This is a genomic window from Fischerella thermalis PCC 7521 (assembly GCF_000317225.1).
GTDB classification, from domain to species: Bacteria; Cyanobacteriota; Cyanobacteriia; order Cyanobacteriales; family Nostocaceae; genus Fischerella; species Fischerella thermalis.
This window is the reverse complement of the sequence record NZ_AJLL01000005.1, coordinates 115,344-173,014: the sequence shown is the minus strand read 5'-3', so window position 1 is coordinate 173,014 and position 57,671 is coordinate 115,344. Positions and strand designations below refer to the sequence as shown.

Annotated in this window: 39 protein-coding genes and 1 pseudogene (2 of these 40 cut by a window edge); 17 read left to right on the top strand and 23 right to left on the bottom strand. The window is 41.0% G+C overall.

Going from position 1 to position 57,671, the window contains the following annotated elements:
• Positions 1 to 105, top strand: the 3' end of a protein-coding gene (locus UYK_RS0100860; RefSeq protein ID WP_016870726.1) for a TauD/TfdA family dioxygenase. It extends 789 nt beyond the left edge of the window; 105 of the gene's 894 nt are visible here — the last part of the coding sequence; its start codon lies off the left edge, out of view; the stop codon is at positions 103 to 105.
• Positions 106 to 125: 20 nt separating this feature from the next.
• Complete coding sequence (locus tag UYK_RS0100855) at positions 126 to 1,010, top strand: sulfite exporter TauE/SafE family protein (protein WP_016870725.1); 885 nt, start codon at positions 126 to 128, stop codon at positions 1,008 to 1,010.
• A gap of 82 nt (positions 1,011 to 1,092) precedes the next feature.
• On the opposite strand, the gene UYK_RS0100850 is transcribed toward UYK_RS0100855, so the two are convergent.
• Entirely contained in the window at positions 1,093 to 2,709 is a 1,617-nt protein-coding gene (locus UYK_RS0100850) for an iron uptake porin (protein WP_009455201.1), read from the bottom strand.
• Between the two features lie 145 nt (positions 2,710 to 2,854).
• Positions 2,855 to 4,039 carry a PstS family phosphate ABC transporter substrate-binding protein gene (locus tag UYK_RS0100845; protein ID WP_009455200.1) on the bottom strand — a complete coding sequence of 395 codons (1,185 nt, stop codon included), beginning with the start codon at positions 4,037 to 4,039 and terminating at the stop codon, positions 2,855 to 2,857.
• 423 nt (positions 4,040 to 4,462) lie between these two features.
• Here UYK_RS0100845 and UYK_RS0100840 point away from each other — a divergent pair, with 423 nt between their 5' ends.
• The 6 genes from UYK_RS0100840 (at position 4,463) to UYK_RS0100815 (ending at position 14,616) form a co-directional block, all read left to right on the top strand.
• Positions 4,463 to 5,929 carry a methyl-accepting chemotaxis protein gene (locus UYK_RS0100840; protein WP_009455199.1) on the top strand — a complete coding sequence of 489 codons (1,467 nt, stop codon included), beginning with the start codon at positions 4,463 to 4,465 and terminating at the stop codon, positions 5,927 to 5,929.
• Positions 5,930 to 6,575: 646 nt separating this feature from the next.
• Positions 6,576 to 8,486 carry a methyl-accepting chemotaxis protein gene (locus tag UYK_RS0100835; protein WP_009455198.1) on the top strand — a complete coding sequence of 637 codons (1,911 nt, stop codon included), beginning with the start codon at positions 6,576 to 6,578 and terminating at the stop codon, positions 8,484 to 8,486.
• Positions 8,487 to 8,587: 101 nt separating this feature from the next.
• Positions 8,588 to 11,344, top strand: a complete 2,757-nt coding sequence (locus UYK_RS0100830; protein ID WP_009455197.1) for a hybrid sensor histidine kinase/response regulator — start codon at positions 8,588 to 8,590, stop codon at positions 11,342 to 11,344.
• Between the two features lie 232 nt (positions 11,345 to 11,576).
• Complete coding sequence (cheB, locus tag UYK_RS0100825; protein ID WP_016870724.1) at positions 11,577 to 12,638, top strand: chemotaxis-specific protein-glutamate methyltransferase CheB; 1,062 nt, start codon at positions 11,577 to 11,579, stop codon at positions 12,636 to 12,638.
• 21 nt (positions 12,639 to 12,659) lie between these two features.
• Positions 12,660 to 13,508 (top strand): CheR family methyltransferase, encoded by an 849-nt coding sequence (locus UYK_RS0100820; protein ID WP_009455194.1) that lies wholly within the window; start codon positions 12,660 to 12,662, stop codon positions 13,506 to 13,508.
• Between the two features lie 7 nt (positions 13,509 to 13,515).
• Positions 13,516 to 14,616: a chemotaxis protein CheW gene (locus UYK_RS0100815; protein WP_009455192.1), complete on the top strand. Its 1,101-nt coding sequence runs from the start codon at positions 13,516 to 13,518 to the stop codon at positions 14,614 to 14,616.
• Between the two features lie 125 nt (positions 14,617 to 14,741).
• On the opposite strand, the gene UYK_RS0100810 is transcribed toward UYK_RS0100815, so the two are convergent.
• From UYK_RS0100810 to tnpA, 5 genes are all read right to left on the bottom strand, one after another.
• Entirely contained in the window at positions 14,742 to 15,935 is a 1,194-nt protein-coding gene (locus tag UYK_RS0100810; protein ID WP_009455190.1) for a response regulator, read from the bottom strand.
• A gap of 99 nt (positions 15,936 to 16,034) precedes the next feature.
• Positions 16,035 to 17,288: a bifunctional phosphopantothenoylcysteine decarboxylase/phosphopantothenate--cysteine ligase CoaBC gene (gene coaBC / locus UYK_RS0100805; protein WP_009455188.1), complete on the bottom strand. Its 1,254-nt coding sequence runs from the start codon at positions 17,286 to 17,288 to the stop codon at positions 16,035 to 16,037.
• Positions 17,289 to 17,399: 111 nt separating this feature from the next.
• Complete coding sequence (gene isiD / locus UYK_RS0100800) at positions 17,400 to 17,612, bottom strand: protein IsiD (protein ID WP_009455186.1); 213 nt, start codon at positions 17,610 to 17,612, stop codon at positions 17,400 to 17,402.
• Positions 17,613 to 17,788: 176 nt separating this feature from the next.
• Positions 17,789 to 18,448: an alpha/beta hydrolase gene (locus UYK_RS0100795; RefSeq protein WP_009455184.1), complete on the bottom strand. Its 660-nt coding sequence runs from the start codon at positions 18,446 to 18,448 to the stop codon at positions 17,789 to 17,791.
• A 235-nt stretch (positions 18,449 to 18,683) separates the two neighbouring features.
• Positions 18,684 to 19,124, bottom strand: a complete 441-nt coding sequence (tnpA, locus tag UYK_RS0100790) for an IS200/IS605 family transposase (protein WP_009455182.1) — start codon at positions 19,122 to 19,124, stop codon at positions 18,684 to 18,686.
• Positions 19,125 to 19,418: 294 nt separating this feature from the next.
• Here tnpA and purH point away from each other — a divergent pair, with 294 nt between their 5' ends.
• Positions 19,419 to 20,957: a bifunctional phosphoribosylaminoimidazolecarboxamide formyltransferase/IMP cyclohydrolase gene (gene purH, locus UYK_RS0100785; protein WP_009455180.1), complete on the top strand. Its 1,539-nt coding sequence runs from the start codon at positions 19,419 to 19,421 to the stop codon at positions 20,955 to 20,957.
• 1,450 nt (positions 20,958 to 22,407) lie between these two features.
• Positions 22,408 to 24,828: a sucrose synthase gene (locus tag UYK_RS0100780; protein ID WP_009455178.1), complete on the top strand. Its 2,421-nt coding sequence runs from the start codon at positions 22,408 to 22,410 to the stop codon at positions 24,826 to 24,828.
• A gap of 68 nt (positions 24,829 to 24,896) precedes the next feature.
• Here UYK_RS0100780 and UYK_RS0100775 read toward each other — a convergent pair whose 3' ends face one another.
• Both UYK_RS0100775 and cax read right to left on the bottom strand, forming a co-directional pair.
• Positions 24,897 to 25,655, bottom strand: coding sequence for a peptidoglycan-binding domain-containing protein (locus UYK_RS0100775; RefSeq protein WP_009455175.1), 759 nt, complete (start codon positions 25,653 to 25,655; stop codon positions 24,897 to 24,899).
• Positions 25,656 to 26,170: 515 nt separating this feature from the next.
• On the bottom strand, positions 26,171 to 27,262 hold the full coding sequence (cax, locus tag UYK_RS0100770; protein ID WP_009455174.1) for a calcium/proton exchanger: 1,092 nt from the start codon (positions 27,260 to 27,262) through the stop codon (positions 26,171 to 26,173).
• Positions 27,263 to 27,852: 590 nt separating this feature from the next.
• On the opposite strand from cax, the gene UYK_RS0100765 reads away from it, so the two are divergent.
• Positions 27,853 to 30,615, top strand: coding sequence for a DUF3536 domain-containing protein (locus tag UYK_RS0100765; RefSeq protein WP_009455173.1), 2,763 nt, complete (start codon positions 27,853 to 27,855; stop codon positions 30,613 to 30,615).
• Positions 30,616 to 30,932: 317 nt separating this feature from the next.
• On the opposite strand, the gene UYK_RS0100760 is transcribed toward UYK_RS0100765, so the two are convergent.
• Complete coding sequence (locus tag UYK_RS0100760; protein ID WP_009455172.1) at positions 30,933 to 32,606, bottom strand: DUF3352 domain-containing protein; 1,674 nt, start codon at positions 32,604 to 32,606, stop codon at positions 30,933 to 30,935.
• Between the two features lie 296 nt (positions 32,607 to 32,902).
• Between UYK_RS0100760 and UYK_RS0100755 the strand changes: the two genes are divergently transcribed.
• From UYK_RS0100755 to UYK_RS0100735, 5 genes and pseudogenes are all read left to right on the top strand, one after another.
• The gene (locus UYK_RS0100755; protein ID WP_009455171.1) at positions 32,903 to 33,316 is read left to right on the top strand and encodes a rhodanese-like domain-containing protein; all 414 of its coding nucleotides are present in this window, start codon (positions 32,903 to 32,905) and stop codon (positions 33,314 to 33,316) included.
• Positions 33,317 to 33,658: 342 nt separating this feature from the next.
• Entirely contained in the window at positions 33,659 to 34,750 is a 1,092-nt protein-coding gene (hrcA, locus tag UYK_RS0100750; protein ID WP_009455170.1) for a heat-inducible transcriptional repressor HrcA, read from the top strand.
• On the top strand, positions 34,747 to 35,397 hold the full coding sequence (locus UYK_RS0100745; RefSeq protein ID WP_009455169.1) for a hypothetical protein: 651 nt from the start codon (positions 34,747 to 34,749) through the stop codon (positions 35,395 to 35,397). Before hrcA ends, UYK_RS0100745 begins: the two co-directional genes overlap by 4 nt.
• A 569-nt stretch (positions 35,398 to 35,966) precedes the next feature.
• Positions 35,967 to 36,059, top strand: a complete 93-nt coding sequence (locus UYK_RS0100740; RefSeq protein ID WP_009460351.1) for a short-chain dehydrogenase/reductase SDR — start codon at positions 35,967 to 35,969, stop codon at positions 36,057 to 36,059.
• A pseudogene (locus UYK_RS0100735) lies at positions 36,055 to 36,246 on the top strand (oxidoreductase); the annotation flags it as partial. The gene UYK_RS0100740 and the pseudogene UYK_RS0100735, both read left to right, overlap by 5 nt.
• A 157-nt stretch (positions 36,247 to 36,403) precedes the next feature.
• Here the strand turns inward: UYK_RS0100735 and UYK_RS0100730 are convergent.
• The 3 genes from UYK_RS0100730 to gpmI form a co-directional block, all read right to left on the bottom strand.
• Complete coding sequence (locus tag UYK_RS0100730; RefSeq protein WP_009460353.1) at positions 36,404 to 37,261, bottom strand: peptidase; 858 nt, start codon at positions 37,259 to 37,261, stop codon at positions 36,404 to 36,406.
• A 71-nt stretch (positions 37,262 to 37,332) separates the two neighbouring features.
• On the bottom strand, positions 37,333 to 37,566 hold the full coding sequence (gene secG, locus UYK_RS0100725) for a preprotein translocase subunit SecG (protein WP_009460354.1): 234 nt from the start codon (positions 37,564 to 37,566) through the stop codon (positions 37,333 to 37,335).
• An 88-nt stretch (positions 37,567 to 37,654) separates the two neighbouring features.
• On the bottom strand, positions 37,655 to 39,253 hold the full coding sequence (gene gpmI, locus UYK_RS0100720) for a 2,3-bisphosphoglycerate-independent phosphoglycerate mutase (protein WP_016870723.1): 1,599 nt from the start codon (positions 39,251 to 39,253) through the stop codon (positions 37,655 to 37,657).
• Positions 39,254 to 39,755: 502 nt separating this feature from the next.
• On the opposite strand from gpmI, the gene UYK_RS27860 reads away from it, so the two are divergent.
• Positions 39,756 to 39,890, top strand: coding sequence for a tyrosine-type recombinase/integrase (locus tag UYK_RS27860; protein WP_444542635.1), 135 nt, complete (start codon positions 39,756 to 39,758; stop codon positions 39,888 to 39,890).
• Between the two features lie 206 nt (positions 39,891 to 40,096).
• On the opposite strand, the gene UYK_RS0100710 is transcribed toward UYK_RS27860, so the two are convergent.
• The 10 genes from UYK_RS0100710 to UYK_RS0100660 all read right to left on the bottom strand — a co-directional run.
• Positions 40,097 to 41,791 (bottom strand): ABC-F family ATP-binding cassette domain-containing protein, encoded by a 1,695-nt coding sequence (locus UYK_RS0100710; RefSeq protein WP_016870721.1) that lies wholly within the window; start codon positions 41,789 to 41,791, stop codon positions 40,097 to 40,099.
• Positions 41,792 to 42,145: 354 nt separating this feature from the next.
• On the bottom strand, positions 42,146 to 42,475 hold the full coding sequence (locus UYK_RS0100705; RefSeq protein ID WP_009460358.1) for a hypothetical protein: 330 nt from the start codon (positions 42,473 to 42,475) through the stop codon (positions 42,146 to 42,148).
• A gap of 292 nt (positions 42,476 to 42,767) precedes the next feature.
• Positions 42,768 to 45,104, bottom strand: a complete 2,337-nt coding sequence (locus UYK_RS0100700) for a hybrid sensor histidine kinase/response regulator (protein ID WP_009460359.1) — start codon at positions 45,102 to 45,104, stop codon at positions 42,768 to 42,770.
• A gap of 196 nt (positions 45,105 to 45,300) precedes the next feature.
• Entirely contained in the window at positions 45,301 to 45,882 is a 582-nt protein-coding gene (locus UYK_RS0100695; RefSeq protein ID WP_009460360.1) for a chemotaxis protein CheB, read from the bottom strand.
• A gap of 64 nt (positions 45,883 to 45,946) precedes the next feature.
• A complete protein-coding gene (locus UYK_RS0100690) occupies positions 45,947 to 46,771 on the bottom strand; it encodes a CheR family methyltransferase (RefSeq protein WP_016870719.1) in 825 nt (274 codons plus the stop codon).
• 268 nt (positions 46,772 to 47,039) lie between these two features.
• Positions 47,040 to 53,645: a HAMP domain-containing protein gene (locus tag UYK_RS0100680; protein WP_016870716.1), complete on the bottom strand. Its 6,606-nt coding sequence runs from the start codon at positions 53,643 to 53,645 to the stop codon at positions 47,040 to 47,042.
• A gap of 306 nt (positions 53,646 to 53,951) precedes the next feature.
• Positions 53,952 to 56,501 (bottom strand): phosphoenolpyruvate--protein phosphotransferase, encoded by a 2,550-nt coding sequence (ptsP, locus tag UYK_RS0100675; RefSeq protein WP_026086312.1) that lies wholly within the window; start codon positions 56,499 to 56,501, stop codon positions 53,952 to 53,954.
• Positions 56,502 to 56,676: 175 nt separating this feature from the next.
• Positions 56,677 to 57,057: a DUF423 domain-containing protein gene (locus tag UYK_RS0100670; protein WP_009459562.1), complete on the bottom strand. Its 381-nt coding sequence runs from the start codon at positions 57,055 to 57,057 to the stop codon at positions 56,677 to 56,679.
• A gap of 20 nt (positions 57,058 to 57,077) precedes the next feature.
• Positions 57,078 to 57,563, bottom strand: coding sequence for a hypothetical protein (locus UYK_RS0100665; protein ID WP_009459564.1), 486 nt, complete (start codon positions 57,561 to 57,563; stop codon positions 57,078 to 57,080).
• A gap of 96 nt (positions 57,564 to 57,659) precedes the next feature.
• On the bottom strand, positions 57,660 to 57,671 hold the 3' portion of the coding sequence (locus tag UYK_RS0100660; RefSeq protein WP_009459565.1) for a hypothetical protein. The gene runs 408 nt beyond the window's last position; only the last 12 of its 420 coding nucleotides appear in the window; the start codon falls outside the window, past its right edge; it ends in the stop codon at positions 57,660 to 57,662.

Genomic DNA, 57,671 nt, shown 5'->3' with positions numbered 1-57,671 from the left:
CGCAAACTAAATAGATTACACTTTAACGGAGTTTCCGAATATTCTCATTATTTTCAGCTTGGTTTTATACCAAAATCTAAGCCGTTAAGTAGTGAAAGCAATTAAAAATTGATTAGTAATAGTGCTTGAATACTCAAGCACTATTATTACCTGTGATTCATGAATTTGCACAAATTTTAATCTTCATTAAGCCTATTAAGAATATTCAATATAAATCGGGTGTATCAATGTTTAGTGCCAATAATTATTCAATCATCATTATTCTTGGAATTGTTTCCTTTGTTTTAAGCTTTTTTGGTGCTTCTGTAGGCTTGATGTTAGGTCAGATTCGGCTTCCTTTAATTGTATATGCCTTACAATCAACTGCTAATGGAATAGGTATTGCCACAGGTACAAATCTAGCTACTGCTGCTATGGGCGCATGTGCTGGTACCTATTATCACATTAAGGAGGGTCGTGTTAATTATCGGGTAGTCTGTGCAATAGGTATTCCCTCAGCAATCGGTGCGATTATCAGTGTACTTGCCTTTGCTCGGATACAAGCAGATTGGATAAAAGTTGTTATCGGAATTGTACTTATTTACTCAAGCTTTCAGATAGCTAATCCTAAAAAACCTAATCAAGGTGAAGATAAACTTTCAACTCACCAACGTTTCTTAATTGAAATAGGAATTGGAGTTGGCTTGGGGTTACTAGCGGGTATCGTAGGTCTAGGATTGGCTAGTATCAGATTACCTGCGATGATTAGAGTTTTGGGTATGGAGCCAAAGGAAGCAGTGGGAACGAACTTAGCTATTAATTTTCTGACTCTAGCTACTGGTGGAACAGCTAGTATGCTGACTTTGGGAGTGCATTGGCCACTTCTTTTGTCACTTGTACCAACAACGTTATTAGGTAGTTATATTGGAGCAAAAACTCTTAAAAAGATTGAATCTTCCAATCTTCGCAAATTAATTGCTTGGGTATTGGGTGGTACGGGAGCATTCATGATTGCTGAAAGTATGCATTAATTGCTCGGGTAATAGATAATTAGTTTTTCCTATTACCTATTACCTACAGTCATTCACAGATATGATCAATCCTCAAACTGACTTAAAACTTGAAGGTAGTCCGAATTGTTCCTACAAATATAGTGTCGTTATTGTCATTATGTTCTGGATTAGTAATCACAAATAAGCCAGGAGTAATGGCAATATTATCTGTAACCTGCAACCGATAAAAACCTTCTATGTGCAAAGAAGTATCTTGATCTTTTACCAGACTACTTTCTATAACTTTTGGTGGCATACCGAAGACGATCCCGGCTAAATTACCTTTTCCTCCTAAGTCTGGAAATGCCAAAGTTACAGCGTAGTTCAGGATATCTGCGCTATCATCGCTGACTTCTGATCGTGCCAATGAATAAGCTAACCAACCAGAAAGAGTAAATTGAGGACTGATGCGCCAGCTAGTTTCTAGACCAAAGGAATCTGCTGAGGTAGAAACATTACCAAAAGGTCTGACTGCATTGGTACTACCCGTACTACCTGTGAGGTTGACACCACTATTACTACCTCCTGCATTATAGGAGCGGACATAAGTCAAGCCTAGATTTAAATTATTGATTGGCTCAAAGATGAATTGTGCCACAGCGCCGTAGTTACCGTTGAACAGTCCGTTTTCTCCACTAGAATCTTCAGGATCGCGAACCATATAGGCGAAGTCGAGACTGGCGCGATCGCTAAATTGATAATTGACCACTAACCCAGTACTACCAGCCGTTCGGTAGATAGGGTTAAATCTTCCAAAACGCGAAATACTACCATTACCAGAACTTTCAAAGGGACTTAGGGTTTCCACAAGATGATTCAATTCTGTATTCGCAGCAGAAATTGCGACTCTTACCTTATCCCCTAAGGGAAAGTAATAGTACAAGTCATCTAACTCAACATCGTTATCTTCATTGCCATCAAAACCTAAACGGGTCATTCTAGTACCTGTGACGTTACCCTGAAATTCGGTGATATTTCTGGCTTGCAACCGGACTCGTAGACGGTCTTTACCCATAAAGCTGGTATCAAAGTTCAGACGCATACGGTCTGCGAAGATAATATTATCTTGCAAATCTGGGTTGTTATCAGAATCGTTATCTTGATCGGCTGCATTGTCACCAAAAACACCAGCTACGACAAATATCGCTTCACCATTAAGTTTTGTAGTGGTAGAAAATTGATTTGACTCTAGTTCCGCTGTGCGCGCTTCTAACCCATCGACGCGATCGCGCAGTGTCGCTAATTCTGCTGAGAACTCCTCTTGCAGTCTTTGCAGTGTGGCTAAATCCTCTTTCGTCACTAAATCACTCGTAGCGCTAGCAATAAGTTCATTCACTCGCTCTAAACAAGCATTCAAACCAGCAGCAAATTCGTATCGCGTCATGGATCGATTGCCCCGGTACGTACCATTTGGGTAGCCAGCAATACAACCATATCGTTCTACCAGGGATTGTAGCGCTTGGAACGCCCAATCTGTAGGCTGTACATCAGATAACTGAGAAACAGAACTGAGTTGTGGTTGATTATTTGGAGAAAGTTCAGCTATGACCGTAAATTCTGGCTGAACTTGTTCATTTGTAGATACTTCAGCTAAAACTGTTGAGGGTAAAACAGCAAAGCTTGCCACCACAACAGCAGGGCTAAACAGCAAAAAATTTGACCAAACTCTAGATATCACCTAATTTACACCTAAATCTAGCTAAATCTGTTTATTTCTGGGGAATTTCTTTTGAAGCCAAGCAACACACTATGATTATTAAATGGTGGTTTGCGAGTCGTTTGTCTTTGCAAATTTATAGTTGACAAAGCACTCCAAAGGTGTGTCAGCGCAAGGGAACTAACCCAGCCTTTTCAACAATCTGCTGACCTTCTTTGGTTAGTAACATATTGACGTAGGCTTCTCCAGCTAGTTGATCGATCGTGTCATCAAGGCGATACACAATAAACATGCGTCGGGTCATAGGGTAAGAGGCATTGCGCAGTGCGGTAGTATTAACCTGCTTGTTATCATCTATAAAGGGTTGCACATAATCTTTGGTATTAGCTTGAGCGATTGCAAGAGGGCGGATTGTTTTTTGACCAAGAATTGGTCCAGTTCCTCCAAAGGAAATTCCCCCAGGGGTTGCAGCAACCTTACGAATTATCTCAGTGTAATCACGGGCTAACTGTACCTTAGAACTGAGTTGATCTACGTCTTTTCCGAGAAGCTCGTTTAATAAATTAGTAGATTTTGGGTCTCTTGCGAAAGGTGCGATCGCTAAATCCGGTCCTCCTACTTCTTTCCAGTTGGTTATTTTACCTTTGTATATGTCTTGCAGTTGATCAATTGAAAGCCCAGGAATAGAGATATCTTTATGGGTAAAGAAGACAAACATATCTAAAGCCACTGGTACTTGCTTGATCTGAAAGCCTCTTTGTAGAGCTTTGTTATAGTGTTCATCCTCAAGGGATGCTCCGTACAGAGTAAAGCTTAGTTGGCTATCAAGCACCATAGCCACACCCTTTTTGCCACCAGATTTACCGTCTCTAGGTTCGGTGAAGCGGAGGCGAAAATTTGGGTGAGATCTAGTGATAGCTTCGTGAAAGCCTTGAGCAGTCAAAGCTGCAAAAGTATTACCACCACCATAGTTAAATGTGCCGGAAGGTACATTCGGTACATCTTTGATCGAATCGTAAAGTTTAACACCAGGGGGGATATTCTGATTGCTACCGCGGGAATTGACAACTCTAGTATCATTGGGATTATTCAGACTGCTAAAATTGCCAAAAATCGAGAAGATTAACCAACTAAGCAGCAGAAACAGCAGACCAAAACCAAGCCAAATTGCCCAAGGTGTGAGCAGCAATTCTCCCAAAAATTTGGAATCTGGTTTGGTAGATTTATTAACTTTTTTTGCTGGAAAAACGTCTAGCGGTTGACCGCATTTTAAACAGTTTGTAGCTGTAACAGGATTGGTATCATAGCCACAATGGTTGCATACTATAACCTCTTGATTGTGATTATTCATTTTTTCTCCCAAGGTAGATGTTCGTACTAACGGTATTGCACCCAGGAGATTTCTGTATTATTGTAAAAAACTATCGGTAGATACTTAAGTACATTTATCAGAGCATAGGCTTTTTGGCAACACAACTGTAGAAATTTAGGTAAAGAGCGATCGCATCACCACAATGAAAGTATGTTAATTGTCCCAAAAAATTGGTTATTGATAATTATTAAAACTGATAAATCTTAGAAAATGTTTTGCATCTGCCAATAACCTTTATTGAATATTCTTTTTAAAGAACACATATGGACACAGATATACACACGTGATTAAGTTAGTTCCAGATTGTTATTTTCAAGACAGTTAATAGAAAATACCAAAGTTTAACCAGGGTGTTCATTTTCTAAAAAACCATATTTGCATAAATTGAAAGGAAGAAAAATCATGCAAAAGCAAGTGCAACGCCCTTTGAAAGTTAATCAAATTGTACCCATAGGTTTTGGTATTGTCCTCATATTGACAGGTATTGTAACGACAATTTCTGAAATTTCTAAAGCTAAGTTAAAACAAATACACAAAATTGAGGAGTATACATATGAAGTTAAGCTACTGCTAAAGCAGTTGGAGAAAGATATAGTAGATGCTGAGACAAGACAGCGTGGATTTTTGCTCACTGGCAAAGAAAACTATCTGCAACGCTTTGCAACTTTACAAAGCAATTTTCAAGCGCGTAGTCAGGATTTGAAAAAGCTAGTGAATGACTCGTCTTTTCAGAGCGAAAAAACTGACCAAATTATACAATTAGCTCAAACAAAATTCTCCGAATTAGAACAAGCAATTGCTCTGAAAAAAGCAGGAAAAGATCAAGAAATTCTTGCTGTGCTAGCTTCCAACAAAGGAGAGCAAATTATGAATGACATCAGAGCTACACTAGCTGAAATGGAACAACAAGAACAGAGGCTTTTACAGCAAACAGAAGCAGCATCAAATCAGTTTCAGCAATTATCAACTATAGTTCACTGGGGTGGATGGCTTGTTAGTGTTGGGGCTGGAATTTATATCTCATTTTATGTTATCCGCCGTATCATGCTGCCAATTAACGAAGCCGCCTACGCAGTGGCGACCTCTTCCGGGGATATTGCTACCAGTGTGTTTGAGCAGGAACGTATCATTTTGCAACAATCTGCTTCCGTGAATCAAACAACCACTACAGTTGATGAGATCGGGACTTCTGCACTCCAGTCAGCCGAACAAGCCGAAACCTCTGCTAGTGGAGCAAAGCAAGCATTAACTCTCGCAGAAGAAGGAACTACAATAGTTAGTCTTGCAATTGCAGGTATCTCACAGTTGAGAGATCAGGTAATGGCGATCGCTAATCAGACCACACACTTAAGTGAACAGACTACTCAAATCTCTACAATTTCTGATTTAGTAGCAGAATTGGCAAACCAAACCAATATGTTGGCTTTGAATGCTGAAGTCGAAGCAGCGCGTGCAGGTGAGCAGGGTAAAGGCTTTGCAGTGGTAGCTAATGAGATTCGCAAACTCGCTGACCAAAGTCGGAAATCAGCTGATCAGATCAGTGTCTTAGTTAATCAAGTACAAGTGGCTATTAACTCTGCGGTAATGGTGACTGATGAAGGTACTAAAAAAGCAAGTGAAGGGATCAAACTGGCTCAAGAAACGGGGGATGCATTCGCAAGTATCGCAGATGCTGTCAATCAAGTATTTCTGAACAATCAACAGATTGTCCTCAACGCTAGACAGCAAGCTATTGCTGTACAACAGATCGTATCAGCGATGAACGCCATCAATCTGGGTGCAAAAGAAACCGCTACTGGAATTTCTTTGGTCAAAAATGCTACTATCAACCTCAACGAAACTGTTCAAAAACTGAAGAATCTAGTGTAGCAATTTTATATTGTTTGTACATGAGCGATCGCATTCCACGAGATTTGATAGAGGCTGATCAATTCTAAATTTCGTAACTCATAAAATTAATACTGTTGCACGAATGCTAACTTTTCTTCAGATTGAGGTATAATCTGCGGAATGTACCAAACTGCCACAGGTATTGAGAGTTACTTCCGCATCTGCCTCTGTGGATTGTGTCGTCCAAGACAGAAAAATTTAAATGCGTGCTCTTGCCTGTAAATTTTGCATCAATAATCAAGGTGGCTAAAAATTTTCCAGGGTGCTTTTTGGTTTACGTAGCAACCTAGTAAAACTTTGTGCTCGCATTTATACAGATAAGGGACAATAAATGAATACTGCTGACATTTGTTCAATATATTTACCCGCTATGTAATATCAAGTTCACATGATTACTTATAATTCCCGTTCAACCTTACCCCGCCTTCGGTACTCCTCTTTGCAAGTTCAAAGAGGGGCTGGGTGAGGTTTTGATTATTAAGTGATTAATATATCTTGATATAAAACTTATGAATTCACTGTCAACTGGTAATGAGTAAGAGGAAATCAAACTACCAATTGCATTACCCATTAACAAATCTATCTGTACCCACCAAAACTCCCTATTGATTATCACTAATCAGCCATGTTGAAGAAACTTTTCAAAATCTTACCTAGTCAGTTTAAGCTACAAGATCAATTTATCATTTTACTCATTTTTAGTACGATTATTCCTGTCTTTATTGTCGGCTTGTATGGTATTTATTCTTCCTCCAATATACTATCAGAAGTTGCCAAAGAAAAAATGGAGGCGGAGTCAACACAAGAAGCTAATAAAATAAATGCTTTTCTCAATGGTGTGAGTGATGATGTTTTATTGTTGAGCAAAACTCCACCTATTCAAGGTATTATTCGAGCCAAAGAAAATAACGGCACAGATGGACAAACTAATTTATCCTACAATGCTTGGGTTGGGCAGTTACAAATCTTATTTGCTGCCATGATGGAACGCAAACCCCATTATATGCAACTTCGATACATAGACGAAAAAGGCAAAGAAATAGTACGAGTCGATTCGGATGGAGGTAATATTAAAATTATCTCCGCAGCAGAACTTCAAAACAAAGGCGATAGACCATATTTTATCGAAACAATCAAACTTACACCTGGGAGCATTTATGTTTCACCTGTAGATCTAAAACAGGAAAATGGTCAAATAGAAACTCCTTTTAAACCAGTGATTCGATATGCTACCCCCATAGTTGATTCTAGCGGTCAAAAAAGGGGAATTGTCATCGCTAATGTATTTGCCAAAAAATTTATAGATGCTTTTAAGGAAGTTAATAAGCAAGCAGAAGAGGAAAATGCATATGAGGGTAAAGAGAAGTTTATTGTCAATCAAAATGGCTACTACATTTCCCACCCTCTCCCGGAAAAAGAATGGGGATTTGAATTCCAAAAAGAAGATAAATTAGACCAAGATTTTCCCCCAGAAGTGACTCGAGAAATCTTAAATAAGGAAAAAGGGTTTATTGACAATGGGGAGTATTTATTTACATTCGATAGAATAGACCCCAGCCCAAATCAGCCAGAATTTTTAGTAGTTTTGAATAAAGTTCCCCACAAAAGTGTATTTGCTGCTGTTAACTCATTTAAGCTAGTCGCCTTCTTGATTATTATTCTTTCTTTGGCTGTGGTATTACCATTGGGATTTATTCGCGCACGCCAAATTGTAAATTTGATTAAGCAATTAGTCAATATCATATCCGCCTCTATTCAACAAACTTTCTCTGGTCTGGATCAACAAGCACGCATAGCAGGACAGCAAGCTGCCTCAGTCCATGAAACTACAACTACAATGGATGAATTAGAGGCTTCCTGTAGACAATCGACTCAACAAGCCAAAGCCGCCACTACCGCTGCACAGCAAGCTTTGACACTCGCAGAAGGTGGTAGCCAAGCAGTCAAGGAAACCCTCGAAGGTATGTTCATCCTAGAAAAAAAAGTATCAGCGATCGCAGCACAAATCGTGCATCTGAGTGAGCAAGCCAATCAAATTGCTAGCATTTCCCAGATTGTTTCTGACTTAGCAAACCAAACTAATATGTTGGCGCTCAATTCCTCAGTGGAAGCAGTACGCGCTGGAGAATATGGAAAAGGCTTTGCTGTAGTTGCTAATGAAATTCGCCGATTATCCGACCAAAGTCAAAAATCTGCTGAAAAAATTAATGTCTTGGTTTCCAAGATCCAAAAAGCAATTAATTCAACAGTAATGGTAACAGAAGAAGGCACCAAGACAGTGAAGACGGGACTAGAAAATGCCCAAAAAACAGATCAAGCCTTTGCTGGAGTAGCCGATGCCATTAATTATATGGTTGTGAACAATCAACAAATTTCACTTAATCTCAAGCAACAATTGGACGCCATTCAACAAGTCGTCCAAGCAATGGACATTATTAACAAGGGGGCGCAAGAAACTGCTGCTGGGATCAATCAAACCAAGTTAGGTACTGAGCAACTTAGTGATGTTGCTCTGACTTTGAAACGGATGGTGTAGCTAGGGGAGTATGAGGAGTATGAGGGGTAGAGGAATTACCACTAACTACTAACCACTAACCACCAAACACTAACCATTGACAATTGACCAATGACTAGATCATGTTTATAGAAGATGAAGAACTCCGGAATCTGTATAAGATATCAAGCGAAGAAAATTTACAGAAACTGACAAATGGTTTACTGCATCTACAACAGCAGCCAAAAGATGAAGCGGAAGCTACTTTAGAAAAGTTGGTGAGGGTAGTCCACAGCCTTAAAGGCGACTCTAGAATTATCGGTGCAGAAGATGTGGTAACTCTGGGCGATCAGGTTGAAAAGATTCTCTTGAGCCTGAAACGCCAAGACATGATCTTAACCCCAGAATTGAGCGATCGCCTTTATCTAGGATTAGATGCAATTGGTTTTTTAGTACACGAAGCTGTCACTGGTGAAGCAACTGGGGTGGATACCGCTGATATACTCGAACAATTGATGGCAACAGTTGCACAGTCAGAACCACTAGAGCCGGAAATAGTTCCAAAAGCACAACTAGTTCTTGTCTCACAAGCATCAGTTGAGAAGAATAAGCGATCTACCACCAGCACTGATGAATTACAAGACGTCACCAAAAGCAATGCTCCCCAATCAAGATGCAGCTTGATAGAAGACAAAGAACTGCGAGACATTTATCAAACCACCAGCGAAGAACGCTTACAAAAACTAGCAGCAGGTTTACTACAACTGCAACAACAGCCAGAAGACGAAGCCACACTGCAACAGTTGCTACGAGAAGCCCACAGCTTAAAGGGAGACTCCCGCAGCTTGGGAATAGACAGCGTAGTTACTCTCACCCATCAACTTGAAGAAATTCTGTTGGGAATCAAACGCCAAGAAATGACCTTAACCCCAGAGTTGAGCGATCGCCTTTATCAAGGATTGGATGCGATCGGTTTTTTGGTATACGAAGCCGTGACTGGTGAAGCAACAGGGGTGGATACCGCCGAGATACTTAATCATTTGGTGGGAGTTGTAAGTCCATCCACAGCCCCAGAATCCTTACCAGTTCTACCTGAACTCTCTCCACTCCCCACCCAAATTTCTATCAAGCCAGTCATCCCAGATTTACCCGCTCCCTCCCTAGGAATTAGTCAACCCTATCACATCGACACTATTCGCGTTCAAACTTACCATTTAGACACCTTAATTACACAGACAGAGGAACTAACTCTCACCAAAAATGCTATGGCTCATACCGCCACTGCTATTGAGGAAATAACAACCCTCTGGGAAGAATGGAAAGCTTTCTATAGCCAAGCCAAACTGACTGAGTCGTCATCACTCAACACAGATTCCTATACAGAACGCTTAGAAAAAAGAATCTACTCTTTAAGAAATTCAATTCAAGAACACACTACTAAATTAGACTTTATTGCTGGAGAATTAAGAGACAAAATTCGCACCCTCCGGTTGCTACCTCTATCCACGGTGTTTGATTTGCTGAAGCGCACAGTGCGAGATTTAGCCAAACAACAATCCAAACAAGTGCAGTTAATCATATCAGGAGAAGAAATCACCACAGACAAACGTATCCTCGAAGAAATCAAAGATCCCCTAATGCACATGGTTCGTAATGCCATAGATCATGGCATTGAGACTCCCGCTGAGCGAGAAAAACTTGGTAAATCTCCCGTCGCTACTATTTGGTTACGGGGCTACCAAACCGCCAACAACATTTTTATAGAAGTAGCAGATGATGGACGAGGACTAGACACAGAAAAAATCAAACAAACCGCCTTCAAACGTGGACTATACAGTTATAAAGAACTGGAAACCATGGCTCCCAGCCAAATCCACGCCTTGATTTTCGCTCCAGGCTTCTCAACCCAAACTTTTATTACAGAAATTTCTGGTAGAGGAATTGGCTTAGATGTAGTCCGCACAACCATTGAACGCCTCAAAGGAAATATTGAAATCGAATCAACCCCGACTCAAGGATGCACCTTCCGCATTCAGCTAAGTACAACCTTGGCGATTAACAATGTACTGCTGTTAGAAGTTCAGGGTATAGTTCATGCTCTACCAGTTGAGTTTGTGCAGAGGACTCTATTTATCTCCCCCAATCAAATCTTCAGCAACAAAGATTGCAAAACGATTAACTTGGATGGTCAGTCGGTTTTGGTTGCAAATCTGGCTGATTTGTTGGAACTTTCAAACTCTCCTGCTTATTCCGAAATTGCCAAATTTGAGCCACAAGACCAAATTCACCAACCTTGTATCTTGATCAAGGTGGGAGAAGAAGTATTTGGATTGTTTGTTGATCGCCTCATGCAAACTCAAGAAGTCGTCATGAAACCCCAAAGTCAGTTACTCAAGCGGGTACGTAATGTCAGTGGAGCAACGATTCTCGGCTCTGGAGAAGTTTGTATGATTCTCAACCCCTCCGATTTGCTCAAATCTTTACAGCAACAAACTACATCCCTAGTTTCTGCCAAACCAAGGAAAACAGTCAAAACCAAACCACTCATTCTCTTAGTAGAAGATTCTATCCCCGTTCGTACCCAAGAAAAACGGCTCTTAGAGAAAGCTGGATATGAAGTGGTAGTCGCTGAAGATGGACTAGATGGCTATCACAAACTCCAAACTCGTGCTTTTGACGCGGTCATCTCTGATGTGGAAATGCCAAATCTTGATGGATTATCACTCACTCAGAAAATACGTCAGCATCCTGAATATCAAACCTTACCGATAATTTTAGTGACAACGCTGGCTTCTGATACAGATAAAGCCAGGGGAGCTGATGTCGGAGCAAATGCGTACATTATCAAAAGTAATTTTAATCAAGATGTTTTGTTAGAAATATTAGGAAGATTGATTTAATTATTATGTGTTGATAGTTGTTCGCTGTTTGTTGTTTGGAACCAACAAGCAATAACAACCAACTACCAACAATCAACAATCAATAAATAATATCAAGTCCGGCTAATTACTTACGATATTATTCTGATGCAGTTGGGCATTGAGCAAGAGATTTTTCCCATTACCCATTACCAATTACCAATTACCGACCTTCACAGATATGATAAGTCTTTAAACGGACATAATATAACAAATGAATATTAGAGTTTTATTAGTTGAAGATTCACAGATCGCTCTTGTCCTTTTAAAAAGAATTTTAAACTCATCACCAGAAATTGATGTCGTAGGAGAAGCCCATACTGGTTTAGAAGCTTTGAAACTCATTCCTCAAGTTCAACCAGATGTAATTTGTACAGATCTCCATATGCCCTACATGAATGGTTTAGAGTTGACAACAGAAGTGATGACACTCTACCCGCGACCAATTTTGGTAATTAGTGTTTCCGTGCAAACAGATGATTCTAGGAATATTTTTCAGCTTTTAGATGCAGGAGCTGTGGATATTTTTCCTAAGCCAACCTTAGGACTGTTAGCAGATGACGAGGTATTCAGAAATGAGTTAATTAACAAAATTAAAATTTTATCTGGAGTCAAAGTATTTCGGAAAAGACGGAAACTACCTACACAAAATTTACTAGTAGAAAATCTTGCCGCTTTCTCTGATCAATCTTTCGCTAGACCCAAAGTCGTGGTTATTGGTGCATCTACAGGTGGACCCCAAGCCCTGAAAGAGTTGTTATCTAAATTACCACTAGATTTTCCCTTGCCAGTGATTTGCATACAACACATTTATGTCGGTTTTTTGCAGGGATTACTTGATTGGTTAGCTGTTGGTTGTCGATTACCAATTCAAATTGCTCAACCAGGAGATCTACCAAAGCCAGGAAGAATTTATTTTGCACCAGAACAACAGCACTTAGAACTGGATGCAAGGGGTAGATTTATTTACTCTGACTCACCACCAGTAGCAGGACATCGCCCTTCGGTAACTGTGACATTTACATCTGTTGCCAAATTTTATGGTCAAGCATGTGTAGGAATCCTGTTAACTGGTATGGGTAGAGATGGAGCGGAAGGAATGCAGGCGATCGCTCGAGCTGGTGGTTTCACCATTGCTCAAGATGAAGCTTCCTCTATTGTATTTGGAATGCCCAAAGCAGCAGTGGAGTTAGGAGCCGCACAACAGGTTTTACCAATTCATGCGATCGCACCAAGGCTGCTATCTTTGTTGCAAAACAATTTTCTTGATTTCTAGAGAGAATAATTAGGAGTCCAAGTGTCAGAAGCAGAAATTTTAAGTGTAGAGCTAACAGAGGCTTTTATTCGGTTAATCACCAAACATACCGGATTAAAAATTAGAGAACGAGAACGAGAAAGTTTGATAAAAAAAATATTTTTGCGGATGAAAGCTCTGAAAATATTTTCTCCAGAAATTTATTACAAAGTGTTAGCTTCTCATACCATATATAGCTATGTAGAATGGCAAAAATTTATTGCCATTCTCACAAATACTGAGAGTTACTTTTTTAGAGACAAAGAACAATTTAAGTTATTACGTAATCATATTATTCCAGAAATAATTCAACGTCAGTATCACAGCAAAACTATCCGATTTTGTAGTGCAGGATGTTCCACGGGAGAAGAACCCTATTCTCTTGCCATTATTTTGAAAGAATTGATTCCCGATTTAGAGGAATGGAACCTGATGATTTTAGGTTTAGATATCAACAAAGAAGCTTTGAAAAAAGCCAAACAAGGAATCTACACTGCTTGGTCATTAAGAAGCCTTGACATAAAAACAATACAAAAATATTTTATTAAGTTTAACAACAAATATTATCTAGATGAACAGATTAAGCGCATGGTCGATTTCCAATATACAAATTTAGTCACAGATTTATTTATTCATCCATATTCAGATTTTCGAGATATTGATTTAATACTTTGCCGCAATGTTTTTATTTATTTTGAGTCAACAGTAATTGCAAAAATTATAGACAAATTTTATGATACTCTGCAACCATTGGGATATTTAATCACAGGACATACAGAACTTTGTGGACAAAAACTCAGTAAGTTTCAAACAAAATTATTTCCAGAATCCCTTGTCTATATAAAAAAGTAAGTAAAAAATGAAAAATAATCTGTATCTTACTTTGAGCTTAAATAAATACCTCTACGGCATTAACACCGTTTACGTTGAAGAAGTTTTCAATTTACCAGAATTGACAACAATATCAGAAGTTCCTCATGGAATTATTGGTTTTGTAAATCTCCGAGGGAAAATATTACCAGTTATAGATTTGAATCTAAAATTGGGCTATTTATCCCCAGATTATCGCTTGACAGATAGTATAGTAGTTTTAAAATGTGAAGATTTTCAACTGGGTATGATTGTTAATCAAATCCACGAAATCAGAGAATTATCTTTTGAGAAAATTTCTACCGATCTTAACTATCCACGAGAGTTACTAGTAGATCAACAAGCAAATATTAATATGATCGCTGGTATTGTCAATTTTCCAGATGATATTTTTATCTTGAATGAACCAAAACAATGGCTTGAAGATAGTGAAATAAAACAAGTTCTGTCTTTGTCAAACTACCTACAAAAAGAGAATTATGATAATTACAATGTAGACGAAACTCAAACCCATGATTCTGAATCGTTACTATTGCAAAAGTCTATATTCTACCCAAATGCAACTTTAGAAGCAAGAAAGGTTTTAAAACAACGAGCAGATCATCTCAGACTCCCAACAAAAAATCAGGATTTTCAGAGTTTTAAGACTTTAGCAGTAATTACTTTAAATGATCATCTTTTTGGGATTGATTTAGAAATGGTACGGGAGTTTGTTGAGATTCATCAAGTGACTCCCATTCCCTGCTGCCCAGCACATATTATTGGTAATATGAATCTCCGAGGTGAGATACTTACTGTTGTTGATCTACGGGGATTATTATTGAATTTACCACCGCAAGGTATAGTCTTTGGTTCTAAAGCAATAGTTATAGAGGTTGAGGGTATAGTTGCAGGTGTAATAGTTGGAGAAATTTACGATGTCATGTTTTCTCTCAACTTACAAAAAGTAATGGCAATACCGAAGACTATCAACACAATTAATGAGCAGTATTGTCAAGGGGCTACCCTTTATAATGAAAAAACGATGCATATTTTGGATATACCAAAGATTTTTCTTCAGGGAGGATTAATTGTTGATGAGGTAATTTGAATTAACTTGATTTTGTGTTACAATCGGCAAATTCAGAAAACTAAAGATAGTTATTCAGTAGTCTAAAAAATAATTACTGATTACCGACAAATAAAGATAATATCAGCCTTCAAGCATAAATAACCTTACTGCCGGATATATTTCTGAACAATTTGTAATAAATCTTCTGGTTGTGGAGGCTTACCTAAAAACTCAGTCGCACCAACCAACATTGCATGGGCTCGATCTACAGGGTTATTCCGCTCTGTCAGAAAAATAATTGGTGTATTCCTAAAAGTGGGAGTGTCCCGCAGAAATTTACAGATGCTATAACCATCAGCATTGGGTAAGAGCAAGTCTAACAAGATTAAATCAGGCTTGTATTCGATAAGCTGAGAAAAGCCTCGCATCGGCTCCGGAATACTTAACATTTGATAGCCGGCGGGTATCAATATTTTTCTTAAGGTGTAAGCCAATACTGGACTATCATCAATACAAGCAATTAAAGGTTGTTTTTCTACAGATTTCGGAACAGCTTCCTGAACAAATGTAATCGGTTTATTTTCGGATTGAGAGTTAGTGACTGCAACTACTTGTTTGATTGTTGGTAATGGTAAATCTGGAATTTTTTGCAGTTCCAGCACACCCTTATCCACCCATGGCATTATGGAAACAGCTACCTCTGTCACCGATTTTTCCTGCTCGATCGCCATATCCCAGAGGGTGAAGTTGCTGTTGAAGTACTTCTTTTCTGAATCTGGGATGACTTGAGGATTTGCTGTTGGTGACAAAATTGGTGCTAGACAGGGACTGAGATGATCTAGTCCAGCAGCTTGCCATTTTTTTTGGGTGTTCGTTGCTTTTGTAAGCACTGATAGTATTTCCCAGGAAGACAAGGCTATGAGCTGGGGTAAATGGAATATATCTTTTTGAGTCGGTTTCCAATCATTTTTCAGGTCTTTAGAGTTACCTAATTCAAAAAAACATTCTTGAACAATAGTACGAATTACTAACTTAGCTTGGATTGCACTTAGTTGTTTGCGACTGATTCCTTGAGCAAGGAGTTGACATTCCCAAGGTTGATTTTCCGATAACTCAGGAGACTCAAAATTCCAGTCCCAATTCGGACAATGCTGTTTTAAAGCTCTGTTCCAACGTCTGACAGGATGCATTCCACCTGTGGCGTAGATCAACTTACCGTCGTTAAAGTGAAGATTCCAAAGGACTGTGTGGTTGTAGAAAATTAGTATTCCATTAGTACTATGTTTACTCAGCTTGTCTAATTCTTCTGTCAGCCTTGTTAGTATCATTTGTGGCAATTCTGCTCTGCTCGCAATCATTATGCCGTAGCTTGCACCCTTTTATATCATTATTGATTAAATTGATTAATATAAAGTTGAAAATTTTGTGTCGTATTCTTTGATACTGCTGCTTAGAGACTAGTGACTACCAATAAAATCAAATAGATGATGAGCTAGCTGCAATTTAGTACATGGTGGAATTTCTAACTGATGACCTTGCTTGTCTAAAAATACGGCTTGATTGTTGTCGCTACCAAAACCACTATCAGGTTTGTCTACTGGATTAGCAACAATCGCGTCTAAGTTTTTTCTGTGCAATTTTTCGACAGCGGGAGTGATAATATCCCCTGTCTGAGCAGCAAAGCCAATTAACAATTGATGAGATTGTTTGCGCTTTGCCAATTCTGTAATTATATCCGGTATAGGTTCTAAGGCTAAAGATTTGGGAAGCGATCGCTTGGGTAATTTCTGGTGACTGTAATCTTGTGGTTTCACATCTGCAACTGCGGCTGACATAATTATTACATCTGCTTTTGGTAAACACCGCATCATAGCAGAGTGCATTTCTTCAGCTCTCACTACAGGAATTGCTTCTATTCCCAAGGGTATGTCACTGTTCAGTGGCCCGTGTACTAAGGTCACGTTTGCGCCTCGATGCAATGCTGCTTGTGCTAAAGCTAACCCCATCTTTCCTGTGGCAGGATTGCCAATAAATCTTACAGGATCAAAATGTTCCCGTGTTCCCCCAGCACTGATTAAGACTTGCTTTCCTGCTAAATCTCGTTTACCTGCGGTGTGTAGTAAAGATTGAATGTAGGCTATAATTTCTGACGGTTCTGCCATTCTTCCAGCACCGACGCGATCGCACGCTAATAATCCCGAAGCTGGTTGTAAACTATGAAAACGACTATTTTTCAAGAGATTTTGCCAATTCTGCTGCACCGTCTGCTGTTCCCACATATCGGTATTCATAGCTGGTGCTAACACTACAGGACAAGTGGAAGCCAAGACAGTATTTGTGAGCAAGTTGTCAGCCATACCGTGAGCTAATTTTGCTAATGTATTAGCTGTTAAAGGTGCTATTAAAAAAACTTCTGCCCACTCGCCTAATTCTATATGCAAAGGACGAGAGTAAATTGGTTGCCAAAAATTTTCATCTGTAAAGCTGCTATAACGGGAGAGAGTGGAAAAAGTTAGAGGTGTGATAAATTTTTGTGCAGAATTAGTCAGAATAGTTCGCACCTCCACACCACTTTTAAATAATGTGGAAACAACTTCACAAATTTTGTAGGCGGCGATACCGCCGCCTATACCAATCAGAACCCTTTTCAATTTTGGATTTTGGCTCGTTCCCAGGTTGCTGTCTGGAAATGTAGATTCTGGATTCAGCATTGAGGTCATGGCTTAAAATTAATCATTGACCAATAATTCCTTAATGGTACAAGCCCCCAGATAAATCTCGTGGAAACTAATCCAAAATCTAAAATCTAAAACCCAAAATAGTTAGGCTTCGTCGTAGGGTTCTAAATCCAGAAGGTGGATATATGGTTCAATTAGCTCTGGGCGTTGAAATGCGATCGCACGTAGCATGTGCCAATCATCCAAACCTTCAAAAGCATTGCTATAGTTGTCCTGCTCCAAGCGTGTAGCTAACTTTTCTACATCTTGTGGAGTCATGGTAGCAATTTCTTTTTTGGAAATGCTTAGAGTCTTCATAATGCTCGCCCCTCCCGTTAGCAGCATTTGCATCCAGCTTGGGTTTGTTTGCGCTCGACGCAGCCACCCAATATATATTACTCATTTGAGGACATCAATTACGTGAAAATTTTCCGGATTTATACCGGAATTTGTAAAACTTTTGTAACTGGGATGAGACTAAATTTTGCAACAAGCTACTCTGTGGTTACTTGAGTATTGACAACAAAATTACGTATTAACTCTAGCATTGGTAGTTGTATTTCATGACCCATGTCAAATTCATAGTACTGTACTGCAACTTCTAGCAACTCTAAAGTTTCTTTGGCCTTGAGTGCGGCTCGTAGTGGTACTACTTGATCATATCTACCGTGCATGATTAAAACCGGAGGTGAAGCAGTTGTTGTTGAAGTCGCATCCGGAACTGCACCAGGATGTAAATAACCACTCATAACAACCAAACCTGCCAAGGGCAACTTTAATCCTACATCTAAAGTCATTGCCCCTCCTTGGGAAAAACCGCTCAATACCGTTCGTGATAGCGGTACACCAGTGCTACTTTCTAAACTTAGCAACCAATCTGTGAGTAATTGCCGACTTTCTGCTAATCCCTTATACATATTCTCCGCGCTCAAGTCATACCACGCTCTTCCCATAGGCGAATAAGGATGAGGAAAAGGTGCATTGGGAAACAGAAACTGATAATCAGGCAAATTTAAAAATGGTGCTAAAGATGCTAAATCCTCAGCATTTGCACCCCAACCATGCAAAGCTACGATTAAACCTTTAGGTACTTTTCCTGTTGTTGGGGGAACCTGAATAAATTCTAAAGACAGATATTTGCTCCCATTATTCAACTCTCTTAATCGATATTAATCAAAATCTTCTAGTCGGCTTAAGCCGACTTTGACTGTTAGCCTTGGAATTGATTCCAAGGCGGGATATTGCTTTTAGCCTTGGAATTGATTCCAAGGCGGGATATTGCTTTTAGCCAAATCCGCCTCAAAATTAATTTTGAGGCTAATAGCTTAACTCAGCTAAAGCTAACTATGCTCAAATACACATGATGAAGGCTTGACCAAGTTAATTAGCTTAAGCCGCTTTGGTGGGTTTTGGACCATCATCTTCATGATTATGCTGTTCCAAAGATGAAATCGTGGTTCCATTGAAATGATGCGCTTTCTGATTTTTCACATAACCAACAGCTTGCTCAAGTTGTTTACCTCCTAGCGAAAAAACACCATATCCGCGTTGCCAAGCAAACCAATCTTTGGAAGAAGAAAGATGATTGAGATGATATGCGCTGCTACCTTTGATATTTTGAACAAAATCAGAGATAGAAAGTTTGGGTGGACTTGAAGCTATTAAATGAATGTGGTTTTCTATCCCACCAATCGCATGGATAATACTACCCAGTTGATCGGCTTTGCCAATAATATAACCATAAAGTTGGGTTTCTAGATTGGTGGTAATTAGCGGCTGACGCTCTTTTGTCGTCCAAACAAGATGATAGTAAAGTCGCCACAGAGCCATGAAAGTGCTGTTTGTATTTAATATATTCTGCGTTTAGTATTCCCGCGATCGCCACAAGTATTAACTGAGTTTGGCATCTTCTAGTCGGCTTGAGCCGACTTTTGCTATTAGCCTTGGAATTGATTCCAAGGCGGATGTTTTGCCCCTCAATCCGCCTCAAAATTAATTTTCAGGCTCATAGCTCAACTCAGCTTTCCAAAGGCGTCTGTGCAAAAACTTGTCTTCACAACTTCCAGCAATTTGTAAAATAATCTTCTGCTCTTACTTATACCAATCAAATAAAGCTGGGGAATTATGGCGCGTCTAGCACTGTTGAGTGTATCTAATAAAACTGGATTAATTGAACTTGCTCGTAGCTTGGTAGAAGAATTTGATTTTGAGTTAATTAGTAGTGGCGGTACTGCTCAAGCTCTCAAAAATGCAGGATTACCAGTTCAAAAAGTTGCAGATTACACAGGCTCTCCCGAAATATTAGGTGGTCGAGTCAAAACTCTACATCCGCGGATTCACGGCGGAATTCTCGCACGGCGATCAATTCCACAAGATATGACAGATTTGGCAAATAATCAAATTCGCCCGATAGATTTGGTAGTGGTGAATCTCTATCCTTTTGAGGAAACCATCACCAAGCCAGATGTCACCCTAGCAGAAGCAATAGAGCAAATTGACATCGGTGGTCCTGCTATGCTAAGGGCAGCAGCAAAAAATTTCGCGGATGTGACGGTATTGTGTGATCCCTGCCAATATGACGAGTATTTGCAGGAATTACGCCAACACACAGAACCGTCCCTAGAATTTCGCCAAAAGTGTGCGTTGCAAGGATTTTTGCATACTTCTAGCTATGATCAAGCGATCGCATCTTACTTGACAAAAACACAGCCAACACAGACTCTACCAGAAAAATTTACTGTTTCTGGTAAAAAACTACAATCTTTGCGCTACGGTGAAAACCCCCACCAAAAAGCAGCTTGGTATCAAACTGGTGTAAACCCAATAGGTTGGGCTGCTGCTAGCAAACTGCAAGGCAAAGAACTCAGTTACAATAACTTAGTTGATTTAGAAGCAGCACGCCGCATTATCGCCGAATTTACTGATAGTCCTACTGCTACGATTATAAAACATACCAACCCCTGTGGTACGGCTCAAGGAGATACAATCGCCGCAGCTTACCAAAAAGCGTTTAATGCTGATCCTGTGTCTGCTTTTGGTGGTATCGTCGCCCTTAACCGTCCAATTGATACTGCTACAGCAACTGAACTCACAAAAACATTTTTAGAATGCGTAGTCGCACCAGGATGTGACGAAGATGCAAAAGCAATTCTGGCTGCTAAGTCGAAAGTGCGGGTATTGACTTTACCAGATTTAAGCAGTGGCCCTCAAGAAACTGTCAAAGCGATCGCAGGTGGTTTCCTTGTCCAAGATGCAGATGATATTGTTGCTGATACCAGTCAATGGCAAATCGTCACCCAACGTCAACCCACACCCACAGAATTAGCAGAGTTATTGTTTGCTTGGAAAGTTTGCAAACACGTTAAATCTAATGCCATTGTTGTCAGTAGCGATCGCACTACTTTAGGCGTTGGTGCAGGACAAATGAACCGCGTTGGTTCGGTAAAAATTGCCCTTGAACAAGCTGGTGAAAAAGCTAAAGGTGCAGTTCTTGCTAGTGATGGATTTTTCCCCTTTGATGATTCTGTCAAAACTGCGGCGGCGGCGGGAATTATGGCGATCGTGCAACCCGGTGGTAGCTTGCGAGATCAAGATTCGATTCAAGCTGCAAATGAACTCGGTTTAGTAATGATTTTCACCGGCATACGTCACTTTTTACATTAATCTATCTAAAGTAGGATGGTACACTTGTCAAAGTGTCCATATTATGCTTGTAGATAGATAAGCACAATGTTAATCTTTAGTTGTGTGTGTGAGGAGTAAGTTTAGATAAAAAAGCGCTTGGAGTGGTAACACGGTAACACTCCAGGCGCTTTTTAAATGGTAAATAATGGAAGAGAAAAAAATTTTTCTAAAGTACTTGTCATTGTATAAAAGTAGTGATATCTTTTAGTTGTGTGTGAGGAGCAAGTGTAAAACAAAAAGCGCCTGGGGTGGAAACACGGCAACACTCCTGGGTGTTTTTTGTTTTTTAAGTTTTTAAATATTAAATTGTTAGTAGCTTCAACCGACAAATAACAACTAACAAAAAATAACTAGATAAAGCAAAACAGCAACCCAATATTAATCCTTTCTGGGCTGCTATTAGAAGATTGGTTTTCACAAAATCAAAATTCTGGAATCCTAACTAAAAAATTCCTAACAAAAATATAACAGTTAATCCGCATAAGACAAGAAAAGAGATGATCATAATGTTGCCTACACTATGATCTGCTGTTGCTTGGTGTGTTCGTTCACTCATATGCACCGACCCAAATATTTATAAGCTCATACTGTAATTATAGGTAGGTAAACCAGGTAGATGTGTCGTATCATAAAAAACTTGATTTATATTTACTGACGTTCAATTTGCGGATAATTTTAATCTCAAATAAATGAACTTTTGTTGCAACAATCATAGAGAAAACCTAATATTTCTGATGTGAGCAATTGAGGACAAAAAATAGTAGGAAAAAGTTTACTAATTGTAAATAAGCTGTGCTTAAGATTTATATTTTCCAAAACAGACACAAATTTTAGTTTTTAGTCATGTCAATAATTGAATCTAATTGAATAAATTTATAAGACTACGTCTTTAGTTAGAGTACAAAGCCGGGGAAATTAGGATATTCGTAAAAATACAAGTTAAACAATAAAAATTGAAAAAAAATAATTAATTTTCAATTTTTGAGAATCAATTAAGGATTTTCTCACCTTGAAGGTGCAAATATAGACACACTCTTAACTTGCACCAGTTTTTCGTCCGCCAAAAAAATAAGTTTCACAGAGCATTTTTTTAGTTCGCTCTCAGCAGAGTTAGGCTACTAGCCAGAGAATTTACTGGTGGAAGATAAGGTAACACGGCTCGGAGCAAACAAATCGATTGACATCTAAACAATATGAGAGACATGCCATGACCCATCCCTACATGCCCAAAATTATGACAAAAATCTTATTAAGAGATCAAGCAGGTGCAAGACTCTCACGGAATTCACAACCCCTTTTCTATTGTTAAATTTCCAGACGGCTAATCAAACTGCTGTTTTAGTACAACCAAACACGAAAATCTCTTTTCGATTCCCGATTCTTGATCGCCAATTCATAATTCGTAACTTTCATATCTTTTGGTAGTTGTATGTCTGAATTAATTCAAGCAGTCCTCGAAAGTGAAGAAAAAAATGATTTGCGCTCATTTCTGAGTGAATTACGCCATCAAGACAAAAAATATCTACTGCGGAATGATATATTGAATGTATATAGCGAATATTGCACAAATTATCAAAAACCTGAGCATTTTAGTGCTTCATCAAGCTTAGGTAAACTCATCTATTACACTCAAGAAATCATTCAAGATATTTCTGGCTTTTGCTTTATTATTCGTCCCAAAATTGCCACTCAAGAGGTTTATCGACTAACAGATGATTTGAATGTGGAACCGATGAGTGTACAGGAACTTTTGGATCTGCGCGATCGCCTAGTGAATCGCTTCCATCCCAACGAAGGCGACTTGCTGGAATTGGATTTTGGCCCGTTTTACGACTACTCTCCAGTTCTACGCGATCCAAAAAATATCGGCAAGGGAGTACAATTACTAAACCGTTACTTATCTAGTAAGCTATTCCAAGATCCGAAGCAATGGCAGGAAAGTTTATTTATTTTCTTGAGTCTACACCAGTATAACGGCATCCAGCTACTAATAAATAATCGCATTCAGTCTCAACAGCAACTTTCTCAACAAATAAAAGCTGCGATCGCTTTCGTCAGCAGTCTCCCCAGTCAACAACCCTACGAAGAATTTCGCTTCCAATTGCAAACGATGGGTTTTGAACCGGGTTGGGGTAACACCGCCGCCCGCGTACAGGAAAGCCTAGAAATGCTTGATCAATTGATCGATTCTCCCGACCCCCAAACCTTAGAAGCCTTTATATCTCGCATCCCGATGATTTTTAGAATCGTCTTGGTATCTCCCCACGGGTGGTTTGGACAAGAGGGAGTATTAGGGCGTCCTGATACTGGCGGTCAAGTGGTGTACGTACTCGATCAAGCTAGGAATCTAGAAAAGCAGTTAGAAGAAGATGCAGTACTAGCAGGCTTAGAAGGATTGAATGTCCAGCCAAAAGTAATTATTCTCACCCGTCTCATCCCTAATAGTGAGGATACACTTTGTAATCAACGTCTAGAAAAGGTTCACGGAACAGAAAATGCTTGGATTTTGCGTGTACCTTTACGGGAATTTAATCCTAATATGACGCAAAATTGGATTTCTCGGTTTGAGTTGTGGCCTTATCTAGAAACCTATGCGATCGATGCTGAAAAAGAAATACTGGCAGAATTTCAAGGTAGACCTGATCTTATAGTTGGTAATTATTCAGATGGGAATTTAGTAGCATTTTTATTGGCACGTCGCTTAGACGTCACTCACTGCATCATAGCCCATGCTTTGGAAAAATCTAAATACTTGTTCAGTAACCTTTACTGGCAAGATTTGGAAGATAAGTATCATTTTTCGTTACAATTCACCGCTGATTTGTTGGTGATGAATGCAGCCAACTTTATCATTAGCAGCACCTACCAAGAAATCGTCGGTACGCCGGACAGTATCGGACAGTACGAATCTTACAAGTGCTTTACCATGCCAGATTTGTACCATGTGGTCAATGGGATTGAACTATTTAGCCCCAAATTCAACGTTGTACCACCAGGGGTGAACGAGAATTACTTCTTCCCCTATACACGTAGTGAAGATCGAGTAGAAAGCGATCGCCGGCGCATAGAAGAGATGCTTTTTACTCTAGAAGATTCTGCCCAGATATTTGGCAAACTTGATGATCCAAGCAAACGCCCTCTGTTTTCCATGGCCCGTCTGGATCGGATCAAAAATCTCACAGGTTTAGCTGAATGCTTTGGTCAAAGTCAAGAATTACAGGACCACTGCAACTTAATTTTAGTAGCGGGTAAGTTGCGTGTAGAAGAATCAACAGACAATGAAGAACGAGAAGAAATTGTCAAACTCTACCGCATAATAGAGCAGTACAATCTTCAAGGCAAAATTCGCTGGCTAGGTGTACGTCTATCTAAAACCGATTCTGGAGAAGTTTACCGCGTCATTGCTGACCACCAGGGAATTTTTGTACAACCTGCTTTATTTGAGGCCTTTGGCTTGACAATATTAGAAGCAATGATTTCTGGCTTACCTACTTTTGCAACTCAGTTTGGTGGACCTTTAGAAATTATTCAAGATCAAGTCAACGGCTTTTACATCAACCCTACACATTTAGAAGAAACAGCCACAAAAATCTTGAATTTTGTCAGTAAATGTGAGCAAAATCCCAACTATTGGTATGAAATTTCTCAACAAGCCATAAATCGGGTTTACAGTACCTATACCTGGAAAATTCATAGTAACAAACTGCTATCGCTAGCACGGATTTATGGTTTCTGGAACTTTATTTCCAAACAAAATCGAGAAGATTTGTTGCGTTATATTGAAGCTTTGTTTTACCTAATCTACAAGCCCAGGGCGCAACAATTATTAGAACAACATAAATATAGGTAATTTGGTCATTGGTCAATTGTCAATGGTCATCAATAAAAAACTCTTGACTATGGACAGTTGACAATTGACTACTTAGTTAACTCTCGCCACGTTCTTTGACCTACTATTCCATCTGAAACTAAATTCCGGCGATTTTGAAAAGCTTTGACTGCTGATTCTGTTAAAGCTCCAAAAATCCCATCTACTTGTATTCTATAACCATTAGATCGTAGCAACCGTTGTAATACTCTGACAGTATCACCTGTATGACCAAAACCCAGAATTGGCAAAGCTGGACTAGGTGAACTGGGAAATTTTGCCACCCTTTTATAGTCTCTGGGTTGTTGAGTTCTGACACGAGGCAATTGCGGAAGTCCCCCCGCCCTATAATGTGGCTGGTGGTGAACAGACTTTAGCGGCACAGCAGTATATTTATTTATATCTTGACCTTGAGTAGTAGAAGTAAAAGCAACTAAAAAAGTGTCGTCATTTTCTGTCGCTTCAGAGATAGGAGTGAACTCTGGTTGTACATTTGAGTAGTTAACATTATCTGCAACAGCATTTTCTGCTACAACTGGTGAATACTCGGAATCAGCGAAGCCTTTGATCTGATAATTGTCATCTAGTGTATCTGATGCGATCGCTAACGACACCACAGCAACCTGCTCATCCGGTGGTATAAATTCAGGTGGTGTGATCTGATTTGCAGGAACAACCTCAGATAACTGACTTTGTTCTGACTGATTTATGTCATTGTCTAGCTGAACCGGTAAATTCTCCGGGAAATTGGGCAGAGATGGTTGTCCTGTTGTTAACACGCCCGTTATCAGTAGACCCATATCACTCATTGTATTTCATTTTACTAACGCCCATATTTTCTTTCACATACTAAATAGTTAATGCTCCGGAATAGTGCGTATTTTCAACTAAAAAAATATAGTTGTTTTTTTCAAAAAACTGGTGCGGTCTTAAAATTGCCTCCTTTGACAGATGGCAAATCAAAATCTGAGTTTTAAATCAGATAAAGCTAATATCTGCCTACTATCAAGTTGTAGTAAACAAAAAAGGCAAAAAGGCGTAAATTTAAGTATACTTTATTGTCTCTATGCTTAATTTTTAAATTTAACACTGTCAATGTAGCGCTCAGGTTTAGGCAATTGTAGTCTGCTACCAGGTGAGAGAAATGGGGATAGTCGCTTGAGTATTCTGCCATCAGCCACTCTACGGGCATCCATACCAGTTTTGTTCCGAAAGGGCAACAAGCCAAGATGAGGACTGGACTCACCACCCGCCAACTTTGTTGTTAATGGTGAACGGGTTTGGTAATGGGCGCTCTTACCAATTACCCATTACCCATTACTCACTAACTTATACCATCAACTACTGGGTAGAAGTAAAAAGCAAATCCCAAGAGCATGTAAGCTGCTAAAAGTAATGTGCCTTCTAACCAATTTGATTTACCATCAGAACTAATGGTATTTGCAATTAGAACTGATACAGCCACGGCCACTAATTCAAAGGGACTAAAATCCAAATCCATAGGTTGCCCAAAAATTTTCCCCACAATTACTAACACGGGAGCTACAAACAGAGCAATTTGCATACTTGATCCCACCGCTACGGAAAGGGAAAGATCCATTTTGTCCTTCATGGCCACAGTTACAGCCGTAGCATGTTCAGCAGCATTGCCAATAATAGGAACAAGTATTACCCCTGTAAATAACGCTGTTAAGCCTAACTTAGATGTAGCTACTTCTAAAGAATCCACAAGTAGTTCTGATTCTATTGCTACTAATAAAGTACACACCAGTAACACCCCACTCCAAAACCACATATTGGGCTTGTGATTCGCAACTTCCAAAGCTTCTGTTTCTGCTACACCCACATCGTAAAGATAGGAGTGAGTTTTCATCGAGAATAGCAGTGTCAAGGCATAAACCAGAATTAATACAACAGCCACTGCTAAGGAAAGATTTTGCAGGGTTTTTTCGCCAATTCCTGGCGAGGTAAAGTTCATTGCTGTTGGCAATAAAATAGCAATCACTGCCAAATTCATAGCAGCTGAGTTCATCCGCGCTACTATCGGTTGAAATGTCTGTTCTTTATGACGCAGTCCACCCAACAACATAGCCAAACCCATCACCAATAGTAAATTGCCGATAATTGAGCCGGTTATACTGGCTTTGACTACATCTACTAACCCTGCTTTCAAGGCAACAATGGCAATAATTAGTTCTGTGGCATTGCCAAAGGTAGCGTTTAATAATCCTCCCAGAGTCGGGCCTAGTACCACAGCTATTTCTTCTGTGGCTGTACCCATACTCGCTGCTAGGGGCAAAATTGCTAATCCAGCTGTAATGAAAACAATTAAATCTCCCCACTCTAAAAAGTGGGCTGCCACAGAAACCGGAATGAAAAGCAAGAGAACTAAAAAGAGAATGTTTTTACCTGACATTAGTTAATAGTCAATGGTCAATGGTTAATAGTCAATGGTCAATTGTCAATGGTTAATAGTCAAGAGTTTGTTGGTGGTTGTTTGTTGATTGTTGGTAGTTAGTAGTTAGTGGTTAATAGTTTACTACTCCACCCTTACGGGAAGCCGCTTGAGCGCGTCTACACACTCCCCACCTCCCCTCAATCGCTCTCAGTAGTTCCTAAATTTCACTATTTCCTCGCAGATGGCAAATTTTGTAAAATAGAGTGGAGTTTTACGGAGAATTGATAACTTTTCGTTGCAAAATTTTTTATTAAACCGCAGATACTACACCAAAAATCGTGTTTAATATATTAAAAGACAATTAAATTTTTGGTACGCCAGTGGAAAAACCTGTCACGAGGCTTTTTCAATGGCTGTTCTATTCCTGAACTTCAGGAAACGACTGCTTGATGATGCAGATTACCCGTAATACTATGAGCTATACTCTAATTGCATTCATCTCGTCGTTGCCGTCTAGCTACGCTAATATTTACTGGACATGCCGCTCTAAAAGGTACGCATATATTTGTCGGCACAATTGCAAGTATTTTTGATTTTGGATATACTACATGACTTCTGCTGCTGAACTGCCAGGTCAAACTGGTATAAATTTGACATCGCAAGAAAATTATACAAACGCCAAAATGCCTAATCCCTTGATGACGGCTACGGGTGTTTACGTGACTGTACACGGTCATTTTTACCAACCACCACGGGAAAATCCATATTTGGATGCGATCGAACGCCAACCAGGTGCAGCACCTTTTCATGATTGGAATGAACGAATTCATCACGAATGCTATCGTCCAAATGCCTTTGCTAGGGTGCTAAATGACCGAGGCGAACTCGTGGGGATCGTTAATAATTACGAGTTTTTGAGTTTTAATATTGGCCCAACCCTGATGTCTTGGCTAGAACGCCACGATGTAGAAGTTTATCAGCGAATTTTGGAAGCTGATCGCAAATCTTGTCAACGTTTGCATGGACATGGCAATGCGATCGCGCAAGTATATAACCATATCATCATGCCTCTGGCCAACGAGCGCGATAAATATACGCAGATTCGTTGGGGCAAAGCAGATTTCCGATCCCGCTTTAAACGCGACCCCGAAGGTATGTGGCTGGCAGAAACTGCTGTAGACTACCCGACTCTGGAAGCATTAGTCAAAGAAGGAATTCGCTTTATTGTCCTAGCGCCCTCCCAAGCACAGCGTTGTCGCCTTTTACCCACTAAGGAAAATCCCCATCCAGAATGGCACGAAGTCGGCGGTAGTCAAATTGATCCCACCCGTCCCTATCGTTGCTATCTCAAACCCACACTCAGCACAGCATCCTCTCCTCTGAGTACAGTTTCTTTATCCCCCAGAGATGGGGATCGGGAGATAGAAAATTCTACTTCCCAATCACCAATCCCCGATCACCAATCCCTTCCCTACATCGATATCTTTTTCTACGATGGCCCAATTTCGCGGGACATGGGTTTTAGTGATGTTCTCTACAATTCCGGTCATTTAGCAGGACGCATTGGTTCTGCGGTGCGTGGGGATCGTCGTCCCGCCCAGTTAATTTCTGTAGCGACAGATGGAGAAACCTTTGGACATCACAAGGGAGGAACAGAGAAGACTCTAGCCTATGCCTTTACCAAAGAGTTTCCGCATCGGGGTTGGACAGTTACCAACTTTGCCCATTATCTCAGCTTGAACCCTCCAACTTGGGAAGTGGAGTTAAAACCAGTAACCGCTTGGAGTTGCGCCCACGGTGTTGATAGATGGCAGGATAATTGCGGTTGTGGTGGTGGCGGTGAATGGCATCAAGAATGGCGTCGCCCGTTACGAAATGCCTTAAATTGGTTACGCGATCGCCTGATAGAGGTATATGAAGAACACGGCAGACAGTTTTTCTGTGATCCTTGGCAAGCACGAGATGAATATATCGAAGTAATTCTGGATCGTTCACCTCACAACATTCACCGCTTCCTTGAGCGCCATCAAACTCACAAACTTACCAATGCAGAACAAGTAGACGCTTTACGTTTGCTGGAAATGCAGCGTCATGCTTTGTTGATGTTTACAAGTTGTGGTTGGTTTTTTGAAGAAATATCCCGCCCAGAAGGAACGCAGATTCTACGTTATGCTGCCCGTGCTTTAGAACTAGCGGGAGATGTGGCAGGTGTACAACTAGAAAAAGAATTCCTCAAGCGCCTTGCCATTGCTCCCAGTAATGTTGATATTTTCAAACATGGTGGAGAAGTTTACCGCCAACTAGTGGCAACTTCACAAATCACATTTAAGCAAGTTGCAGCCCATCACGCGATCGCTTCTTTGTTTAACAATCACAAAGGCGAAACCCGCAATGGCAATGGCACATCACCTAACAACTGCACTGTCAAATATTCCCATCCTTATCAAAAACGCGTTTATTGTTATAACGTTCATGAGTTAGATTACCATCTGCAACGGCTGGGAGCATTGACACTAGCAGTCGGACACTTAAAGCTAATATCGGAAATCACTTGGGAAAGTGAACATTTAGTTTTTGCAGTGCTGCATTTAGGAGGTTGGGATTTCCATTGTTGCATTCAACCATTTGAAGGAAGACGTACTTACAGTCAAATCAAAGAAAAATTATTGGCATCACTGCAAAAAGCAAGTGCAGCAAACACTATCTTAGTGATGATGCAGTTATTTGGGGATCAAGCATTTAGCTTAGAAAATCTCTTTGCTGAAGAACGCCATCGCTTGATGCGGTTGTTGAGTCAAGAAACACTGAGTAGACTAGACCAACTTTATACACAAACATATCGAGATAATTACGGTGTAATAATGGCATTCCATCGGGATGAATTGCCAGCACCACAAGAGTTGCAAGTAGCCGCAGAAATAGCTTTAAGCTATCGTTGTGTGAACACACTACGCGCCTTAGAGCAAGATATCAGCGAACCACAATCAAGTATAAATCATATCCTGGAATTAAAAGCGATCGCTAGTGAAGCTAAACACCTGCGCTGTCGGTTAAATATTCCCGAAGGCAAGCAGATGTTAGAACAGTTGATTTTGCGATTACTTTGGCAATTGTTGCACGATGCTAATGATACATTTGATGCAGATATCCAGCGCCTGGAAAGATTAATTGATGTTGCCTATCAGCTAAATGTAGGCATCTGTTTGGATCGTTCTCAAGAACTATACTTTAGTTGTTTGTACAACAAAATTTTGCCTCAATGTCAAACAGCGATCGCTAATGGTGAGGACGTTATTAAGCATCGACAATTATTGAAGTTAGGACAAAAACTAGCCGTTGATGTTGGTTACTGGTTAGATCAGATGGGGTAATACCGTTTCACCATAAGTCTGATATCAATTCCGGCTAATTACTTACGATATGGTTGACCTTATAGGTAACAGGTAATTGGTTTTCCCATTACCCATTACCAATTACCGGCCTTCACAGATATGATAAGTCTTTAAACGGACATGATATCACACATTACTTCTATTGCTTCTTCGCTGTTTTGGCATCAATGTTCTTACTTTCCAAGCTCAACCTATTTGATTCACATTCGGCGTCAGTTATCAAATTATATTACTTACTGTTAACTGTCCACTGATTTCTAACCACTAACAAATAACAAATGACCAATGACAATTGACTATTTACCTAATTGAAAGAACACACCAATTTTGAATATTTTTGTGTCGCTACCGTAACTGCTCATGGTGAGCGATCGTAAGTTCTCGAAGATGGGTTTTGCCAATATTTCTGCTAGTTTGAGAATTGGAAATTGATTTTCTAATAATTCTCGACTTTTTGCCCAATCCAGATACACGTAACCTTGGTTTGGTTGGGGAATGGCAGCAATACTATTTTTAAATTGGCGATCGCTAATCAAGGAATTGTTCTTAGCATTGATAATTTCATTCATTGTTTCAAGGTTGGAAGCCAAAATTTCATAATTTCCTTGGCTAATACGCACTCCGGAAACTTTAGCTTCTATTGTGTATTTTTCTCGCTGTTGAGGATCGGCTACTTTTGTAGCTTTTAATTGTGTCCAAGCTGAGATTTTTTGTTTGTCTATATCAAAAGTATTCAGTGACAATCCCTGTGAGTATGCGATTTCATCTAAACGAGAAATTCCTGCTGGTGTGGTTTCAGTTTTTTCGACTACAAACACAAAATCGGGATTTGCTTGTCCTGAACGGGGTAATAATCCAATGGCGTATTCTCCCTGTACCCAGGTAAAAATATCTTCTTTTAAGTTGATGTCTGAATCTGTTTGCAGATCTACCACAGGTTTGATTAAACCAGAAACTATATTTTTTTCTGAACCGGATATAGCGACTTTGATTTGTTCCCAAACTTGATTTAAATTGCTGTTAGGTAAACTACTTAAACTTTTTCCAGCGATCGCTAAACCTGCTGAGGTAGGGATATATTGTAATGCTCCCACAGGCTGAGATAACGGCTCTAAAGGTGGTGCTGTTTCGCCTTGTGCTAGTAAACTAGTTTCTGCTAATAATCCTTTGTTGGTTAGGACTACAGAGACTATTTCGCTGTCATAAGTTGCTGGTTCTGGCAGTTTTAAACCTTGCCATTGGGCGATATTGGGAAGATTGAGAAACGCTACGGCTAATGCACCTTTGGGTATTTGTTTGACAGCTTGCTGATATTGGCTAGAGGTAGTTATATTAAGATCAGGACCCTGGACATTATTAATAGCTTCCCTTAGCACTTTGGGATCGTTGGCAAACAAGATAAAATCATCACCAACAGCAGCGCCAGCCAAAGAATTTTGCATTTTAGATTTTGGATCTACTTGTGGAGAGTCAAAAATCAACTTGATGCCTTCGTATTGTTCTGTGGCTAAGTTTGCCCCAGCGATCGCCCGTTTGGAAAATAACAAATCCACAAATTCACGGCTTTTCTCTGGATTTTTGGTTGCCAGTGCCATGAGATACCCCAACTGCTGTCCGTTACTAGGATCGCGATCGATGTCTTGGGTTGTGACAGCTAAGGTAATTTCATTTCCCAACCAAGGTTGAATATCTTGTTTATAATCTAGACCTGTGCTAGCTAATAAACTGGTCTTTAGTTTGGATAGTTCTCCCTCACGTTCCAATACTTGTAATTTATCGGGATTTACCAGCATTGACATCATTACTGGTGCTTGTTGAGATACAAAAATTGCCGCACCAGGCTGTTGTGTAGTTCCACTAATTCCCACAAAAGAATTTGTACCGAATAAGCCACTACAACCAGGAATACTGATAAATAGCAGCATCATCGTAATAGCTGCTAGAGAACGAAAGAATAAGGCTTGTTTCATAAATTACCTGTTTTCAGTTACTAATTATCAATTATGAGGGGATAGGGGATAGAGAAATAAGTAACATTAGAAAATAAATTACACATTCTTCCAGCTGTTCCCTGTTAATAGTTCTCCGTTGCCTGATACGGAAAGTATTGCTCAAAGTCCTGTAAGTATTTTTTCCTGGTCAAGATGACTATTTTCTGCAAACATAAATAGTATCTAGGAAAAATCTCCAATCTAAAGTTTAAAATCGGAATGACACCTCAAGCCATTACCCAAATTAGTGTAGAAGGGCGTTGCATATTTGCGGGATGATTTTATTTTCTCTTTTAATTGAAAAACTCAATTCTTGGCATTCTTGGCATCTTGGCGGTTCATTATTCATCCCCATTTTATGCAACGCCAGTGTAGAAGAACTCGCCCAACGTTTGTCCCAAGGTGAGCCTAATCTTCAGCTTGTGGACGTGCGTGAACCACAGGAAGTCGCGATCGCTCACATTGAGGGTTTTGTTAACTTGCCTCTAAGTGGATTTGCTGAATGGGGAAATGAAATTCACACGCGCTTAGATCCTGATGCTGAAACCTTGGTACTTTGTCATTATGGCATTCGTTCTGCTCAGATGTGTCAGTGGCTGGTTAATCAAGGATTTACAAATGTGAAAAATATTTCTGGTGGTATTGATGCCTACTCCATGTTAGTTGACCCTTCAATTCCTGTGTATTAACCGTAAATGACGATTGTAAGTTTTTTTTGCTATTCTGAACTTAAGAGTGAATAATTTTCACTTAGTAATTACCAATACTTTTGAGCTGCCAATTTGCGTAAATCTAAGTAAAGATTATTGAGATTCAGAAGGATTTTGCAGTGAGCAAGTTTTCACATGTATATCAAAGTCTTTTTAAAGATACTTTTGTGAGAGATAAAAGATAGATTTGTTGTAACGTATTTTCAGATACTTCAATTATTTACTATTTTGCTTAACTAAATATTAATGCTTTTTGCTTCTCATCTTAATAATTTTTGTTTTTAAAAACTAATTAAAATTTTGCTTTGGTAAACATTAGCTATGCAAGTCCAGCTAACCAATCGTCAACAGCACATTCTTTGGGCAACAGTACGTCACTACATCGCCACAGCAGAGCCTGTTGGCTCCAAAGCCCTGCTAGAAGAGTACAACTTGGGTGTTAGCTCAGCCACGATTCGTAACGCTATGGGTGTGTTAGAAAAAGCCGGGCTACTTTATCAACCACACACTTCTGCTGGGCGAGTACCTTCTGACTCTGGCTATCGAATTTATGTTGATCAGTTGATCACACCTTCGGAAACTCTAGCCAGACAAGTAGAAGCGACACTACAAAATAGCTTGAATTGGGAAGATAGTAGTCTAGAAAGCTTATTACAAGGGGCAGCCCAAATTTTAGCGACCCTCAGCGGCTGCATCACCTTGATTACAATACCACAAAATGTCAGTGCTATGGTGCGGCATTTGCAATTGGTGCAAATTGAAGTCGGACGAGTCATGCTGATCGTAGTTACGGATAATTATGAAACACATTCAGCATTATTAGATTTGCCACCAAAAGGCAAAAACACACAATTTGATCCAGAAGTGATAGATCGGGAATTACAACTTGTTTCTAACTTTTTAAATAGCCAATTACGCGGGCGCAGTTTGTTAGAGGTAGCTAATCTCAATTGGAGTGATTTAGATCGGGAATTTCAGCACTATGGTGAGTACTTAAAAAATTCCCTGGCAGAATTTAGTCGTCGCAGTTTGACGCCAGGCGTTACACAAATCATGGTGCGTGGGATGGCAGAAGTTTTACGACAACCAGAGTTTGCTCAATTACAACAGGTGCAAACTATCATCCAACTATTGGAGGAAGAACAAGAACAACTGTGGAGATTAATATTTGAGGAAAATGAGACTGAGGAAGTGGGTAAACCACGGGTAACAGTGAGGATTGGTTCAGAGAATCCTCTTGAACCAATTCGTAACTGTAGTCTAATTTCTTCCACCTACCGCCGTGGTTCATCACAGGTAGGAAGCGTGGGAGTTTTGGGGCCAACACGCCTAGATTACGAAGGAGCGATCGCATTAGTTGCTGCTGCTGCTGAGTATTTATCGGAGGCTTTCAGTTATCTAAATCCCTCATGAGAAAAATTGCTTTTGGGTTGCTTTGGCTAGGATTGATTGCGTATGCTTTCTTGTTTGCTCCTCCCAATCAACCCGATACTTTTGAGTTGATTAAAAATCTATCTACTGGTCAATGGCAAGGTATTAATCCCTTGGTGATTGTACTGTTCAATATTATGGGTATTTGGCCCATTGTTTTCAGTGCAGTCCTGTTTGTTGATGGTCGAGGGCAAAAAATTCCAGCTTGGCCATTTACTGCTGCTTCTTTTGCTGTAGGGGCGTTTGCTTTGTTACCATATTTGGCTCTCAGAGAAACAAATCCGCAGTTTTCTGGTGCGAAGAATGTTTTGCTCAAAATCTTAGATTCTCGTTGGACGGGTGTTGTCCTGACTATTGGAACAGCGATTTTGGTTGGCTATGGTATTGGACAAGGTGATTGGAGTAATTTTGTCCAGCAGTGGCAAAATAGCCGCTTTATTAATGTGATGAGCTGTGATTTTTGTCTGCTATGTGTATTATTTCCTGCTTTGTTGGGGGATGATATGGTGCGGCGTGGTTGGAAGAGTTCTGGAATATTTTGGCTGATAGCTTTAGTTCCGTTATTTGGCCCTTTACTATATCTGTGCATACGTCCATCTTTGCCAGAATCACAGGTGGATGATTCGTGAGTGGTTTGATATTTGAAGTATCGAACACAGATAAACACAGATTTAGACGCCCTTAAGGGCGGCTTCCCGCAGCATACACCGATGGACGCTGATGGATTATGGGTGGGCTATTTTATTTTTGGAAAATTTGACTACAGGTGGGTTATTCGTGAGTAGTTTGATTTTTGAGATAGCGAACACAGATGCACACAGATAAACACCGATGGACGCTGATGAATTATGGGTTTACTGCTAAATAAATCTCTATTCCCTGTTTTCTATTCACCGTTCCCTAGCTTCGAGACAGGAACTTAATTTATGAGCAAAAATAGCACTTTGGTTTAGGATTGCTATATTGACTGTCTGAGTTTATAAATTCCGGGTAGTTGCCACCAAGCCAAATTTTGATAAATATGCTATGTCTAGAGTTTTTGATCGTTAATGAAGTAGCTAAATAAAACAATAGAATAATTAGTTAAAAGCATCATACTAACTCTAAATTCGCTAATAAAATCTAACAGAAGTCAGAAGTTTTTATAAAAAAATTAACCAAACTAAAAAACAGTCAATAGTTTTGTATTTATTAAGATATGGCTCCTACAGTACTAATTACAGGCGGCTCTGAAGGTCTTGGTAAAGCAACAGCTTTATTATTTGCCCGTAAGCGTCGCCCCTTGAATTGAAAATCTTTTCCAAAATCCTATGATCGAGAAACCTGAAGATGTGGCAAATGCGATTTGGAGTGCAGCTAAGAATCACAAGCCTGAAGTATTTGTTGGTTCTGCCAATTTATCACAGGCAGTTTATCGTTTATTTTCCGGTTTACTTCAGTGGGCTTCTCAACAAGTGTTTAAAAATGAAGATAAATAATGGCATTGCATAATTTTGCGATGATAGCGGATAAAATTGCACCCCATCGATTTTGTAGAGACGTTGCAGATTTTGTAGAGACGTTGCAGATTTTGTAGAGACGTTGCACTGCAACGTCTCTACTGTTGATGATTTTCATCCCTCGAATATACAACGCCTAAATAGTTCGTTGTAAAGTCCACCCCAAACAAGTTGGTTGTTCATAAACCCGCTTCAGTGTGTTCACATCTCTGGCAGAAATTGGTGGGGGATTGCGAACTTGAGAAAAGTATAAAGAATCACTCTGTAGCTGGCTATGTCCCCATATTCCTAAAGCATGACCTAGTTCGTGGCGAGCAGCAGCTAAAAGATATTGTCCTGTTTGGCTGGGACTAAGCAGGATAGTAAAGCGATGGTATAAAATATTTTTATTATTGTAAAATTCGTAAGTGGTTTGAGCGGAACGCGCACGGGGAATATTGCTATTAGGCAACTTTTGCAGTGGTGGGGTTTTCCGTATAACAGTAATATCAGCTACTTCCTGTTTTTCGACTACCTGTAAAGGTAAATAAGCACTCCACTCTTTTACAGCCTGCAAGACACTATTAACCCACGCTTGGGCTTGCTTAGGATCTATTGTTGATGGTGTTTCTATGTAAACCTTAACTGGAAACTGTGACCAAACTAAATAACCTACTGGCGTTGTTGCAACTTGAGAAAAGTAGTCACCGCTATTAGTTGTATCTTGCCACCGCATCAGTGTGGAAGGTAGGGGATGGGGTTTTGGTGAAGCTAGAGTGGTGGGGTGATAGGGGGCTAGGGTGATGGGGGGAAGATTTGTGATGTCGTAGTATTTTGTTGAGAAACTGGGAGAATATGAAAAATCAGCAAAGGACTGCACGTTAGTTAAGATAAACAGCAGTCCCGTGATTATAGCTAATCCTATAAATGCTAGTAAACGTTGCCAAATTAAACTTGTTGGGATGTTAGTAGTTGTTTGGTGGTTAGTGGTTAGTGGTTGTTGGTTGGGAACCAATGAATCGTTTGTCTCCTTTGTCTTCCTTGTCTTCTTCACCACTTCTCACACTTCCCCCACTCCTCACACTTCTATTTAGGCAGCCAACCAGCGCTCAAAACCACAGATAAACTAAGAAAAATGACTGTCAAAGCCCAAGTTACTTGGTTTAATGTTTTTTCTGCACTTTTAGTGCTGCTAAATAATTGGGCTTGTCCACCAATGGCTGCGATACCATCACCTTTGGGGCTATGCAACAACACTAGGACTATTAAAGCAATTGCAGAAAAAACCCAGATACCTTGTACAACGTTAGAAACGGTCATAGTGGAAAATGTTTGTGAATTATGAATTATGAATTATGAATTATGAATTGTATTAAATTCTCATTCATAATTCACTATTATTAACTTTTTACAGCCCCACTTGCACGGGTGTGCGAGAAAGTTGCACATCGTACTCTGTTGGTTGCAAAAGCGATCGCCCAGTCATTTCTGGAGGTTGAGGCAACTGTAAAATCTGCAAAATTGTAGGAGCGATGTCAGCTAGTTTGCCATCGTTACGCAAGCTAACATTGCCACCATGACCAGGGATTTTCGCCTGTTCTCCTTCGACAATAATCAGAGGGACTGGGTTAGTAGTGTGAGCCGTCCAGGGATTTCCATTCTCATCTATCATATGTTCGGCGTTGCCGTGATCAGCAGTAATAATTGCTGTACCTCCAGCTTTACTGATGCTTGTCAGCAGGCGACCTAAACACTGATCTACAGTTTCAATGGCTTCTACTGTTGCTGGGATCTGACCAGTGTGTCCCACCATGTCTGGGTTAGCATAGTTAATTACAACTAAAGAATAAATACCCTTTTCAATAGCTGCTGTTGCCACATCTGTAACTGCTTTGGCCGACATCATCGAAGCTTTGTCGTAGGTAGCAACCATAGGACTATTAACTAGTTCCCTGTCTTCTCCTGGGAAGGGTTCTTCTAGTCCACCATTGAAGAAATAGGTAACGTGGGCGTATTTTTCAGTTTCGGCGGTACGAAACTGTTTGAGATGATGCTGAGAAATTACTTCTCCGAGAATATTACTCAAATTTTGTGGTTCAAAGGCAACCTTTACTGGTAATTCTGGGTCGTATTGTGTAAAGGTGGCAAAGGACAGTGGCGTGATCAGCTTTCTTTCAAAACCATTAAATTCTGGACTAACGAAAGCTTGGGTAAGTTGTCTGGCGCGGTCGGGACGGAAGTTGAAAAATATAACCCCATCTCCTGGTTCTATGGCTCCAGGGGCTATTCTGACTGGGGCTATAAACTCGTCTGTTACACCCTCTGCATAGGATGCTTGCAGAACTTCTTCCGCAGAATGCCCATTGCCAGAGCTATCTTTTGTCATCACATCATAGGCACGTTGAACCCGATCCCAACGGCGATCGCGATCCATTGCATAGTAGCGACCACTGAGGGTTACTATGCGTCCGACTCCGATCCGATCAATGTAGTCTTGGATTAATGCGATGGAGTTAACGCCGTCTGTGGGAGCGGTATCGCGACCATCGGTAATTGCATGGATGCAAATGTCTGATATTTCCTGACTTTTGGCTAAGTCAAGTAATCCAAACAGATGGCTAACATGGGAGTGTACACCACCCTCAGAACAAAGCCCGATGATGTGCAATTTACCATTGCGACTTCGGACTTCCTGACAAATGCTGACAAGTGCTGAGTTTTTGAAGATGGAACCATCTTCTACCGCATCAGAAATGCGTACCAACTCTTGGGGTACAACCCTGCCAGCACCAATGTTCAAGTGACCAACTTCAGAGTTACCCATTTGACCCTCTGGCAACCCTACCGCTTTTCCTGATGTGCGGATAAGGGTATGCGGATATGCTGCCCATAAGCTATCCATTACCGGAGTCTTAGCAGCGGCAATAGCATTTCCTTTTGTCTCCTCGCAGTAGCCCCATCCGTCTAAAATGACTAGCACCACGGGAGCAACAGGTGCTTTGGTCATAATAAAATCGCCCTTTACTTTTTGTAATACCCGAATGATACCACTGCTAACTACAGTCGCAAGTAGATTTGTGCTTATTAACTTCTTTTATAAGAGTTTCTCTATTTTTTAGACATTTCTTAAACTTTAGTAATTTTTTCTTATTTTTGTGGTATGCACCAAATCTTGAGCATTAAAAACGAAGTTGCTATTCAACCAGATCAAATATGTGATGGATGTGTGACAGATCAAAGGCCTGATACGGTCGGTTGCATGTCCGTACTTATGCGGCGATCATTAACAATTAACGGTGAAGTTGTGCAGCGGCAGGTAACCTAGAACTCCCACCGATAATCTTTGTGCCGTCCGCACCAACGAAGTGTTAGGTGGCTTAGCGACTCTTGGGATCTTGACCAAGTATAACGATCGTAGGTTTATCGTTTATTCCATTATCCAACTCAAAGAGACTCGGTAAGTCTATAGCAATTGAGGGAGATGTTTCATATATTTTCTGAAAATTTTGATGCTGGCTCTTAAAGAAATCTCGCCTGACAAAATGAGGCGGCGATCCATTCGCCACAGTTTTGCTACCCATTTGTTGCAAAACGGCTATGACATCCGCACAGTGCAAGAGTTATTAGGACACTTAAGGATGTAAAAACTACGATGATGTGTACTCACGTACTCAATCGTGGTCGTAAAGCTGTTCGTAGTCCGCTTGACTAATAACCTATATGAGTGGACGATCGCTTCACTCCTGAACAATAACCATAGTTCTTTCTGGTATCAGTAAGAGTTTGTGCGATCGCTTCTCAAACTACACAAGTTGGTTAATAAACAAGACACTGATCACTGATTTCCTTTCTACTTGTTCTTCCCAGTAGCCTTAGCTGCTTTGGCTGCTTTTTTGGCAGCTTTTTCGGCTGCGATCGCTGCTAATCTCGCTTGTTCTTTTTCTTCAGCAATTTTCTCGAGGTAGTAATGATAGTCACCTAAGTAGACTCGGAATTCACCATCACGAATTTCCACAATTTTATTGGCTACCTGAGAAATAAAATAGCGGTCGTGGGAAACAATAATTGCTGTGCCATCGTAGTCTTGTAGTGCTTCTTCCAACATTTCTTTGGCTGGAATGTCTAAGTGGTTTGTTGGCTCATCTAATATTAATAAATTTGCTGGACGCAACAGCATTTTTGCTAATGCTAAACGCGCTTTTTCTCCACCACTTAAAGCTGCTACTTTTTTGAAGACTGTATCACCACTGAATAAAAAGCGTCCTAATAAGGTGCGAACGTCTTCGTTTTTCCAATCAGGTACTTCGTCATGAATAGTTTCCATGACTGTTTTTTCTAAGTCTAAAGCTTCTGCTTGGTTTTGTTCAAAATATCCAGGGATCACATTATGTTGACCTAATTTGATAACTCCTTCTGTGGGTTGTTCCATACCCATAATTAGGCGCAGTAATGTTGATTTCCCAGCACCATTGGGAGCAACAAAGGCGATGCGATCACCCCTCTCAATCAGGAGATTTGCTCCTAAAAATAGAATTTTCTCATCGTAGATATGAGTTAAATTTTTAATTTCCACGACTTCTCTACCACTACGGGGTGCGGGGGGAAAGCGAAATTGTAGCGTTTTAACTCCAACTGTAGGGGCTTCGACGCGCTCAATCTTTTCTAGTTGTTTTTCACGGCTTTTGGCTTGGGTGCTGCGGGTGGCACTAGCACGGAATTTATCAACAAAAGCTTGTTGTTTTTCTAATTCTTTTTGCTGGCGTTCGTAGGCACTCAGTTGTGCTGTTTGTTTTTCAGCTTTTTGTTGTAAATATGCTGAATAATTACCAAGATAAGTAGTAGAAACACCTCGTTCTGTTTCGACAATTTGAGTGCAGAGACGATCTAAAAATTCTCGGTCGTGGGAAACTATTACCATTGGTGTATTCAAACCTTTTAGGTAATTTTCCAACCACTCGATTGTTTCTAAATCTAAGTGGTTTGTTGGCTCGTCTAGCAGCAATAAATCAGGTTCTTGCAAGAGAATTTTAGCCAAACTGATCCGCATTTGCCAACCACCACTGAAGGCACTAACGAGGCGATCGCCGTCTTCTGGTTCAAAACCGATTTCGGGTAATATCTTGCCAATACGTGCTTCTAAGCCATAACCATCTAGGGCTTCAAATTGCCGTTGTAGCTTATCCAACTTATTAATTAGTTTATCCAGTTCTTCTGGAGGAGCGGTTTCCATCTGATGTTGCACTTCCACCAAAGATAACTGTACTTTGTTTGCCTCCTTGAAAACTGTCCACAATTCTTCTTTGATAGTGCGGCAGGGGTCTACATCAAATTCTTGATTGAGATAGGATATGTGTAAACTGGCAGGACGAATAACTTCGCCAGAGGTTGGCTCTATTTTGCCAGTGATGATTTTGAGTTGGGTAGATTTACCAGCACCGTTAACCCCAACTAAACCAACGCGATCGCCCACTTTCACTTCCCAATTGATATCCTTGAGAACTTCGCCAGTCGGATAAATTTTACTAATATGTTCTAGTCGCAGCATTGAGTGTCTCCAAGGTAGGCAACAAGCAGGGAAGGTTAACTCACATCGAGTCCAATCTTAACAAAATTTAACTACAAATTCGATGTGAATAATTCCTTGAAGACAAAGAAAAAGATTTTAGTGAAGGATACACTGATAGTTGCTGTATTAATTTTAATTTTTCATCTTCGTGTCTTAGTGTCTTGGTGGTTAATAAAATGATTTTTCACCACCAAGACACTAAGCCACCAAGAAACACTTTGAAAGGGGTACACCATACTCTTACACCCGCTTGGTTTTGATGGCACTGCTATCTAAATAATATTAAAAGCCCGTCTGTACGGGCTTTTTAACAATTTTTAAGCGTGTTGGGGATTATCTTCCAAAAATTGGGGCGTTGGTGTTGCGTCTGTGAAGTAAAATTGACCCTACATTACAAAGCAAACAGGTAATAGCTAGCCATAACAAAACATAAGTGGGAATCATGACTACGCCGATCATAAACCAAGTGTAAACGTGCAGTATCATCACAACAGCAAATGTACAGGCTACTATTGCTGATTGCCAAACTTGATATGAAGGGCGACGGAGTACAGCTAAAACCATCGTCAACAGCGTTGCAAGTAAGTTTGCTGGCACGAGAAATGCACAAATACTAACGCAGTTGGTGCGGGAAAACTCCACTAGGCTGTTGAAATCGAGCATTAATTTTTCAGGTAACGTCTATTTAGTATAGAACAACTAATCAGGCAATTAAATAACGAAATATAAACATGAGCATTACTGACTTTAATATTATAAAAAATTTACATAATTTGTTGGTTGGTGGTCGTTAGTAGTTAGTGGTTAGTGGTTGATTGTTGTTTTTACTCCTCAGACCCCACCCTTACGGGAAGCCGAAGAAGGCGCGTCTATACACCCCTCACACTTCTCACACTCCACCCTACGGGAAGCCGCTTGCGCGTCTACACACTCCTCACACTTCCCATCTCCCCACCTAACTTCCCCTACCTAATCTCTGCATTAATTTTGCTACGGAGTGAATTAATTGATTTGGTTCAACTGGCTTGGAAACATACATCTGAAAACCTGCATCAAGGGCTTGTTGACAATCTTGTGGTCTAGCATAAGCTGTTAATGCGATCGCAGGTAAATCTCTTCCTTGTTCTGGCTGTAAATTTCGTATTTTACGTATTAATGTGTATCCATCTTCTTCAGGCATACTGATATCACTAATCAACACATCCGGTAAGGATTTTGCAATTATTAAAAGTGCCGATTGCACTGAATCAATTGCTGTTACCTCTGCTCCTGATTCTTGCAGGACGGTGGTTACATATTCTCGTGTATCAGTATCCCCATCCACGACTAACACCTGCAAACCACTCAAGGATTGTTCTACAACAGAATTGGGGAAGGCTGTTTTTGTTATCTGTTCTGTTTGTTTTAAGTTCCATCTTTGGAGAACAGGTGTTTTCGGGAAATTTCCTTCTGCTTTGGTAGCAACAGCACATTCTCGGTTTTTTGATTCTTGATCTTGGGGTGCTTGCTGTGTTGCTAACAATGGCAACTTTACACTAAATGTTGCTCCCTGTCCGACTCCTGGACTATCAGCATGAACACTACCACTATGCATTTCTACTAAATAACGGACGATCGCTAGTCCCAATCCTAAACCGCCGTGGTTTCTAGTTATACTTCCATCTGCTTGACGGAAACGATCAAAAACGTAGGGGAGAAATTCTGGACTAATGCCAACACCTGTGTCAGTGATGGTAATTTGGGCATAGCGGTTTTTGTGATGGGGTGGTGGGGTGGTGGGGTGGTGGGGAGAGGTTGATTCTACTTTCTCCCCATCTCCGGTTCTCCCTATCTCCCAATCGTTTACTACTTCTAGGCGTACTTCTACCCTACCGTCAGAAGGGGTAAATTTAATGGCGTTGTTAAGCAAGTTCCATAGAACTTGTTGTAGGCGATTGGGATCACCAGAGACGATTACGGAAGAGGCGGTGACTGGAAGAGGCGGGGACGGGGAGAGTATTTCATCTGTATTCGTTGTTTCCCCATGTACCCGCATCCCTACGTCCTCTTTATTTTCTATGTCATCGCGTCGTTGTGTCGCTGTATTCTCTGTTTCGTTGAGTTCAACTACGTATTCAAGTTGAATTTTTTTTGCTTCTGCTTCTAGACGTATGCTATTGACAACTGTTGCAGTTAAGCTAACTAAGTTAACTGGACAAATGTTAAGAGTCAGCTTGCCTCGCATAATGCGCGAGACATCTAAAATATCTTCTATAAGCTGAGCTTGCAAATCCGCATTGCGTTCAATTGTTTCTATAGCACGAGTGATTGCTTCTTCATTCAATTTTCGCTGGCGCAGCAGTCTTGCCCAACCTAGTATAGATGTTAAGGGTGTGCGGAGTTCATGGGAGAGGGTGGCTAAAAATTCATCTTTGAGGCGATTTGCTGTTTCTGCTTCTTGGCGTGCTGTTTGTTCGCGAATGAGCTTAATATGTTCTTCTTCTGCTTTTTTGCGTTCTGTGATGTCTTCTGATGTACCTGTAAAACCAATTACATTACCTTCTTCGGAAAGCATTGGTGATGATGACATGTAAACCCAGCGCTCAATTCCTGCTGGAGTGATGATACGAAATTCTCCTTTATATCCCCTACCTTCAGCAGCAGCAGCATACCAATTCGCAACTACTGATTGTTGTTCTTCATGATGAATTGTTGCGATCCAGCCTTCGTCTAAACTTTGCTCTGGGGTTAAACCAAAAATAGCATGGTAGCGGGGGTTAGCATAAGTGCATTTACCATGAGCATCAGTTAAAAAAATGCCTACGGGTGAACAAGCACTCAATGAACGAAACATTTCTTCGCGTTTTTTGAGTTCAGCATTCATTGCTGCTAGTTGTGCGGCTTGTCGCTTTACTTCTGCACTTTTTTGGAACAAATCAATAAATGCTGCTACTTTGGATTTCAATATTTCCGGTTCTATGGGCTTAAAGAGGTAGTCTACGGCACCTAGAGAATATCCTCTAAAGACCATGTTGTCACTGGTGTTGAATGCCGTTACAAAAATTATTGGTGTATGCCGCGATCGCTCTCGTTGTCGAATCAGGGCTGCTGTCTCGAACCCGTCCATATCTGGCATTTGCACATCCAGCAAAATTACGGCAAAATCCTGATTTAGTAGATTTCGCAAAGCTTCTGCGCCTGATGTAGCCCTCACCAAGTTTTGACCAAGGCTGTCTAAAATTGCCTCTAGGGCTAGCAAATTCTCTGGATGGTCATCTACCAACAGAACATTAACTTTAGGCTCAAATAACATTTCAAATATACACTTTTAGAAATAGAAGAAGCCGTTTTTACGTCTTCCTATTGACTGTGACGCTAAAGCTAGCTGAATTCACACTATCTTAAGTTATAACTTTAGCTGGCTTGAAAATAGGTCTTGGGGGTGGTAACAAGGAATTTTATATACTTAAATTAGTACACTATTTATAGCTTCTCTAAAAGCGGCATCATCAATTACAAATTTTTACTAAGAAAGAAGCAATATCTACTAAGGGTAAAACTTGATCTGCTACTCCGAATGCGATCGCCGCTGCCGGCATAATTGAACAAAAGGCACTTTCAGGTTCTTCAACTATACTCATTCCCCCACGTGCTTTAATTTTTGCCAGTCCTTGAACACCATCTTGATTTGCTCCTGTCAACAGTATACCAATAACTTTTTGATTATAGGCATCAGCCGCAGTTTCAAATAGCACATCAATTGATGGACGTGCGTAGGTGACGGGGACATCGGTAGACAAAGAAAAGTAAGGTTGAGACACTGTTTTATCTTTACTTTCTATCAACAAGTGATAATCTGCTGGAGCTAAATATACCCACCCAGGTAATATTTCTTCTTTGTCTTCTGCCTCCTTGACTACTAAGTTAGTGTAACTTTGTAATAAGACTCTTAGTGTGTCATCAGAATCTTTGTGACGGTGTTGGACAACAGCTATTGGTACAGGGAAAGTTTTTGGCAAGCCCAATAATATGACTTGCAATGCTTCTAACCCGCCTAAGGATGTACCAATTACAATAATTTGGTATTTCATAATATTTCGATGTGTTAGTGGTTGGTAGTTGATTCTCCAAGCAACAATCAACAAACCACAAAAATTAACTTACTCTCCGATAAATTTTTTCACTACTAACTAATTGTTCATAATCTTGCTCATGGGGCGTAAATCTGATCGATTCTTGACGTCCTAATCCTAATATTCCAAATCTAATTAAGCTTTCGTAAAAAAGTTTATGAACTCGATGTTGCAGATTTTTATTGAAATATATTAAGACATTACGGCAAAAAATTACATGAAATTCATTAAAAGAATTATCCGTGGCTAAATTATGTAAGGAAAAAATTATATTTTCTTTAAGTTCTGAGGAAAAAATAGCATTTCCATAGGCTGCTGTATAATATTCAGAGAAAGCTTTCTTGCCACCTGCTTGTATATAGTTATGAGTATATTCTTGCATCATCACTAATGGAAAAATTCCTGATTTAGCTTTACGCAAAACTATTTCATTAATGTCAGTGGCATATAAACGTGAGCGGTGATAAAGTCCTTCTTCTTTTAGTAAAATTGCCATCGAATATACTTCTTCACCAGTAGAACAGCCAGCGTGCCAAATGCGGATAAAAGGATAAGTTCTTAAGATGGGAATTACTTTTTTCCTGAAGGTCAAAAAAAAGTTTGGATTTCGGAACATTGCCGTGACATTAATCGATAAGTTTAATAATAATCTCTCTAGGTACTCTGGTTCATGAAGGACTTTCTCTTGCAGCCCAGAAATAGTGGTTAAACCTTCAGTTTTAACAGTGTTCCAAATCCGGCGCTTGAGGGAAGCTAAAGCATAGTTTCTAAAATCAAATCCATAATAACGATATATACCTTCTAATAACAATTGAATTTCTACATCTTCAAGTTCTTCTCTCTCCATGTTTTTTAATTAATTCAGATGAAATAAAAATATTGTGTTGGTGGTTGGTGGTTAGTGGTTAGTTGTTGGTTGTTGATTTGCCATTGACAATTGACCAATTATTACTTGATGGTAGAAGAAAGTGGATTTATCTGTGGATTCAATCCAAAATTCAAAATCTAAAATCCAAAATCGTCTGATCATCTTATTTATAATGTGAAAGAATTCAATCCTGCATCTACCCACAAATTCAAAATAATCACTCATACCTCTATCTGAGGAACGAATACTATCGGTACAACCAAACACGCAATAACGACAGTAATTGTTCTGTGTCAACAGGCTTGGTAATATAGTCAGATGCACCAGCCTCAATACACTTTTCGCGATCGCCTTGCATAGCTTTGGCAGTCAAGGCAATAATTGGCAGAGATTTAAAATCAGGGTTAGCGCGGATGCGGCGGGTGGTTTCGTAGCCATCCATTTCTGGCATCATCACATCCATCAGTACAACATTAATGTCGGGATTATTTTGCAAAACTTCTATACCATCACTACCGTTTTCTGCATAGAAAATCTGCATTTGATAACGTTCCAGCATACTAGTTAGGGCAAAAATATTGCGAACATCATCATCGATAATCAAAACTTTTTTCCCAGCCAGTTGGAAGTCAGAGTTTTGTAATTGTTCTAGAATTTGACGTTTGGGTGCAGGTAAATTGGCTTGGACACGATGCAAGAATAAAGCAGTTTCATCTAAAAGACGTTCCGGCGATCGCACATCTTTGACAATTACTGTCTCGGCGATACGTTGCAGTTGTGTATCTTCGCTTCTGGTCAATTCCCTAGCAGTATAGACAATAATGGGTAGTGTCTCACCATTTGGTAGTTTTTTGATTTGTTCGATCAATTCAAAACCACTCATATCTGGTAGTCCTAAATCTAGAACTACACAATCAAATTTTCCATTGGCGATCGCAGATAATGCTTGATTACCAGTACTGACAGCAGTAGTCGCAACGTCGCCGTTACCAATTAATGCCACAATACTTTGACGTTGATTTTCGTCATCTTCTACGATCAACAGATTTTTAACTCGCCTGTCTACGAAACCTTTGATTTTAGTCAGTGCTTGGTGTAGTGTCTCACTGCTGATCGGTTTTTGCAAATAAGCGATCGCACCTTGTTGTAAACTGCGTTGTTTCCCTTCCTCTACTGTCATCACATGTACAGGAATATGACGGGTATTGGCGTCATGTTTGAGACGATCTAGCACCGCCCAACCATCCATCCCTGGCAAACGAATATCCAGGATAATGGCAGAAGGCTGATATTCTTGGGCTAATGCTAAACCTGTGTTGCCACTATGGGCAACAATGCCCTTAAATTCATTTTGTCGTACCATGTCCAAGAGAATCCGGGCAAACTTAGTATCATCTTCCACAATTAATAAAGTGCGATCGCCCGGTTGGATGTTGTTTCTATCGTCGATGACTGGAGTGATGGGAGTGTGATGGGGTGGTGGGGTGGTGGGGTGGTGGGGAGAAGACTTCACCCCATCTCCGGTTCTCCCCATCTCCCCAGCACCAGAAAGCGGTTGGGGTAAATACAGTGTAAAGGTGCTACCTTCTCCCGGGCGACTGACTAGTTTAATTTCTCCACCAAATAAACGGGTAATTTCTCGGCTGATGGACAAACCTAATCCTGTACCACCAAATTTACGACTGGTAGTACCATCTGCTTGTTGGAAAGCCTCAAAAATGATTTTTTGTTTTTCGGGGGCGATACCAATACCTGTATCTTTGACTGCAAAAGCGATCACTCTATCAGCACGATTCAAGTTTTCTTGGTCAGAACTCCATCCCTGCTTGGCTACAAACACTCGTAAACTAACTTCACCTTTTTCTGTGAATTTAAAGGCATTTGCCAGTAGGTTTTTGAGGATTTGTTGCAGTCGTTTAGCATCAGTGTAGATTGTCGGTGGTAGTTCTGGGTCTAATTCAATCGTGAAATTTAGTCTTTTGTCGACTGCTACTTGCCTAAATGTGCGTTCCACCTGTTCGCGCAGATCAGTTAATCGCAGCTGATCCATATCAATAGACATGGTTCCCGATTCAATTTTGGCTAAGTCGAGAATGTCATTGATCAGTGACAACAAATCATTACCAGCAGAGTAAATTGTGCGGCTGTATTCGATTTGCTTCTCACTAAGATTACCTTCAACGTTGTCTGCGAGAATTTTTGCTAGTATTAATAAACTGTTGAGTGGTGTCCGCAATTCGTGGGACATATTGGCGAGAAACTCAGATTTATATTTGGAAGATAGGGCTAGTTGTTCGGCTTTTTCTTCTAATGAAAGTCTGGCTTGTTCGATTTCGTGATTTTTGCGTTCTACTTCTTTGTTTTGTACAGCTAAGAGTTCTGCTTTCTCTTCGAGTTCGGCGTTAGTTTTTTGTAACTCTTCTTGTTGTTTCTTGAGTAAATCTTCTGATGCTTTCAGGGTTTGGGCTTGTTGTTCGAGGCGTTTATTGGTTTCTCGTAGTTCATTTTGCTGACTTTGCAATTCCTCGGCTAAAGACTGGGACTGTTTGAGTAACTCTTCCGTACGCATACTCGCAGCGATGGTGTTTAAGACGATCGCAATACTTTCTGTGAGTTGGTCAAAAAATGTCAGATGAATTTCGCTAAAGCGCCGGAAGGAAGCAAGTTCAATTACCGCCGTGATTTGTCCCTCAAATAGTACAGGTAGCACCACAACATTAACTGGGGTTGCTTCACCTAAACCAGAACTAATTTTGATATAGTCGTGCGGTACTTCTGTTAGCAGAATCCGTTCTTTTTCTAAAGCACACTGTCCGACTAAGCCTTCACCCAATTGGAAGCGGTTAGCTAGATGTTTGCGTTCGCGGTAAGCGTAGCTACTTAGTAGTTTAAGATACTGACTGTTATCAGTATTTTCCATGATGTAGAAGACGCCGTGGGCTGCCCCAACTAGAGGTGCTAACTCTCGGAGAATCAGTTTTGATACTGTTTCCAGGTCGCGCTGTCCTTGCAGCATCCGGGTAAACTTGGCGAGGTTGGTCTTCAGCCAGTCTTGTTCGGTGTTTTTCTGCGTTGTCTCCCGCAGGTTGGCGATCATCTGGTTGATGTTGTCTTTAAGGATAGCAACCTCACCTAATGCTTCCACAGCAATTGACCGGGTTAAGTCACCCTTAGTCACAGCAGTTGCAACTTCTGCGATCGCCCGTAACTGGGTAGTCAGGGTGGCAGCCAGTTCATTCACGTTGTCGGTCAAATCTTTCCACGTACCAGCCGCCCCCGGGACTTTCGCTTGTCCGCCTAATTTACCTTCAATACCCACTTCTCGCGCCACGGTCGTCACTTGGTTGGCAAAGGTCGCTAGGGTATCAATCATCTCATTAATTGTTTCTGCCAAAGCTTCAATTTCACCCTTGGCATCTAGCATTAATTTCCGCTTCAAGTCACCGTTAGCAACCGCCGTGACCACTTTGGCAATGCCTCGCACCTGTGCCGTCAAGTTACTCGCCATCGAGTTCACATTGTCAGTTAAATCTTTCCAAGTGCCTGCTACGCCTTGCACCTGGGCTTGACCACCGAGTTTGCCTTCGGTTCCCACCTCCCTCGCAACGCGCGTTACTTCTGATGCAAAGGAACTCAACTGATCCACCATCGTGTTGATGGTGTTTTTCAACTCTAAAATTTCGCCCCTGACATCAACAGTAATTTTCTTAGAGAGGTCGCCATTTGCCACCGCTTTTGTCACTTCGGCAATGTTCCGCACCTGTGCTGTCAGGTTGCCTGCCATTAAGTTAACGTTATCGGTCAAATCTTTCCAAGTGCCAGCAACACCTCTAACATAGGCTTGCACACCCAGTTTCCCTTCAGTTCCTACCTCCCGCGCAACCCGTGTGACTTCCGATGCAAAGGAATTAAGTTGATCCACCATTGTATTAATGGTGTTCTTTAACTCCAGAATTTCACCTTTAACATCGACAGTAATTTTCTTGGACAAATCACCATTAGCTACCGCCGTTGTCACTTCGGCAATATTTCGCACCTGGGAAGTCAAGGAACCCGCCATTGAGTTAACACTATCTGTTAAATCTTTCCAAGTACCCGCCACACCCCGCACTTCTGCTTGGACGCCGAGTTTGCCTTCGGTTCCTACCTCCCGCGCCACTCGTGTGACTTCCGATGCAAAGGAATTAAGTTGATCCACCATTGTATTGATGGTGTCCTTCAACTCTAAAATTTCGCCTTTGACATCGACGGTTATTTTCTTGGAAAGATCACCGTTTGCCACAGCTGTTGTGACTGCGGCAATGTTGCGTACCTGTGCCGTCAAGGAACCCGCCATGAAGTTGACGCTATCTGTTAAATCTTTCCAAGTCCCAGCAACACCTTTGACGTCTGCTTGGACGCCGAGTTTTCCTTCTGAACCTACTTCCCTAGCAACCCGCGTTACTTCCGATGCAAAAGAATTGAGTTGATCCACCATGATATTGATGGTGTTCTTCAACTCGAAAATTTCCCCTTTCACCTGCACAGTAATTTTCTTGGAAAGATCACCGTTAGCGATCGCTGTGGCTACCTCTGCAATATTACGGACTTGGTCAGTGAGATTACCTGCCATCATATTCACTGCCCCGGTGAGGTCTTTCCAAGTGCCGGCAACACCTTTAACTTCTGCCTGTACACCGAGTTTCCCTTCGGTTCCTACTTCTCTGGCAACCCGTGTCACTTCTGATGCAAAGGAACTCAACTGATCCACCATTGTGTTGATGGTGTTTTTCAACTCCAGAATTTCGCCTCTGACATCGACGGTGATTTTCTTGGAAAGGTCGCCATTGGCTACAGCTGTTGTCACTTCGGCGATGTTGCGCACCTGCGCTGTTAACGAACCCGCCATGAAGTTGACGCTATCTGTTAAATCTTTCCACGTACCTGCAACACCTTTGACTTCCGCTTGTACGCCCAGCTTACCCTCTGCACCTACTTCCCTAGCAACCCGCGTCACTTCACCAGCAAAGGAATTGAGTTGATCCACCATCGTATTGATGGTGTTTTTCAACTCCAGAATTTCGCCTCTGACATCGACGGTGATTTTCTTGGAAAGGTCGCCATTTGCCACAGCTGTCGTCACTTCAGCAATGTTACGCACCTGTGCCGTTAACGAACCCGCCATGAAGTTAACGCTATCTGTTAAATCCTTCCACGTACCCGCCACACCTCTGACATCTGCTTGGACACCGAGTTTTCCTTCCGAACCCACTTCCCTAGCAACCCGCGTCACTTCAGAAGCGAAGGAACCAAGCTGATCCACCATGATATTGATGGTGTTCTTCAGTTCTAAAATTTCGCCTTTAACATCAACCGTAATTTTCTTGGAAAGATCACCGTTGGCGATCGCTGTGGCAACCTCCGCAATATTACGGACTTGCCCAGTTAAATTGCCTGCCATCATATTGACGCTATCAGTCAAGTCCTTCCAAGTGCCAGCCACACCGCGGACTTCTGCTTGGACGCCGAGTTTTCCTTCGGTTCCCACTTCCCTAGCTACCCGCGTCACTTCCGATGCAAAGGAGTTGAGTTGATCCACCATTGTATTAATGGTGTTCTTCAGTTCTAAAATTTCGCCTTTGACATCGACGGTGATTTTCTTGGAAAGGTCGCCATTTGCCACAGCTGTCGTCACTTCAGCAATGTTACGCACCTGTGCCGTTAACGAACCCGCCATGAAGTTAACACTATCTGTTAAATCTTTCCACGTACCCGCCACACCCGGCACTTGGGCTTGTCCACCGAGTTTACCTTCTGCACCTACTTCTCTAGCAACCCGCGTCACCTCAGATGCAAAGGAGTTGAGTTGATCCACCATGATGTTGACGGTGTTTTTCAACTCCAATATTTCACCTTTGACATCAACTGTAATTTTTTTGGAGAGGTCGCCGTTGGCTACTGCTGTTGTGACTTCTGCAATATTACGGACTTGGGCGGTTAAGTTCCCTGCCATCATATTTACAGATTCAGTCAAGTCTCGCCAGGTCCCTGCCACACCCGGCACTTGGGCTTGTCCACCGAGTTTACCTTCTGCACCTACTTCTCTAGCAACCCGCGTCACCTCAGATGCAAAGGAGTTGAGTTGATCCACCATGATGTTGACGGTGTTTTTCAACTCCAATATTTCACCTTTGACATCAACTGTAATTTTTTTGGAGAGGTCGCCGTTGGCTACTGCTGTTGTGACTTCTGCAATATTGCGGACTTGGGCAGTTAAGTTTCCCGCCATCAAGTTGACGCTATCAGTTAAATCCTTCCAAGTGCCTGCCACTCCTGGAACTTGTGCTTGTACGCCAAGTTTACCTTCGGTTCCGACTTCCCTTGCAACCCGTGTCACTTCACTGGCAAACCCATTCAACTGTCCCACCATTGTGTTGACCATTTGGGCAGTTTGGAGAAATTCTCCCTTGAGGGGTCTACCGTCCATCTCTGGGGCGATGGTTTGGGAAAGATCGCCATTTGCCACTGCTCTGATCACCCGCGCTGTTTCAGCTGTAGGCTGAACTAAGTCGGTAATTAATGTATTCACAGAATCAACACAGGCAGACCACCCACCACGCACATTGCCCAAAGAAGCGCGTTCGCTAATTTTGCCCTCTTTACCAACAACGTTACCAATCCGTTGTAGTTCTGCTGTTAGCCGTTCATTTTGTTCAATAATATCGTTGAGTGTATCAGCGATTTTTCCTGCCATACCAGTTTGATCGATAGGCATTCGTGCCGAAAAGTCGCCTTTTTTGACTGCTGACAGCGTTCTGAGCAGTTGTCGTAAATCTAAATTGTCGCTTTCTTTGGTTAACTGTTCAGTGGGCATACCGATGGCTTGAAAATAAATTATACACTCTTGCTGCTATAGCGTGCTACTAGTTTAAATTACACTCTGCTCATAAAAAGGTATACCAACTAATTAGTTACGTCAGAGGAACTTGGCTCTCAGTTAGCTGGCTATGCAGGTTTCGATGTATAGACTATAACGAAATTTCTGAAAACAGCGATCAAGTAATAGATATAAATCTATCTTTGGTATGATTAATTCTTATGAAGTTTCAAATTGGTCATTAATCAATCGATATTTGGATTGACCAGGCATGGGTGACAAAGGAGCATGGCCATATTGAGATTAGATTAAATGTAAGTCATCATTCAAAATTTCTCTGACTTTAGCCGCAGAATCTTGTTGCAATGCTGTTGTGACGATCGCCTGTGCTTGTGGCATTGTCAATTGAGCGATCGCACCTTTAAATGCAGGAATAGCTTGGGGACTAAGACTCACTTCATCTAGTCCCAAGCCTAATAAAATTGGTGCTGCTAAGGGGTCTGCTGCGATTTCGCCACACAACCCCACCCAGATACCAGCAGCATGTCCAGCCTCAACGGTTTGCTGGATCATGCGTAATACTGCTGGATGCAAGGCATCTGCTAATTTTGCCACCTTGGGATTAGTACGATCTGCTGCCATCACGTATTGACTGAGATCATTAGTACCAATACTGAAAAAGTCTACTTCCCTTGCTAAGTGATCAGCAATGGTGACTGCTGATGGTACTTCTACCATGATCCCTATTTGCATTGCCTCATCGAAAGGGACACCAGCCTGATGTAGTTCCCCTTGCACCTCAGCCAGTATTGCCTTTGCTGCTTGGATTTCGGCAACAGTTGTAATCATGGGAAACATGATTTTGATTTCATGGCGAAAGCTAGCCCGTAAAATAGCCCTTAATTGGGTTTTCAAAACATGCGGACGATCTAAACAAAAACGAATCCCGCGCCAACCCAAAAAAGGATTGGATTCTAAACCCACACCCAAATAAGAAATGGATTTATCTCCACCGACATCAAGAGTACGAATAATTAAAGGACGGTGATCCAAAATTTGCGCGATCGCCTGGTAAACTTCTAGTTGCTGTTCTTCAGTGGGAGCCGTAGTACGATTGAGATAAAGAAATTCTGTACGGAGTAGTCCCACACCTTCTGCACCAAAATTCACAGCTTGTTGTGTATCATTGATGCTACTGACATTTGCGAATACACTGATTTGGTGGCGATCGCGAGTCATCCCAGGCTGATGAGCAATAGTTCTTGTTTGTTGCCGATTTGCCTGTTGTGCATCTCGCTGTGTCCGAAGTGCTACCAGGGTTTCTGGTTCTGGTTCCACCCAAACTCTACCCGTCTCCCCATCAATAGCTAGCTGTGTGCCATCGGCAAGTTGTAATATTTCGGGTGGTAAACCAACAATCGCTGGAATACCCAAGGAACGAGCAAGAATGGCTGTGTGCGATGTGGCACTACCAGCCGTGATACAAATGCCCAAAATCCTTGTTGGATCTAAGCTAGCTGTATCTGAGGGAGTCAGATCAGCTGCAACTAAAATCGCAGGTTGGGGTACATCCACAATCGTCATCGGAGTACCCGATAATACACGCAATACTCGCTGTCCCACATCAACAACATCGGCAATTCGTTCTTGTAAATAGGGATCATCAAGACGGCGATAATTGCTTGCTACCTCATTAATTACTCCTTGCCAAACAGCTTCAGCATTGAGGTGCTGGGTAAAGATGCGCTGTTGTGCCGCCTCCAGCAAAGTTGGATCTGCTAAAAATAACAAATGGGCATCAAAAATAGCAGCTTCCGCATCACCAATTTGAATAGAAGAGTGAGACAGCAAAGTTTGAATTTCTTGTTGAGCAGTATGCAATGCTGTTTGTAAACGTTGCCACTCTTCTGTAGTATCTTCTACGTGATAATGCGGTGGTTGTTCTCTAGAAGTAGTTTGCTCCCAAGTGATGGGTGTTTTGCGATAGCGAAAACAAGGTGCGATCGCAATTCCTGGGGAAGCAGGGATGCCTTGGAGGGAGGTGGGGAGGTGAGGGGATGGGGCGATGGGGAGGTGAGGGGATGGGGCGATGGGGAGGTGGGGAGGAGTGTTGTCTTCGCCGAAGTTGGTGGTGATTAGTGTTTGTAATGCGGCTAGTGCTTCTTCTGCATCCGAACCAGTGGCAGTAATGACAATTTCGTCTCCTTGACGTACTCCTAACATTGCCACTTGATTGATGCTGTCAGCACGGACAAACTCGCTACCTTTAGTAATATTTCTGACTTGAATTTGTGATTGAAATCGGGCGGCACAGCTGACAAATTGAGCTGCGGGGCGGGCGTGCAATCCAAACCTGTTACTGACAGTCAACCTGATTTGGCTTGTGTGTCCCTTGTCATTAATCATTGGTTCTTCACTAATGACTAATGACAAATGACTTTCATCTAAACCTAACTGAGTTGCTTTTGCTACTAATGCTCCCTGGGCTTCCGTAATTACCCGTTGAATGTCACTGCTAGATGCGGCTGCAACTACTGCGGCGATCGCACCTTCAACTAGAGGTGCTGCACACAGATGTATGTGCTGTTGTTGTTCGCTGGGGAGAAACTCTAGCGCCATTTCTGCGCTCATCAAGGCGCTACCGAGATCCATCAGCACCAACACACCATCATCACTATATACAGATGCGATCGCCTCATAAACCTGCATCGCATCCGTACCTAGAGGATTTGCTGGATCATCAATTCCTGCTGCGATGGCGATGGGAACATGGTCTTTAACCATCTGTAATGCAAGTTCTCGCACACCTTCTGCTAGCCGTCTGCTGTGAGAAACAATAACAATTCCAATCACGGGAACACCGTTTATTAATTGCGGATTGCTTTCTTTCACCTCATTATGGAGGGTATCTCACAATTTTGGGTAAATTTTCAGCAAACCGTAATCTATTAGACCTCTTGCACAAATAGCGCGTGCGTCATTTCCAAAAGGAAATATGTACATAAAAGTGTACATATTTCACCATTTCCTAATACTTCAAATTCCAAGCAGCAAAAGCTAAAGCACACCAACCAGCGATAAAAGCTGCTCCCCCTAGCGGTGTAATTGCTCCTAAATACTTAACACCAGTTAAGCTCAAAGCATATAAGCTGCCGGAGAAAATTGCAATTCCAATAATAAACAACCACCCACTTGCTACTAAGCTAGGTGGGGGAGACTCGATGCGAAGTAATAATATTGCCACAGCTAACAATGCCAAAGCATGATACATTTGATAGCGCGCGCCTGTTTCAAAAATTAAGAGCGATCGCTCACTTAATCTCTCCCGGAGAGCATGGGAAGCAAAAGCACCCGCAGCAACAGATAAACCACCGAAAATTGCTGCTAAGCTCAAAAATATTTGCGTCATAGAGTTTCCCAATCAATTCTTTAAAGGTCAAAATGATAGGAAATTCCCCCCTCTTCACTGATCTTATAATTAGCATTAAATGCTTTGGCTTGTTCATCAAGATATTGCCTAGCGACTGGTGCTGGCAGATGAGATTGCATCGCAAAACCTAAAAGAGTTACGTGTCCGTTATTTTCTTGAATCATCCGGTAAAAAGTGGATTGCAGATGTTCGTTAATCTGCTGTTCAAGTGCTTTTTTATCTTGTCGACTTTGACGATATAAACCTATTGCTAACCATCCTCCTAAAGCAAGGGTCGGGATACCAAATATAAGACCTTGCTTGGTGGTAAGATCAAGGGCGCTATACGCTTCTGTTGAACGAAAATCTGGCGCTTCTGGATCTATTCCTGGAGAAATATATTGAACCATCTTGTGTTTTTCAATTGCTGCTGAGACTGATAAAGTCAAAAACATAAACCCCAGAGTTAGCAGCCAGCCCGCAGCCAATTTTTCACCAGTCTTCATAGTTTTTAGTGGTTAGTGGTTAGTTGTTAGTGGTTAGTGGTTAGTGGTTAGTTGTTGATATTTCCAAACAACAACCAACAATCAACAACCAACAAATTAAACATGAAA

Coding starts and splice junctions, on each gene's coding strand:
- UYK_RS0100845 (WP_009455200.1), bottom strand. CDS start 4,039: ATGAATAATCACAATCAAGAGGTTATAGTATGCAACCATTGTGGCTAT.
- UYK_RS0100840 (WP_009455199.1), top strand. CDS start 4,463: ATGCAAAAGCAAGTGCAACGCCCTTTGAAAGTTAATCAAATTGTACCC.
- UYK_RS0100835 (WP_009455198.1), top strand. CDS start 6,576: ATGTTGAAGAAACTTTTCAAAATCTTACCTAGTCAGTTTAAGCTACAA.
- UYK_RS0100830 (WP_009455197.1), top strand. CDS start 8,588: ATGTTTATAGAAGATGAAGAACTCCGGAATCTGTATAAGATATCAAGC.
- cheB (WP_016870724.1), top strand. CDS start 11,577: ATGAATATTAGAGTTTTATTAGTTGAAGATTCACAGATCGCTCTTGTC.
- UYK_RS0100815 (WP_009455192.1), top strand. CDS start 13,516: ATGAAAAATAATCTGTATCTTACTTTGAGCTTAAATAAATACCTCTAC.
- UYK_RS0100810 (WP_009455190.1), bottom strand. CDS start 15,935: ATGATTGCGAGCAGAGCAGAATTGCCACAAATGATACTAACAAGGCTG.
- coaBC (WP_009455188.1), bottom strand. CDS start 17,288: ATGCTGAATCCAGAATCTACATTTCCAGACAGCAACCTGGGAACGAGC.
- isiD (WP_009455186.1), bottom strand. CDS start 17,612: ATGAAGACTCTAAGCATTTCCAAAAAAGAAATTGCTACCATGACTCCA.
- tnpA (WP_009455182.1), bottom strand. CDS start 19,124: ATGGCTCTGTGGCGACTTTACTATCATCTTGTTTGGACGACAAAAGAG.
- purH (WP_009455180.1), top strand. CDS start 19,419: ATGGCGCGTCTAGCACTGTTGAGTGTATCTAATAAAACTGGATTAATT.
- UYK_RS0100780 (WP_009455178.1), top strand. CDS start 22,408: ATGTCTGAATTAATTCAAGCAGTCCTCGAAAGTGAAGAAAAAAATGAT.
- UYK_RS0100775 (WP_009455175.1), bottom strand. CDS start 25,655: ATGAGTGATATGGGTCTACTGATAACGGGCGTGTTAACAACAGGACAA.
- cax (WP_009455174.1), bottom strand. CDS start 27,262: ATGTCAGGTAAAAACATTCTCTTTTTAGTTCTCTTGCTTTTCATTCCG.
- UYK_RS0100765 (WP_009455173.1), top strand. CDS start 27,853: ATGACTTCTGCTGCTGAACTGCCAGGTCAAACTGGTATAAATTTGACA.
- UYK_RS0100760 (WP_009455172.1), bottom strand. CDS start 32,606: ATGAAACAAGCCTTATTCTTTCGTTCTCTAGCAGCTATTACGATGATG.
- UYK_RS0100755 (WP_009455171.1), top strand. CDS start 32,903: ATGATTTTATTTTCTCTTTTAATTGAAAAACTCAATTCTTGGCATTCT.
- hrcA (WP_009455170.1), top strand. CDS start 33,659: ATGCAAGTCCAGCTAACCAATCGTCAACAGCACATTCTTTGGGCAACA.
- UYK_RS0100745 (WP_009455169.1), top strand. CDS start 34,747: ATGAGAAAAATTGCTTTTGGGTTGCTTTGGCTAGGATTGATTGCGTAT.
- UYK_RS0100740 (WP_009460351.1), top strand. CDS start 35,967: ATGGCTCCTACAGTACTAATTACAGGCGGCTCTGAAGGTCTTGGTAAA.
- secG (WP_009460354.1), bottom strand. CDS start 37,566: ATGACCGTTTCTAACGTTGTACAAGGTATCTGGGTTTTTTCTGCAATT.
- gpmI (WP_016870723.1), bottom strand. CDS start 39,253: ATGACCAAAGCACCTGTTGCTCCCGTGGTGCTAGTCATTTTAGACGGA.
- UYK_RS27860 (WP_444542635.1), top strand. CDS start 39,756: ATGCTGGCTCTTAAAGAAATCTCGCCTGACAAAATGAGGCGGCGATCC.
- UYK_RS0100710 (WP_016870721.1), bottom strand. CDS start 41,791: ATGCTGCGACTAGAACATATTAGTAAAATTTATCCGACTGGCGAAGTT.
- UYK_RS0100705 (WP_009460358.1), bottom strand. CDS start 42,475: ATGCTCGATTTCAACAGCCTAGTGGAGTTTTCCCGCACCAACTGCGTT.
- UYK_RS0100700 (WP_009460359.1), bottom strand. CDS start 45,104: ATGTTATTTGAGCCTAAAGTTAATGTTCTGTTGGTAGATGACCATCCA.
- UYK_RS0100695 (WP_009460360.1), bottom strand. CDS start 45,882: ATGAAATACCAAATTATTGTAATTGGTACATCCTTAGGCGGGTTAGAA.
- UYK_RS0100690 (WP_016870719.1), bottom strand. CDS start 46,771: ATGGAGAGAGAAGAACTTGAAGATGTAGAAATTCAATTGTTATTAGAA.
- UYK_RS0100680 (WP_016870716.1), bottom strand. CDS start 53,645: ATGCCCACTGAACAGTTAACCAAAGAAAGCGACAATTTAGATTTACGA.
- UYK_RS0100670 (WP_009459562.1), bottom strand. CDS start 57,057: ATGACGCAAATATTTTTGAGCTTAGCAGCAATTTTCGGTGGTTTATCT.
- UYK_RS0100665 (WP_009459564.1), bottom strand. CDS start 57,563: ATGAAGACTGGTGAAAAATTGGCTGCGGGCTGGCTGCTAACTCTGGGG.